39 protein-coding genes are annotated in these 45029 nt (G+C 63.7%); 27 read left to right on the top strand and 12 right to left on the bottom strand.

Annotation, left to right across the window (positions count from 1 at the left end; genetic code table 11):
* The first annotated feature begins 144 nt into the window (after positions 1-144).
* The 5 genes from phnE (ACOZK4_RS13400) (at position 145) to phnN (ending at position 5116) form a co-directional block, all read left to right on the top strand.
* Positions 145-1101, top strand: a complete 957-nt coding sequence (gene phnE / locus ACOZK4_RS13400) for a phosphonate ABC transporter, permease protein PhnE (protein ID WP_421592304.1) — start codon at positions 145-147, stop codon at positions 1099-1101.
* A gap of 9 nt (positions 1102-1110) precedes the next feature.
* A complete protein-coding gene (gene phnE, locus ACOZK4_RS13395; protein ID WP_421592303.1) occupies positions 1111-2613 on the top strand; it encodes a phosphonate ABC transporter, permease protein PhnE in 1503 nt (500 codons plus the stop codon).
* A gap of 97 nt (positions 2614-2710) precedes the next feature.
* Positions 2711-3418, top strand: a complete 708-nt coding sequence (locus tag ACOZK4_RS13390) for a DUF1045 domain-containing protein (protein ID WP_421592302.1) — start codon at positions 2711-2713, stop codon at positions 3416-3418.
* Between the two features lies 1 nt (position 3419).
* Entirely contained in the window at positions 3420-4553 is a 1134-nt protein-coding gene (locus ACOZK4_RS13385) for an alpha-D-ribose 1-methylphosphonate 5-triphosphate diphosphatase (protein ID WP_421592301.1), read from the top strand.
* On the top strand, positions 4550-5116 hold the full coding sequence (phnN, locus tag ACOZK4_RS13380; RefSeq protein WP_421592300.1) for a phosphonate metabolism protein/1,5-bisphosphokinase (PRPP-forming) PhnN: 567 nt from the start codon (positions 4550-4552) through the stop codon (positions 5114-5116). The genes ACOZK4_RS13385 and phnN overlap by 4 nt, the downstream gene beginning before the upstream one ends.
* Here phnN and ACOZK4_RS13375 read toward each other — a convergent pair.
* Both ACOZK4_RS13375 and ACOZK4_RS13370 read right to left on the bottom strand, forming a co-directional pair.
* Entirely contained in the window at positions 5113-6552 is a 1440-nt protein-coding gene (locus tag ACOZK4_RS13375; protein WP_421592299.1) for a cryptochrome/photolyase family protein, read from the bottom strand. The genes phnN and ACOZK4_RS13375 overlap by 4 nt on opposite strands.
* Before the next feature lie 4 nt (positions 6553-6556).
* Complete coding sequence (locus ACOZK4_RS13370; protein ID WP_421592298.1) at positions 6557-6922, bottom strand: YbaN family protein; 366 nt, start codon at positions 6920-6922, stop codon at positions 6557-6559.
* 140 nt (positions 6923-7062) lie between these two features.
* On the opposite strand from ACOZK4_RS13370, the gene ACOZK4_RS13365 reads away from it, so the two are divergent.
* The 3 genes from ACOZK4_RS13365 to ACOZK4_RS13355 are packed head-to-tail and all read left to right on the top strand — an operon-like array spanning position 7063 to position 10828.
* The gene (locus ACOZK4_RS13365) at positions 7063-7875 is read left to right on the top strand and encodes an N-formylglutamate amidohydrolase (RefSeq protein ID WP_421592297.1); all 813 of its coding nucleotides are present in this window, start codon (positions 7063-7065) and stop codon (positions 7873-7875) included.
* Positions 7872-9770, top strand: coding sequence for a flavohemoglobin expression-modulating QEGLA motif protein (locus ACOZK4_RS13360; protein WP_421592296.1), 1899 nt, complete (start codon positions 7872-7874; stop codon positions 9768-9770). Before ACOZK4_RS13365 ends, ACOZK4_RS13360 begins: the two co-directional genes overlap by 4 nt.
* Before the next feature lie 11 nt (positions 9771-9781).
* A complete protein-coding gene (locus ACOZK4_RS13355; protein WP_421592295.1) occupies positions 9782-10828 on the top strand; it encodes a glutathione synthase in 1047 nt (348 codons plus the stop codon).
* 14 nt (positions 10829-10842) lie between these two features.
* On the opposite strand, the gene ACOZK4_RS13350 is transcribed toward ACOZK4_RS13355, so the two are convergent.
* A complete protein-coding gene (locus ACOZK4_RS13350) occupies positions 10843-11160 on the bottom strand; it encodes a DUF2934 domain-containing protein (RefSeq protein ID WP_421592294.1) in 318 nt (105 codons plus the stop codon).
* Between the two features lie 896 nt (positions 11161-12056).
* Between ACOZK4_RS13350 and ACOZK4_RS13345 the strand changes: the two genes are divergently transcribed.
* From ACOZK4_RS13345 to ACOZK4_RS13315, 7 genes are all read left to right on the top strand, one after another.
* Positions 12057-14975 (top strand): monovalent cation/H+ antiporter subunit A, encoded by a 2919-nt coding sequence (locus ACOZK4_RS13345; RefSeq protein ID WP_421592293.1) that lies wholly within the window; start codon positions 12057-12059, stop codon positions 14973-14975.
* Positions 14975-15313 (top strand): Na+/H+ antiporter subunit C, encoded by a 339-nt coding sequence (locus tag ACOZK4_RS13340; RefSeq protein ID WP_117370310.1) that lies wholly within the window; start codon positions 14975-14977, stop codon positions 15311-15313. Before ACOZK4_RS13345 ends, ACOZK4_RS13340 begins: the two co-directional genes overlap by 1 nt.
* The gene (locus ACOZK4_RS13335; RefSeq protein WP_421592292.1) at positions 15310-16953 is read left to right on the top strand and encodes a monovalent cation/H+ antiporter subunit D; all 1644 of its coding nucleotides are present in this window, start codon (positions 15310-15312) and stop codon (positions 16951-16953) included. Before ACOZK4_RS13340 ends, ACOZK4_RS13335 begins: the two co-directional genes overlap by 4 nt.
* 1 nt (position 16954) lies before the next feature.
* Positions 16955-17431 (top strand): Na+/H+ antiporter subunit E, encoded by a 477-nt coding sequence (locus ACOZK4_RS13330; protein WP_421592291.1) that lies wholly within the window; start codon positions 16955-16957, stop codon positions 17429-17431.
* Positions 17428-17709, top strand: coding sequence for a K+/H+ antiporter subunit F (locus ACOZK4_RS13325; protein ID WP_313527417.1), 282 nt, complete (start codon positions 17428-17430; stop codon positions 17707-17709). Before ACOZK4_RS13330 ends, ACOZK4_RS13325 begins: the two co-directional genes overlap by 4 nt.
* Complete coding sequence (gene mnhG, locus ACOZK4_RS13320) at positions 17706-18095, top strand: monovalent cation/H(+) antiporter subunit G (RefSeq protein ID WP_421592290.1); 390 nt, start codon at positions 17706-17708, stop codon at positions 18093-18095. Before ACOZK4_RS13325 ends, mnhG begins: the two co-directional genes overlap by 4 nt.
* 79 nt (positions 18096-18174) lie before the next feature.
* Positions 18175-19350 carry a polysaccharide biosynthesis protein GumK gene (locus tag ACOZK4_RS13315; RefSeq protein ID WP_421592289.1) on the top strand — a complete coding sequence of 392 codons (1176 nt, stop codon included), beginning with the start codon at positions 18175-18177 and terminating at the stop codon, positions 19348-19350.
* A gap of 6 nt (positions 19351-19356) precedes the next feature.
* Here ACOZK4_RS13315 and ACOZK4_RS13310 read toward each other — a convergent pair whose 3' ends face one another.
* On the bottom strand, positions 19357-20865 hold the full coding sequence (locus ACOZK4_RS13310; RefSeq protein ID WP_421592288.1) for a lipopolysaccharide biosynthesis protein: 1509 nt from the start codon (positions 20863-20865) through the stop codon (positions 19357-19359).
* Positions 20866-20954: 89 nt separating this feature from the next.
* Here ACOZK4_RS13310 and ACOZK4_RS13305 point away from each other — a divergent pair, with 89 nt between their 5' ends.
* The 10 genes from ACOZK4_RS13305 (at position 20955) to ACOZK4_RS13260 (ending at position 33668) form a co-directional block, all read left to right on the top strand.
* Complete coding sequence (locus tag ACOZK4_RS13305) at positions 20955-21893, top strand: ATP-grasp fold amidoligase family protein (protein WP_313527423.1); 939 nt, start codon at positions 20955-20957, stop codon at positions 21891-21893.
* 179 nt (positions 21894-22072) lie between these two features.
* A complete protein-coding gene (locus ACOZK4_RS13300; RefSeq protein ID WP_421592287.1) occupies positions 22073-22795 on the top strand; it encodes a FadR/GntR family transcriptional regulator in 723 nt (240 codons plus the stop codon).
* Positions 22792-23964 (top strand): PLP-dependent transferase, encoded by a 1173-nt coding sequence (locus ACOZK4_RS13295; protein WP_421592286.1) that lies wholly within the window; start codon positions 22792-22794, stop codon positions 23962-23964. The genes ACOZK4_RS13300 and ACOZK4_RS13295 overlap by 4 nt, the downstream gene beginning before the upstream one ends.
* A gap of 38 nt (positions 23965-24002) precedes the next feature.
* The gene (locus tag ACOZK4_RS13290) at positions 24003-25262 is read left to right on the top strand and encodes an ABC transporter substrate-binding protein (RefSeq protein WP_421592285.1); all 1260 of its coding nucleotides are present in this window, start codon (positions 24003-24005) and stop codon (positions 25260-25262) included.
* 89 nt (positions 25263-25351) lie between these two features.
* Positions 25352-26275 (top strand): carbohydrate ABC transporter permease, encoded by a 924-nt coding sequence (locus tag ACOZK4_RS13285; RefSeq protein ID WP_421592284.1) that lies wholly within the window; start codon positions 25352-25354, stop codon positions 26273-26275.
* Positions 26276-26279: 4 nt separating this feature from the next.
* Positions 26280-27110, top strand: a complete 831-nt coding sequence (locus tag ACOZK4_RS13280) for a carbohydrate ABC transporter permease (protein ID WP_421592283.1) — start codon at positions 26280-26282, stop codon at positions 27108-27110.
* An 11-nt stretch (positions 27111-27121) separates the two neighbouring features.
* Positions 27122-28189 (top strand): ABC transporter ATP-binding protein, encoded by a 1068-nt coding sequence (locus ACOZK4_RS13275; RefSeq protein WP_421592282.1) that lies wholly within the window; start codon positions 27122-27124, stop codon positions 28187-28189.
* 107 nt (positions 28190-28296) lie between these two features.
* Entirely contained in the window at positions 28297-31002 is a 2706-nt protein-coding gene (locus ACOZK4_RS13270; protein ID WP_421592281.1) for a DNA translocase FtsK, read from the top strand.
* 254 nt (positions 31003-31256) lie between these two features.
* Complete coding sequence (gene fba / locus ACOZK4_RS13265; protein ID WP_257946551.1) at positions 31257-32300, top strand: class II fructose-bisphosphate aldolase; 1044 nt, start codon at positions 31257-31259, stop codon at positions 32298-32300.
* Between the two features lie 219 nt (positions 32301-32519).
* Complete coding sequence (locus tag ACOZK4_RS13260) at positions 32520-33668, top strand: alpha-hydroxy acid oxidase (RefSeq protein ID WP_421592280.1); 1149 nt, start codon at positions 32520-32522, stop codon at positions 33666-33668.
* Between the two features lie 7 nt (positions 33669-33675).
* On the opposite strand, the gene ACOZK4_RS13255 is transcribed toward ACOZK4_RS13260, so the two are convergent.
* The 4 genes from ACOZK4_RS13255 to ACOZK4_RS13240 form a co-directional block, all read right to left on the bottom strand.
* Entirely contained in the window at positions 33676-34710 is a 1035-nt protein-coding gene (locus ACOZK4_RS13255) for a histone deacetylase family protein (protein ID WP_421592279.1), read from the bottom strand.
* A 2-nt stretch (positions 34711-34712) separates the two neighbouring features.
* Entirely contained in the window at positions 34713-36104 is a 1392-nt protein-coding gene (locus ACOZK4_RS13250) for a glutamine synthetase family protein (RefSeq protein WP_421592278.1), read from the bottom strand.
* A complete protein-coding gene (locus ACOZK4_RS13245) occupies positions 36101-37474 on the bottom strand; it encodes a transaminase (RefSeq protein WP_421592277.1) in 1374 nt (457 codons plus the stop codon). Before ACOZK4_RS13245 ends, ACOZK4_RS13250 begins: the two co-directional genes overlap by 4 nt.
* Before the next feature lie 79 nt (positions 37475-37553).
* Positions 37554-38603, bottom strand: coding sequence for a helix-turn-helix domain-containing protein (locus ACOZK4_RS13240; RefSeq protein ID WP_313523862.1), 1050 nt, complete (start codon positions 38601-38603; stop codon positions 37554-37556).
* A 266-nt stretch (positions 38604-38869) separates the two neighbouring features.
* Here ACOZK4_RS13240 and ACOZK4_RS13235 point away from each other — a divergent pair, with 266 nt between their 5' ends.
* Positions 38870-39742 (top strand): hypothetical protein, encoded by an 873-nt coding sequence (locus ACOZK4_RS13235; RefSeq protein ID WP_421592276.1) that lies wholly within the window; start codon positions 38870-38872, stop codon positions 39740-39742.
* On the opposite strand, the gene ACOZK4_RS13230 is transcribed toward ACOZK4_RS13235, so the two are convergent.
* The 4 genes from ACOZK4_RS13230 to ACOZK4_RS13215 form a co-directional block, all read right to left on the bottom strand.
* The gene (locus ACOZK4_RS13230; protein WP_421592275.1) at positions 39739-40146 is read right to left on the bottom strand and encodes a DUF3307 domain-containing protein; all 408 of its coding nucleotides are present in this window, start codon (positions 40144-40146) and stop codon (positions 39739-39741) included. The two genes, ACOZK4_RS13235 and ACOZK4_RS13230, sit on opposite strands and share 4 nt — an antisense overlap.
* A 36-nt stretch (positions 40147-40182) precedes the next feature.
* A complete protein-coding gene (locus ACOZK4_RS13225; RefSeq protein WP_421592274.1) occupies positions 40183-41415 on the bottom strand; it encodes an AGE family epimerase/isomerase in 1233 nt (410 codons plus the stop codon).
* Positions 41416-41653: 238 nt separating this feature from the next.
* A complete protein-coding gene (locus ACOZK4_RS13220; RefSeq protein WP_421592273.1) occupies positions 41654-42931 on the bottom strand; it encodes a glycosyltransferase in 1278 nt (425 codons plus the stop codon).
* A gap of 6 nt (positions 42932-42937) precedes the next feature.
* Complete coding sequence (locus tag ACOZK4_RS13215) at positions 42938-43870, bottom strand: GntR family transcriptional regulator (protein ID WP_421592272.1); 933 nt, start codon at positions 43868-43870, stop codon at positions 42938-42940.
* 204 nt (positions 43871-44074) lie between these two features.
* On the opposite strand from ACOZK4_RS13215, the gene ACOZK4_RS13210 reads away from it, so the two are divergent.
* Positions 44075-45029 (top strand): polyamine ABC transporter substrate-binding protein (locus tag ACOZK4_RS13210; protein WP_421592271.1); only part of this gene is annotated, 955 nt, incomplete at its 3' end.

The raw sequence follows: 45029 nt of genomic DNA, 5'->3' as shown, positions 1-45029 counted from the left end.
GGCTTGACCCGAGGATCCATACATCCGCACCGCATTGCCTGTGGCGTGGATCCTCGGGTCAAGCCCGAGGATGACGGAGGAGGGGGCGGCATTTATCGGCAATCACAAGTACGGAAGATCCCGCGAGGCGGACAGACCATGGCCATGAACACGCTTCACGACGGTTTCAGCGAGAAGGGCGCGCTCATCGAGCAGCACTTTCAAGAGCTGACCGCGCGCCGCCGCCTCTACAGCTGGCTCGGTTTCGCCATCCTCGCGCTCGCGCTGTCAGGCTCGCTCTGGTTTGCCAACGAGACGAATGCGGGAAAATTCTTCGACCGCTTGCCCTATCTCTTCGATTTCGTCGGCGACATGGTGCCGCGCGACGGCTGGGAAGTGTTTCGCGCGCTGTTCGACCTACCATCGCCCTATGACGACGGCAGCTTTAAATACAATTATCCCGAGGGCCGGCTCTACATCACCGAGAGCCTCTACGTGCCGGAATATTTCCACAAGATGCTGGAGACGCTGAACATCGCGATCTTCTCCACCGTCATCGGCATGGTCTTCGGTTTCCTGCTCTGTTTCCTCGCCGCCAAGAACCTCGTCGCCAACCGCCTGCTGCGCGGCTTCGTGCGCCGCTTCATGGAAATCCTGCGCGCCTTCCCGGAGGTCGTGCTCGCCGGCTTCTTCCTCGCCATCCTGTCGCTCGGCCCATTGCCGGCCGTCATCGCCGTGTCGATCCACACGGTCGGCGCGCTCGGCAAACTGTTCTTCGAAGTGGTCGAGAACGCCGACATGAAAGCGGAGGAGGGGCTTCGCGCCGTCGGCGCGAGCTGGGTCGAACGCGTCTGGTTCGGCATCGTGCCGCAGGTCCTGCCAAACTTCATGAGCTATTTCCTGCTGCGCCTCGAGATCAATGTGCGCGCCTCGACGATCATCGGCGCCGTCGGCGGTGGCGGTATCGGCGAGCTGCTGCGGCTTTCGATCGGCCAGAACCACCAGGCCAAGACGCTCGCGATCGTGCTCCTGCTGCTCATCACCATCATCGCCGTCGACCAGTTTTCCGCCTGGCTGCGCCGCAAGCTCGTCGGCGACCAGGCCTTCCGGCTGGCCCAATAGGAGCGCGCCATGACGACCCTCAATCCCGCTGAGATGGATGAGATCGCGGCACGCCACCCGGCCGTCTTCCATCGCTCGTTCTGGCAGCGCTTCCGCGTTGCCATCATTGCCGGCGGTTTCGTGCTCTACGCGCTCTATTGCTGGTGGTTCTTCGCCATCGGCCATGTGCTGGGAACCGCGAACTGGAACATCGCCGGCACCTATCTCGCGGACTGGGTTTCCTACGAGGTGCGCCCGGAAGTGACGATCGCGCCCGATGGCGCGATGAAGCTCACCTATCCGCGCTTTTCGCCGCTCGGGCCGAATGCCGAGCCCGGCTGGGTCGAGATCGAGCGCGGTACGATGAGCCGCACCACGCCGGCTGCGGGTATATCGGTCCCCACGGCCAAGAAACCGGCCTCCATGGGCTTCATGGGCGAGGGCGCCGTTCTCGGTGGTTCGGCTGCGGCCGCAGAAAGCATGGCGACGGCGACGACCCGCGAGGAAGAGGTCGTCAAGCGCGCGAAGATAACGCTCAATTCCTCGACAAGCGTCGAGGTCGTGCCGGACCGTGTGACCGTTCAGCATGCCGGCGAAACGCTGGTCGTCGATATGGACAAGGGTGCCATGACGGTTGACGGCACGCTGCCGGCCTGGGCGACGCAGAAGCGGCCGGGTGAGAAGATCACGCTCGCCTTCGGCTTTGCCGGCTGGGGCGAGATCGAGGCGGACGATATCTCGATCCGCAGACGTTTCCTCGGCTGGGCCAATTTCCTGTTCGACACGAACTCGCCGTTCCACGGAAAATCGACGGCGGAAATTTATTCGCTGATCACCTCGGGTGACCGCATCGACCCGAAACAGTCGAACCTCTCGCTGGCCTGGGACAACATTCTCTACAATGCGGAATGGCAGCATCTCGACGTCTGGACCAAGCTGCTCCAGACCATCGTTATGGCCTTTGTCGGCACGCTCTTCGCGATGCTGCTGGCCTTCCCGCTCGCTTTCATGGCTGCCCGCAACATCACGCGCAACTGGCTTTCCAATCAGCTGACCAAGCGCCTCTTCGACTTCCTGCGCTCGGTCGACATGCTGATCTGGGCGCTGTTCTTCACGCGCGCCTTCGGTCCCGGTCCGCTCGCCGGCATGTCCGCGATCTTCTTCACGGATACCGGAACGCTCGGCAAACTCTATTCCGAGGCGCTGGAGAATATAGACGACAAGCAGCGCGAGGGCGTGAAGTCCGTCGGTGCAGCACCTGTCGCCGTGCAGCGCTATGGCGTGCTGCCGCAGGTCATGCCGCTCTTTGCCTCGCAGGCGCTTTATTTCTGGGAATCGAACACCCGTTCTGCAACGATCATCGGCGCGGTCGGGGCCGGCGGCATCGGCCTGAAACTCTGGGAGGCGATGCGCACCAATTCGGACTGGGAAAACGTCGCCTATATGGTGTTGCTGATCCTTATCGTCGTCTTCATCTTCGACGGCATTTCCAACGCGTTGCGCTCGCGCCTGATGGGCAAGCCATCGCACTGATATCGTCCTGGCGGCATGATGCTGCCACACGAATCCTTTCAAGCTCCGGCGTCGCCTCTCAGGGCGGCGTCAAATGACTTTCGGTAGGAATGAGCCCTTGCGTTACGCCCTGTATTTCACCCCGCCCGCCAGCGACCCGTTGACCCTTGCCGCCCAGCGCTGGCTCGGCCGCAATGCCTTTACCGGCGCCCGTCTGGAACAGCCGGCCGTGAACGGTTTTGACGCCGAGGCGCTCGTGGGCCTGACCGCCGATCCGCGCCGCTACGGCTTTCACGCCACGCTGAAGGCGCCGTTTTCGCTGGCCGAGGGTCGCAGCGAGGCCGAGTTGATCGCCGAGATCGGCCGCTTCGTGTCGGAGATCGAGCCCTTCGACATTCCCGAAGTCGTTGTCGGCCGTCTCGGTTCGTTCTTCGCCGTGGTGCCGGGCGATCACTGCGATCCCCTCCAGGCCTTTGCCGGCGAGGTCGTGCGCCGCTTCGAACGCTTCCGCGCGCCGCTCAGCTCCGCCGATATCGCGCGCCGCAAGCCGGATGAGCTGACCGCGGACGAGCGCCGGAACCTCGTGCAATGGGGCTATCCCTATGTCTTCGACGAGTTCCGCTTCCACATGACGCTGACGGGGCGTGTGCCGGCCGAGCGCTGTGACGCCGTCGAAAGTCTGCTTCTCGATCAATTCGCCGAATTCCATGGCCGACCGCTGCCGATCCACGGCCTGGCGCTCTTCCGGGAACCCTCGCGCGGCGCCGATTTCACTGTCCATTCGCTCTTCCCGCTGGGTGGGGCCGCCAACAGAAAGACCGCCTGACATGACCCGCGAAACCGTTCTTTCCAATGCCCGCATCGTGCTGGAGGACCAGATCCTCGACGGCACGCTGGTGCTGCGCGATGGCCTCATCGCCGACATTTCCGAAGGTCCTTCGGCGGCCGGCGAGGACATGGAAGGCGACTTCCTGATCCCGGGCCTTGTGGAACTGCACACCGATCACCTCGAAGCGCATTACTCGCCACGCCCCGGCGTGCGCTGGGGCAAGACGGCGGCGATCCAGTCGCACGACGCGCAGGTGGTGACGTCAGGCATCACCACGGTCTTCGATTGCCTGCGCATGGGCTCGGACGCCGATGGCGGCTTCGAGAAGGGCGAGATGCGCGCCATGGCCGATGCCATCGCCGAGGCGCAGAACGAGGACCGTCTGCGCGCGGAACATCTCATCCACCTGCGCTGCGAGGTTTCCACCGACAACGTGCTCGATCACTACGAGGAGTTCGAGGAGGATCCGCTGGTCCGCCTCGTCTCGCTGATGGACCACGCGCCCGGCCAGCGCCAGTTCCAGACGATGGAACAATATGTGCTCTACTACCAGAAGAAGCGCGGCCTTTCGGATGCCGAATTCGCGGAATTCTGCAAGCGCCAGCAGGACCTGTCCGCCCGCTATGCCAAGCCGCACCGCGATGCCATCGCCGCCTCCTGTGCGGCGCGCAATATCTCGGTCGCCAGTCATGACGATGCGACATTGGAGCATGTCGAGGAAGCGATCGGCTACGGCATCCGTCTTGCCGAATTCCCGACCAGCTTCGAGGCCGCCAAGGCCTCGCATGGCGCCGGCATGAGTGTCCTGATGGGGGCGCCGAACATCGTGCGCGGCAAGTCACATTCCGGCAATATCGCCGCGCGCGATCTCGCCGAGATGGGCGTGCTCGACGTGCTCTCCTCCGACTACGTGCCCTTCAGCCTGATGCATGCGCCCTTCATCCTCGCCGACGAGGGCATGGACCTCTCCAAGTCGATCGCCATGGTCTCGACCACGCCCGCCCGCACCGTCGGCCTCGATGATCGCGGGGCCATCGCCAAGGGGCTGCGCGCCGATATCGTGCGCGTGCGCCGCCCGTCCGGCGTTCCGGTCGTGCGTTCGGTCTGGCGGCAGGGCAAGCGGGTGGCATGAGCGTGACCGGCACCATGGTGGTGGTGGTGGGCCCGAGCGGAGCAGGCAAGGACAGTGTCATGTCTTATGCCTTCAGGCACTTCGCCGACGAGGCGCGGGTGAAATTCGTGCGCCGCGTCATCACACGCCCGGCGGATGCCGGTGGAGAGGCGCATCAGGCGATTGATGCCGAGGGATTTCACCGCCTTAAGGTCGAGGGTGGCTTTGCCGTCTCCTGGGATGCGCACGGCCTGTCCTATGGCATTCCGCGCGAAACGCTGGATGAGCTTGCCGATGGCGTGACGCTGGTCGCCAATGGCAGCCGCTCCGCGCTGCCGGCTTTCGCGGAAATCTATCCGCGGCTGAAAGTCGTTGTCGTCACCGCGCGCCCGGAGATTCTCGCTGCCCGCCTCGCCGCGCGCGGCCGGGAAAGTGCTGAGGCGATTGCAAAGAGGCTCGATCGCGCGGTGCCGGAAATCGTGGTGGCGGCGGATACCGTCGTCATCGACAACAGCGGCGCGCTGGAAGACGCCGGCGAGGCCTTCATGTCGGTGCTCACGGCGGCGCTTTCGCGCGCGGATTAATCGCCTTTCAGCGCCTTGTAGGCGCCAAGTGCCCGTTCGCGCACCTTGGCGTGATCGACGAGCGGCTTTGGATAGGTTTTGCCGAGCACCACGCCGGCCTTCTTCAGCACGCTTTCGGGCGCGTCGAAGGGTTTGTGAATGAAGGCGGCATCCAGCTTTTCGAGTTCAGGCACGAAGTGGCGCACATAGGTGCCGTCAGGATCGAACTTTTCGCCCTGCAGGATCGGGTTGAAGATGCGGAAAAAGGGGGAGGCATCCGCACCCGAACCGGCGACCCATTGCCAGTTCGCCGCATTCGACGCCGCATCCGCATCGACGAGCGTGTCGCGGAACCACTTCTCGCCGCGCCGCCAGTCGATCATCAGGTGCTTGATGAGGAAGGACGCGGTGATCATGCGCACGCGATTGTGCATGAAGCCGTGTCGCCAGAGTTGCCGCATGCCGGCATCGACGATGGGATAGCCGGTCTCGCCGCGCGTCCAGGCCGTGAATTCCATCGTGCCGCCCTCCCACGGAAAGGCGTCGAAGCGGTCGTTCCAGTTCTTCTCCGCGAGGGCAGGAAAATGGAAATGCAGGTGGTGGCAGAATTCCCGCCAGACCAGCTCCTTGCGGAAATGGATCACATCGTCCGTCGGCGCCTTCAGGCCGCGCGTTGCGTGCCATACCCGCGCCGGCGAGATTTCGCCCATGGCCAGATGCGGCGACAGCAGGGAGGTGGCATCGATGGAGGGATGATCGCGTTTTGCCTGATAACCATCGATCGCGCCGTCGATGAAGCCTTCGAGGCGCTCCATCGCCGCCTCCTCGCCCGGCGTCCAGACCTCGCCGAACGTGGCCGCCCAGTCCGGCTTGCTGGGTAGCAGGTTCCAGTCATCGAGCGTTTCGGATTTCGGTGCCGGATGAAGAGCGACGAGTTTTTCCGGCGCATCGATCGGCTCATGCGGCTCGCCGTCCCGCTCGAAGGCGCGCCAGAAGGGCGTGTAAACGCGGTAGGGTTTCTTCTCGCCCGTCAGCAGGCGGGCGGGGTCGTGCAGCAGTTCGCCCGCAAAGCTCTTTGCGAGGAGACCCCGCGCCTTCAGGGAGGCCTTGATGTCCGTATCGATCCTGATGCCGGTAGGGTCGTGCCGGCGGTTCCAGTAGACTGTCTCGGCGCCGGTTTCCTCGATCAACGCATCCAGAATTTTACCCGCATCGCCGCTGCGCAGGATCAGCGGCGTTCCCAGCGCCTTGAGCGAGTTGCCGAGTGCCGTCAGCGAATGGTGCAGCCACCAGGCCTGCGCGGCACCGAGCGGGCCGGTTCCCTCCGCCGCTTCGCGGATATAGAGCGCCACGAGGGGCTGGCCGCTCTCGGCCGCAGCGGAAAGGGCTGCGTTATCATCCGTGCGCAGGTCACGGCGGAACCAGACGATGACGGGCGGCTTGCTTTTGTCCGACATCGTCTCATTTTCCTTTCGGCAGCGGGCGGGTGAGGATGAAAAAGGCACTGCAGGACAAAACGAGGCCGACAATGACCGCCAAAAGCACTGAAGGCTGGGTGCGGTAGAAGAAGAAGGCGTAGCTCGCGACGATCAGGCTGACGGCGACGACCTTGGTGCGGCCGGAAATCGCGCCCTCGCGCTGCCAGTTGGTCAACGGCGGTCCGAGCGTCCTGTGGGTCAGCAGCCATTGCTCCAGACGCGGCGAGGAGCGGGAAAAGCACCAGACCGCGACGAGCAGAAACGGCGTCGTCGGCAGGAGCGGCAGGAATGCACCGACGATGCCGAGCGCCGTCATGAAGAGGCCGGCCATCATGTAGATCGTGCGCACAGGGATCCTCGCCGAAAATCGCATCGCTCGTTCAGATAGAGTGCTTCGCGCCTCTCTCCAAGGGGCAAGGTGCCGCGGTTTTGGAACGAAGATGATCGTCGGGCATTCCTGTGGCACCTGGGACGGGAGCACGGTGACGCATGTTGGACGATAGCGAATTTACCGGCGATCATGTATGGTGGATGACCTCGCGCGGGCCTTCGCCGATCGTCGGCACCGCTATCCACAATGGTCACTCCGTTCGAGAAAACCTCCTCTCCAGGATGGCGCTCGATGACGAAGGGCGGCTGCGCGAAGAAGATCCCTTCACCGCCGAAACCATCCACGACCTTGCCAACCGCATCGTCTTCCAGCGCTCGCGCTTCGAAATCGATCTCAATCGGGCACGGGATGCCGCGGTCTATCAGCGGCCGGAGCAGGCCTGGGGCCTGAAGGTCTGGCGCGAGCCGTTGTCCGACGCGGACCTTGTCGAGAGCCTTGCACTGCACGATGCCTATTACGGCATGCTGGAAAACTATCTGCGAGGCGTCGAGGCCCAATATGGCGCCTTCGTCGTACTCGATATCCACAGCTACAACCACCGCCGTGACGGTGCCTCGGGCACGCCCACGGCGGCGGCCGATGCACCTGACGTCAATATCGGCACGATCTCCATGGATCGCGCCCGCTGGGCGCCCGTGGTCGATACCTTCATGGATTTTTGCGCCGATTACGATTTCCTCGGCCGCCGGCTGGACGTGCGCGAGAATGTCGCCTTCCAGGGTCGCGGCGAGCAGACGCGTTTCATCCATGAGCGCTTTCCGGCAAGCGGCTGCGCCATCGCCGTCGAGTTCAAGAAGTTTTTCATGGACGAATGGACCGGCGTGCCGGACTGGCAGGCGATCTCCGCGCTCCGCTCCCTCATCGCCGCCTCGGTCCCGGTGCTTGAAAGCGCATTGCTGGAGGTCACATGACCCCAGCCAGGACGGCTCGCAAGCCGCGTGCGAAAAAGAAGGAACAGAGCCTTGTCGAGGACGTGATCGCGGCGCTCGAAGTGGGCAAGCCGGTGCGTCGCGAATTCGAAGGCGGACGCCTGCATATCGACCGGCCGCAACCCTTCCTCTGCCTTCATGTCGGGGATCCCGAGCGGCATGTCGTGGCGCGCGAGGTGGCGAGCGCTAATGCCTCCTATCTTCTCGCCACCGACATTGATGAAGCCATCGAACTGATCGCGCCGATCGCCGCCGTATTGCGCAAGACGTTCGGCACATTCCTGCTGATTGATGTCGATGAATTCGAGCGCGACCGGCTGCTTTCCGATGACGCGCCCTTTCTCCAGCCCTTCGAGGTAACCCTTTCGGGAACACGCGGCATTGCGGTTAACCGCGCGATGAAGGCCTTCGAGAGGGCAGTGAAGGCTTTCGAGGCGCGGTTTCGCACACCGCATGTCGATCTTTGCGAGGCGCAGGAGGATCACTGCGCCCGGCCGGACCTGCTGAAACTGCGCCTGCCGCTCGTTACCCTGCGTTTTGCACCGATCTATCGCGTCACCGGATCGGACGCGACCTACCCGGACCTGCGCGAACGCCTCGTCGACAACTTACTCGATGCCGGCCTGCGTGCCGTCGCCGCCTTTCTAGAAGCCGACGGTTTTCCCAAACCCGGCACCTACCGCGCTTTCGGCCGCAAGGCTTTCGTCGATGCGGTGGAGCGGGCCGACCGGGGCATGGACGATGTCGCCTCCAGCTTCGATTTCCTGCTGTGCGTGACGCCGATCAATGCGACCGCCGCCTGGCAGGAGTTCAAGGCGAACCGCTACGACAAGCCGCCGCGATTTCTCTACCGGCCGCTGAGCCTGCTGGTGGAGCGGGAAAAGCGGCGGCTCTATTCCATTTCGCTCGACCGCCTCGAAGACCCGGTCCTGCATCAGATCTACCGCGACAAGCAGCAGGAACTCGACCTGCAGCTGACCCTCATCGGCCACCGGGAGAAGGCGCGGTTCGTCGAATTCGGACGCGCACTCTATGGTCCTGTCGAGCCCTCGCTGCTGAAGGCTGCGCGAGAGGTTCTTGAGGGCACCGAAGATGCGCGGCGCGTACCGGCGCTCACGCCTGACGACGGCGAGGTGGTGGACTGTTTCTTTGTCGAGCATCGCGCCCGCACGATGATGACGGATTACCGGCGGCGTTATGACGGTTTCGACGCGGCGATCGAGCTGCGCGACGACGTGCCGCCCGGCCTCCTCGTTTCCGGGCCGAGGCTGCTTATTTCGCGCCGTACGCGCATGATGCGCCACCGTGTCGATGCGCTGCTGAGCCACGAGGTCGGCGTACACCTGCTCACCTATTTCAACGGTTCGGCGCAGGGCTTGCGTGTCTTCCGCACCGGCCTTGCCGGCTATGAAGGCATGCAGGAGGGGCTGGCGGTCTTTGCCGAATTCCTGGCCGGTGGCTTCACGCCGGAGCGATTGCGGCTGCTTGCCGCCCGCGTCATCGGCTGCGATCTGATGCTGTCGGGCGCGTCCTTCGTCGAGAGCTTCCGGCTTCTGACGGCACGCTACGATATCGATGCGGAAACTGCCTTCGGCCTGCTGCTCCGCGTCTTTCGCGGCGGCGGGCTGGCCAAGGATGCGATCTATCTGCGCGGTCTGCTTTCGCTTCTCAGCCACCTGAAGGGTGGCGGCGCGCTTGATCCGTTCTGGATGGGCAAGATTTCCGCAGCCGATTTCAGCGTGATGGAGGAACTCGGTGCCCGCGGCCTGCTGAAGGCGCCGGTCCTTCGTCCGCTTTGTCTGGAAACCGAACGCGGGCGCGCAAGGCTGGAGCGCGCCCGCGCCGGCCTCACCCCCCTTGCCATGCTCGAAGCTTGAGGAGAGCAACCATGCGTATCGCCTTTTTCGTCAACTCGATCGAAGACGAGACCCCGACTTTCACCACCACATCGCTTGCGATGGCCGCACTCGCGCGCGGCCACGACATCTGCTACCTCACACCGGGCGATTTCGTGTTGCGCGCCGATGATAGTCTTTCGGTGCGCGGCCGCGTGCTGCCTGGCAAACGCTACAAGAAGGCCGAGAGTTTCCACGCCGCGCTTCAGGGCGACGAGGCAAAGATCGAGACCATGGATGTCTCCGAAGTCGATGTGCTGTTCCTGCGCAACGACCCGTCGCTCGATGCCGACGGTAGGCCTTGGGCGGCCCATGTCGGAGCGATGTTCGGGCGGCTTGCCGCCGCGCGCGGCACGCTCGTCGTCAACGATCCGGACGGTCTGTCGCTTGCCCAGAACAAGCTCTATTTCCAGGGGTTTCCGCAGGCCGTGCGGCCGCAGACGTTGATTTCCAAGAGCATCGACGAGATCCGCGGCTTCATCGACCTGCACAAGGAGGGCGTCATCATGAAGCCCTTGCAGGGCTCCGGCGGCAAGAACGTCTTCAAGATCGGTTCGACCGGCGAAGCCAACCTGAACCAGATTTTCGAGGCCGTGAGCGGTGAGGGCTACCTGATTGCCCAGAATTACCTGGCCGCGGCGACCGAGGGCGATATCCGCCTGTTCCTGATGAACGGTCGCCCGCTGGAAAAGGACGGCACCTATGCCGCGATCCGCCGCGTGCCGGCCAAGGGCGAGGTGCGCTCGAACATCCATGCCGCCGGAACGGCGGTGAAGGTTGAGATCACGCCGGAAATCCTGGCGATTGCCGAGATGGTGCGGCCGAAACTGGTGGAAGACGGCATGTTTCTCGTCGGCCTCGATATCGTCGGTGACAAGATCCTGGAGATCAACGTCTTCACACCCGGCGGGCTGAGTTCGATGCTCGATCTCTACGGCGTGGATTTCTCCGAAAACGTCATCGTCGCGCTGGAAAACAAGGTCACCCAGCGCGACGCCTATGCGGGCGCGATCGCCAACAGGATATTGGCGACGCTCTGATCAGATCGGCCAGATCATATTAGCTTGCTGTTTGCCGCCTTGACGGATTTCGCTTTCGCGACCGCCTTGGCGGCGGCGGCCGGTTTTTCGGCGCCGGCGGTTTTCTTCTTCGGCTTGGTGGCCTCGGCGTCCTTGCCCTTGGAGATCTGGATCAGCGGTTTCTTCGCCGATTTCGCAGGCGCGGCCTCCGGCGCGAGCGCCACCCGCTCGAATTCGTCGCGCTCGCGCACAGCCTGTTCCCAGTGGGTGTTGTCTTCGCCATGGGGCCGGCCTGCTTCTTCCCAGATCGAATAGGCCCGTTTGCTGATCCATTCCTTGCGTGCATCCGTCATCGTGTATCCCCGGTTGAGAGTGAACTGACGCCGTGCCGGGATGCTGCGGACTGTGCGGGCAGAAACCGGAACACGGAACTCGCTGGACGGCCCCCTAGCCATGACAATGACCATTGGCAGGTCCAGATATTCGACGCACCTTTCGCTCCCGGCGTAAGCCGTGCCGGAGCAGGTCTGCTACATGCGATTCGCAGCGGTAGAATGCGCCCAAAGGCCGATGGCATCAAGGCGCGCAACCTGCGACACCCTTTCCCGCAAGAGGAATGGTCAAGGAAATCCTTGCGCGAAGTGCGATAAATTGCCGGAATTTCGCAAAAGTTTTCCCTTGCGGGTGGACAGTGCCGATCCCGCCAACGTATTGTCCGGACGAGAGAATATTCCTGGACAACGGCATCGAGAGGCAGGGCGTTTGACAGCAACACGGCAGCAGCATCGACCGGTTCGTCGGGCTCTTGGCCTCTTTTGCACAGCGTTCACCTGCCTTCTTCTGTTGATAACCACGCTGCCGGCGCCATCTGCTGCAAGCAGCGTCGCAAAAGTGCTTCGTTATGGCACGCAGAAACCGGCGGGATACGCCTCTTCCACGAACGAGCGGGATTGCCGCAAGCGCGGCAGCGTCGCCAAAGTCGCTCCCCCGTCGACTGGGAGCATCGATTTCGCCTGTCTGCCGGGCGCGTTTGCGCTTCGTTTGAAGGCTGTGGAGAGCATTGCCATTGCCACGATTTCGCCCGGCGGCGCCGGCAGGAGCAATGTTGAGGCGCGGGGTGCCCGTGCCCCTCCGGTGGTTTTTGCCTGACGGCCGTATCGATCGCTGACATCGATCGCACGGCTTTCCGATGGTGCCGGTTCGCGGCATTGTAGAGATGCTCTGACGTTCGAAAGCGATCGATCAAACGATGACAGGTGAAATGATTCTGGTCCTGCTGGTCTGCCTTCCCTTCGCGGGAAGCCTGGCGGCGATCGTTCTGCTGAGGACCGATTCGCGCGTCCTTGCCGCGCGCATGGCAGGCGCCGTGACCTTCGTCGCCCTCGTGCTGACGGCGGTGCTGTATCCCTCGGTGCGCGATGGCGGCAAGGTGCGGCTCGACCTCGAATGGCTGCCGCAGCTCGGGCTGAACGTCACGCTGCGCATGGATGGTTTCGCCTGGCTCTTTGCGATGCTCGTCACCGGCATCGGTTTCCTCGTCGTCCTCTATGCGCGTTACTACATGTCCGAGGAGGACCCTGTTCCGCGTTTCTTCTCGTTCCTGCTCGCCTTCATGGGCTCGATGCTCGGCATCGTGCTGTCGGGCAACATCATCCTTCTCTCGGTGTTCTGGGAACTCACCAGCATCTTCTCGTTCCTGCTGATCAGCTACTGGCACAACAATGCCGCCGCCCGCGACGGCGCGCGCATGGCGCTCACCATCACCGGCATCGGCGGCTTCTGCCTGCTCGCCGGCCTGCTCGTGCTCGGCCATATCGTCGGCAGCTACGATCTCGACGTGGTGCTGGCCTCGGGCGACCTGATCAAGGCGCATCCGCTCTATCTCACCGCGCTCGTGCTGATCCTCATCGGGGCGCTGACCAAGAGCGCGCAGGTGCCGTTCCATTTCTGGCTGCCGAACGCCATGGCGGCGCCCACGCCCGTCTCGGCCTATCTGCATTCCGCGACCATGGTGAAGGCCGGCGTCTTCCTGCTGGTGCGGTTCTGGCCGGCCCTGTCGGGCACCTATGAATGGTTCATGCTGGTCGGCATCGCCGGCATCAGCACGCTGATCCTCGGCGCCTATTTCGCGATGTTCCAGCAGGACCTGAAAGGCCTGCTCGCCTATTCGACGATCAGCCATCTCGGCCTCATCACCACGCTGCTCAGCCTGGGCAGCCCGCTCGCGGCGGTCGCGGCGATCTTCCACATGATGAACCACGCCACCTTCAAGGCGTCGCTCTTCATGGCCGCCGGCATCATCGACCACGAGACCGGCACGCGCGACATGCGGCGATTAAGCGGGCTTCTCAAATACCTGCCGATCACGGGAACGCTTGCCATGGTGGCGAGTGCCGCCATGGCCGGCGTGCCGCTGCTCAACGGCTTCATCTCCAAGGAAATGTTCTTCGCCGAAGCGGTGGAAACGCATGCCGATTCCGTGCTCGACCGCATCCTGCCCTATATCGCCACACTGGCCGGGGCCTTCTCCGTCGCCTATTCGCTGCGCTTCATCCATATGGTCTTTTTCGGTCCGCCGCCGACCGACCTGCCGAAAACCAAGCCGCACGAGCCGCCGCACTGGATGCGCTTCCCCATCGAGTTCCTCGTGCTTGCCTGCCTTGTCGTCGGCATCATCCCGAGCCTGTCGATCGGCCCGTTCCTGCATTCCGCCGTCATCTCGGTGCTCGGCGATCGCACACCGGAATACAGCCTCGCCATCTGGCACGGCATCAATACGCCGCTGATCATGAGCGTGATCGCGCTCGTCGGCGGTGCGGCGCTCTATTTCGTGCTGAAGGACTATCTTGCCAAATGCGACGACGGGCCGCCGCTCTTCCGGCATCTCGGCGGCCAGCGCATCTTCGAACGTGTCCTCGTCACCGTTTCCTGGAAGTGGGCGCGCTGGCTGGAGAGCAATCTCGGTACGCGCCATCTCCAGCCGCAGCTCCGCCTCGTCGCGGCCGCGGGCTTCCTGGCCGGCGCGGTCTCGCTCTATCTTGCGGGCTTTTCGCCGAAACCGCTGGTCTTCAAGGATATCGATCCGACCTTCGCCGCCGTCTGGGCTATCGGCGCGTTCTGTGCGCTGGGCGCGGCCTACCAGGCAAAGTACCACCGGCTTGCGGCCCTCGTCCTGCTCGGCGGTGCCGGTATCACCACCTGCATCACCTTCGTCTGGCTGTCGGCACCCGACCTTGCCATCACGCAGCTCGTCGTGGAGATCGTCACGACGGTTCTCCTGCTGCTCGGCCTGCGCTGGCTGCCGAAGCGCTCGGAGAGGGTCGACAATGCTGTGACGTTTTCGGCGCGCAGCCGCCGCTTCCGCGACTTCCTGCTCGCGATTTCCTGCGGCTTAGGCATGTTCCTGTTCTCCTACGCCATCATGACGCAGCCGGTGCCGGATGCGATCGCCAGCTACTTCCTCGACAAGGCCTATAGCGAAGGCGGCGGGCGCAATGTCGTCAACGTCATCCTCGTCGATTTCCGAGGCTTCGATACGATGGGCGAAATCGCGGTGCTGGCCATCGTGGCACTGACGATCTTTGCGCTCCTGCGCCGTTTCCGCCCGGCGCCCGACAGCATCGAGAAGCCGGAGCAGCAGCGCATCCAGAACGCCTTCGATGCGGAGCGCCCCGAGCGTTCGGCGGGCGACACGGTGCGCGACTATCTGCTCGTGCCCTCGGTCATCATGCAGTGGATGTTCCCTGTTATCGCGACCTTTTCGGTCTATCTCTTCCTGCGTGGCCATGACCTGCCGGGCGGCGGCTTTGCCGCCGGCATCACCATGGCCATCGCCTTCCTGCTGCAATATCTGGCGGGCGGTGTGCGCTGGGCGGAGGATCGCCTGCGCATTCTGCCGCTGCGCTGGATGGGCTTCGGCCTCATCATGGCGGTGGCGACCGGCATGGGCGCATGGCTGCTCGGCTATCCGTTCCTGACGACCCATTCGCAATACATAGAGGTGCCGTTCATCGGCAAGGTGCCGGCAGCCAGCGCACTGCTCTTCGATCTCGGCGTCTTCTCGCTCGTCGTCGGCGCGACGGTGCTGATCCTCATCGCGCTTGCCCACCAATCCGTACGCATGCATCGGGTCCGCGGTCTCGACGCCCCCAAGGCGGAGGAGACCTGATGGAACTCGTTCTCGCAATCGGTATCGGCATCATGACCGGCTCGGGCGTCTGGCTGATCCTGCGCCCGCGCACCTATCAGGTCATCATCGGCCTGTCGCTGCTCTCCTATGCCGTCAATCTCTTCATTTTCGGCGTCGGCGGCGTGAAATCCAACGCCGCACCGCTGCTCGGTGAAGGCGTCGATGTCTCGACTTTGACGGACCCCGTGCCGCAGGCGCTGGTGCTGACGGCGATCGTCATCGGCTTTGCGACGACGGCGCTGTTCCTCGTCGTTCTGCTCGCCGCCCGCGGGCTCACCGGCACCGACCATGTCGACGGCAGGGAGCAGCCGAAATGAGCGGCTGGCAGCAACATCTCATCATCGCGCCGATCGTCATTCCGCTGATCGCGGGCGCGCTTCTCCTGTTCTTCGACGAGCGCCAGCGTGTCGTCAAAGCCATGATCAGCGTCGTCTCGGCCCTGGCGCTCGCCGCCATCGCCATCAACCTCTTCCGGCTGGCGAATGGCGGGGGCGGCGAGGGGGCTTTCGACGGCGTCTATCTCCTCGGCAACTGGCCGGCCCCCTTCGGCATCGTGCTGATCGTCGACCGGCTCTCGGCGCTGATGCTGGTGCTCGCGTCGATCCTCGCCATTCCCGCGCTGGTCTTCGCACTTGCCCGCTGGCACGCCGCCGGTGCGCATTTCCACTCGCTGTTCCAGTTCCTGCTGATGGGGCTCAACGGCGCCTTCCTGACGGGCGACCTCTTCAATCTCTTCGTCTTCTTCGAGGTGATGCTCGCCGCCTCCTATGGACTTCTTATGCACGGTTCCGGCCCGATGCGCGTCAAGGCGGGCCTGCAATACATCGCCGTCAACCTTGCCGCCGCACTCTGCTTCCTGATCGGCGTCAGCGCGATCTACGGGTCGGCCGGTACGCTCAACATGGCCGACCTTGCGCTGCGCATCGGCGAAATCGAGGGCGAGCGGCGCATGTTGCTCGAAGCGGGGGCGGCCATTCTCGGTGTCGTCTTCCTCATCAAGGCCGGTATGTGGCCGCTGAACTTCTGGCTGCCCGGGGCCTATAGCGCGGCTGTCGCCCCGGTCGCCGGCATCTTCGCCATCATGAGCAAGGTCGGCATCTACGTGATCCTGCGCCTCTCGCTGCTCGTCTTCGGGCAAGGTGAATCCGCCGGCCTCGGCCTCAATGTGCTGCTCTATGGCGGCATGGCGACCATCGCCTTCGGCACGATCGGCGTACTCGCCTCCCAGGCGCTTGGCCGTTTGGCGAGTTATTCGGTGCTCGTCTCCTCCGGCACGCTTCTGGCGGTGCTCGGCCTCAGCAATGGCGAGGTCACGGCCGGCGCGCTGTTCTACATGGTCAGTTCCACGCTGACGATCGGCGCCTTCTTCATGCTTATCGAACTCGTCGAACGCGGGCAGGATGCCGGCGCTTCGGTTCTCGCGGTCACCATGGAAGCCTATGGCGATGCGGACGAGGAGGAGCAGGAGGTCGAGATCGGCGTGACCATGCCGGGAACGATCGCCGTGCTCGGCACCTGCTTTGCCGCCTGCGGCATCCTCCTGTCCGGCCTGCCGCCGCTTTCCGGTTTCGTTGCGAAATTCGCCATGCTGACGGGCATGATCGGCATGGGCGTCAGCGCGGACCAGCCGGTTCCGGCCTCCGTCTGGTGGATTGTCGGTCTGCTCATCCTCTCGGGCCTTGCCGCGCTGATCTCGATGACCCGTGCCGGCATCCGCACCTTCTGGGCCTCGATGGAAGGAACGGTGCCGCGGGTGCTTGTCATGGAAATGGCGCCGGTCATGCTGCTGATCGCGCTGACCCTGACGCTCGCCATCAAGGCCGGTCCGGCGATGCACTACATGGAAGAGACCGTGCGTAATCTTCAGCAGCCCGGCACCTATATCAATGCGGTGATCAATGCGCGCCGGGCCGGTGTCGCCGAGGCGAGCGGGCCGGATGGCGGGGGAGGGATCTGACATGCTGCCCTATCCGCTGCTCAGCGCCTCGCTCGTCCTCATGTGGCTCGCCCTCAACGGTTTTACCTTCGGGCACCTCATTCTCGGCAGCGTGGTCGCGGTCTTCGCCTCCTGGGGCATGGCGGCGCTCCGGCCCGCAAAACCGCGCATGCCGAAATGGTATCTGCTGCCGAAACTCGTCGGCATCGTACTTTACGATATCGTGCGCTCCAACATTGCCGTCGCCTCGATCCTGGTCGCGGGGCGCGGGCGGCGTTTCCGGTCCGGCTTCATCACCGTGCCGCTCGACCTGCAGGACCCGACGGCATTGGCCGTGCTGGCGGTCGTGGTCACAAGCACGCCGGGCACCGCCTGGCTGGAATACAATTCGCTGAGCCGGACCGTGCTGATCCACGTGCTCGACCTGGTCGACGAAGCGGAATGGCAGGTCCTGATCAAGGGCCGCTATGAAGCGCTGCTGATGGAGATTTTCGAATGAGCCACACGATCCTCTCCTGGTCGATGGTGTTTGCGCAAGTCTGCCTCGTCATCGCGATGGCGCTTGCGGCCTTGCGTATGGCGCGCGGCCCCCGTGCGCAGGACCGCGTTCTCGCGCTCGACACGCTCTATGTGAATTCGATGCTGCTTCTGATGGTCTTCGGCATCCGCACCGGCAAGATCATCTATTTCGAGGCATCGCTGGTCATCGGCATGCTCGGCTTCGTCGCCACGGTGGCGCTCGCCAAATTCCTGATGCGCGGGGAAGTGATCGAATGAGCAGCATCGAACACGCCGCCGACCTGCCGTCCTGGGCGGCCCTTGCCGTCGCCTTTTTCCTCGTCATCGGCGCCGGCCTGACGCTGATCGGCACGATCGGATTCGTGCGCCTGCCGACCTTCTATGAGCGCATCCACGCGCCGACGCTCGGCACCAGCTGGGGCACCGGCGGCATCGTCATGGCCTCGATGATCTTCTTCACGGTACTTTCGACAAGGCCTGTCGTTCACGAGATTTTGATCGGCATCTTCGTGACCGTCACGACGCCGGTGACGCTGATGCTGCTGGCCCGCGCGACCCTGCACAGGGACCGGGCCGAAGGAAATCCGGATGTTCCGGGCGAAGCGCCGGCGCAAGCAACGATCGAGGACGGCACGGCCAGCTAGGCAGATTGACCCGATAGTGCACAAAAAGTTGCCGGCGTTATTCCAGCAATGTTAAGGCTATCGCGTATAACTTTTCGCCATGGACCACAGCCGCTCATTTTCCATCGACCGCGAAACGTCGATCTCGGGGAAGCCGATCCCGGATGGCAAGAAGATTGTCATCCTGTCGTCGCACGTCTTCCTGGAAGGGTTTCGGAAAGCGAGCATCCATTTCGTGGCGCGCCGCTGGGCGGCGGCCGGTAATGACGTGTTCTTCACCACGGTCGGTCACAGCGCGCTGAGCCGCTTCAAGCAAAAGGATCGCTACGAAGCGTTACGCCGAGAGCAGGGCAACCGTTACGCTGAGATCGAGCCCCATCTCTTCGCCGGGGCCTATCTGCCGCCGCTTCATGCTTTCAGCACGGCAAGGCCACTGGTCAATGTGCTGGTAAAGCCGTTCTTCGCGCTTTACGGCCGTCACTTTCCCGCCTTCGTAAGAGACAGGATAGAAGCCGCCGATCTCGTCGTGATCGAAAGCGGCACACCCATCGTTTTCCTGGATGTCGTGCGCCGACTGAATCCGCGGGCCAAGCTTCTGTACTTCTGCCGCGACCTTCTGCGGAGCGTCGGGGCGGCACCCTATCTGCGGGAGGTCGAGGCGCGGGGTATCGGGCTTTTCGACAGCGTCTGCGTGCCCTCGCGCCGGCTGGGCGAGATGTTGCCGCCCGGCGGCAAGGTGCATTTCGTGCCGCAGGGCATCGAAGGCGGCGTGTTCGACCGCGCCGAGGTCTCGCCCTATCCCGAGGGCAGCCGTAATGCGGTCGCGGTGGGCGACATGCTGTTCGATCAGGTTTCCGTCGAGGCGATGGCGGCTGCTGCGCCTGACGTCACCTTCCATCTCTTCGGCATCCGCTGGCGCGGCGATGCGCCGGTCAATATCCGCGTGCATGGCGAACAGTCGTTCGAGACGCTGGCCGCCTATATCCGCCATGCCGATATCGGCCTGGCGCCCTACCGGGTGAACAGCAGCGAAGTCTATCTCGCCGAATCGAGCCTCAAGCTCCTGCAATACGGCTATTGCCGCCTGCCGGTCCTTCTGCCCGACATCATCCCCGTTTCGCGCGGCAACGAGATCACCTATTCGCTCGAGAGTGAGAACGATTGGCGCGCGATTGTCAATGCAGCCCTCGTCTTGCCGCACCGCGAAGCCTATCGTGATGGCATCCTGACCTGGGATGACGTGGCTCGGCAGACGCTCACCACGGTTTTTGCCTGAAAAGGATCAGCTGGACGCAGGCGTTGCGGCGATGAGGCCGACGAGGCGCCGGGCTAGCGGGCGCAATCGTCCCGGCACTTTCCCTTCGATCATGCCGACGATCCGATCGGCCTCGTCGGCGGTGATCAGGCCGAGCAGCCGGGCCGCGCCAGCATAGACGAGTGCACCCAGCATGACGGCGACCGGCAGGCCGATGAGACCCGGCAGCAGGATCGTCGTTGCGAAAGCAGCGGCGCCGCAGGTGCTCGCGGCAACGAGCGTACGGACAAGGGCGCCCCAGGGAACCGTCGGTCCGCCATGGACGCCGACGGCCATCAGCAGAAGGCCAAGCGTCAAGCCTTCCGAAAGGATGCGTGCCGCACCCGCGCCGAGAATGCCGCCGGTGGGAACGACAACGACCAGCAGCAGGAAGAGAAGCGCTGCGGAGACGAGTGTCACGCGCAATAGCCGGCCGCCCTGCTCGTGCGCCGCAAGATAGGCCCAGGGCACGACGGCAAGGCCCGCCGGCACGGAGGCCAGCATGAAAAGCACGGCAGCGCTCGCTGCGGGCCGGAAATCCTCGCCGAAGACGATGGGAATGAGTTCAGAGATAACAGCTGCGCCGCCAATGCCGAGCGGCATGACGAACAGCGCGGTGAGCCGCAGGCTGTTGTGATAGAGCGCATCGGGCGGGCCGGCTTCGTCGCTGGCGGTGCGTGCGGCGAGGCCGACGAGGAAGGCCGGCGAAAGCTGTAGCGTCAACTGGCCGACCAACCCTGCGAAGACGACGGCGGCGGCGAAATAGCCGACATCCGCATCGCCGAGGAAATAGCCCACGATGAGGAATTCGATGCGTGTGAGAAGAACGATGTCGATCGCATCCGTCGTCCACATGCTGCGCCGGTAGCGGTGCATTTCAGGTGTCAATGCGGCGGGATTGGAGGGTGTGCGGCGGTCGAGATGGTGGGAAAGGCTGAAGACCTGCGGCAGGTAGCGGGTCAGCATGCCGATGAGCGCGCCGCCCGGCCCGACGAAGACGGCGCCGGCGAAGACAACCGGTACCTGGAACAGGCTGCCGACGGCGGTGGTCGCGGCGACCTCGCCGAAATGCCCGCGTCCACGCGCAACTGCCGCCGAAAAGGCGGCCAGCACATAGGCCAGGAAGAGCAGGCTGGCGCCAATCCATATCCAGGGCGCGGGTGCGCCCGAAAGCCGATGATAAATGCCGAAGGCCAGCATGGCGACGAAGGCGAGGGCGACGGAGGGCAGCAGGGCCGAAAAGGCACGGCGCACGATCGGCGCCCAGGCATCCTCGCCCCTGTCGCGCGCGGCGGCGACATAGCGCAGCACCATCTGCGGAAAGCCGCGATCGGCAACGGCTGCCGTGCAGACAATGACCCACATGGCATAGGCGACGAGGCCTGAGCCGGCGGGGCCGAGCACGCGCGCATTGATGACGCTGACGAGGAAACCCGCAACCAGCGATACGAGCGTGGCTGCCAGGTTGAGCAGGGAGGAGCCGAGAACGCTGGTCATCCGCCCTTTTCCCACGAAAAGATAACTTTGAATTAAATAAAGCCGGTCATTGGTGAGGTATGACAAAATAAAGGTATTTGGGGGCGATCATGGAGAACCCGGTTCGCAAGGAAACGTTCCTTGTTCCCGGCTACCAGCAGCGGACGCTCAAGGAGATGTTCCGCCATCTGATCTGGCGCATCATCGCGCCGCTGCCGGACAAATCTTATCTGAAGCTTAAATACTGGTCGATCAAGGGCGAGTGGCCCGACATCGGCCGCCCCAAGACCTTCTGCGAGAAGGTGCAGGCGCGCAAACTTTACGATCGCAAGCCGATCTACGCCACGCTGGTCGACAAGGCCGGCGTAAAGCCTTTCGTCGCGGAAAAGCTCGGCCCCGCCTATGTGACGCCGACCTACTGGGTCGGAACCGACCTTGCGACGGTCGATTGGTCGACGGTGCCGCTGCCGGCCGTGGTGAAGCCGACCCATGCCAGCGCACAGGGCCGCTTCCTCTACACGCAGGAGGACATAAGCCGGCTGCTCGAAGACAATCCGGTGCAGGGCTGGCTGGCGCTCGATCACGCGCATTTCAATCGCGAATGGGCCTATAGCCAGGTCAAGCCGCAGGTCCTGATCGAGGCGATGCTGGTGGTCGATGGCGGCGTGCCGTGGGATTACCGTTTCTTCACCTTCGACGGCGTCGTCTCGCATGTCGAGGTCAACCTGCGCGTGGACGGCAAGGGTTATGCCTGCCACTACACGCCGGATTGGCAGCGCCTGCCGTTCCATGATCCCGATTACCTGACGCCCTATCCGGGTGAGGTGTCGAAGCCGGCGCGCTTCGACGAGATGATGCGCATCGCGCAGACGATCGGCAAAGGCTTCGATTTCCTGCGGATCGACCTCTATGCCGCCGACGGCTGGATCAAGCTCGGCGAACTGACGCTCTATCCGGGCGGCGGCTTCGAGCGGTTCGACCCGCCGGAATACGATCGGCTGCTCGGCGACAAATGGACCCTCGGCTTCGAGATCCCGAAGGTCGCCTGATCTCCCGCTTTCCCCGCGAATTTCAACAAGGGCCGGTCCGAAAGGATCGGCCCTTTGTTCGTTCATGGGTGATCGATCTGCTTACGGATGATTAGCCTCTTGACAGGGGAAGCGCGCCGCATAATGCTAAGATGTCAGACCAATTTGAGAAGCTGGCACGAAACAGGGGAATTGGCGTCATGCCATCAGAACCGAGCAGCAGGCCGCAAATCGCGCCTTTGCCGCCGATCGATCGCGCGCGGCAGGTGACGGAGGCGTTGGCCTCCTACATCGACCGGGCCAGCCTCAAGGCGGGTGACCGCTTGCCGGCCGAACGCGAGCTGATGGCGGCGCTGGTGGTCGGGCGCTCGACGATCCGCGAGGCGATCCGCCACTTCCAGGCGCTCGGCGTCATCGAAAGCCGCAAGGGCAGCGGCACCTACCTCCTGAAGCCGATCACCAAGGCGACCGTGCACATGCCGCTCTCTTTCGATGCGGCGCATCTGCGCGATATCCTCCTCCAGACGCTGGAGGTTCGCCGCGGCATCGAATGCGAAGCCAACATGGTGGCAGCGCGGCGCCGCACGGCCGAGGACCTCGTCATCATCGAGGAAAAGCTCAACGAGATGGAGCGCGTGCATATCGCCAAGGGCACGTCCGGCCCGGAGGACCTGGCCTTCCACCTCGCCATCTACGACGCCACGCACAACCCGCTGTTCAAGCAGCTTCTCGAACAGATGCGGGACGCTTTCGAGCGCTTCTGGGAAGAACCGTTCGATCGGCAGGATTTCGCCCGCCGCTCCTTCCCGTTCCACCGCACGCTCTTCAATGCGATCGCCGCGCAGGACCCCGAGACCGCGCGCATCGAGACGCTCAAGATCCTCGACGTCGTCGAGGAAGACATCAAGGAAATGTCCAAATGACCAACGGAGCCGATCCGTTCGACCTTGCCTCGCTGATCGTCGCCCATGACGAGGCGAATGCCTTCGAGGCCGTGGTGCCGCCCATCGTGCAGACCTCGCTCTTCACCTTCGGCAGCTATGACGAGATGGTTTCGGCCTATCGCGGCGAGATCGTGCGCCCGATCTATACGCGCGGCCTCAACCCGACGGTGCGTGCTTTCGAGGAAATGCTGGCGAAGCTCGAAGGCGGCGAGGATGCGCTGGGTTTTGCCAGCGGCATGGCGGCAATCTCCTCCACCGTGCTCTCCTTCGTCGAGCCCGGCGACCGCATCGTCGCCGTGCGCCATTGTTATCCAGATGCCTTCCGCCTGTTCGGCACGCATCTGAAGCGCATGAAGATCGAGGTGACCTATGTCGATGGGCGCGATGAGGAGGCCATGGAGAAGGCCATGCCCGGCGCCAAGCTGCTCTATATCGAAAGCCCGACGAGCTGGGTGATGGAGGCGCATGACGTGGGCGCGCTCGCCGCGATTGCCAAGCGGCACGGCGCTGTCAGCGTCATCGACAACAGCTGGGCGAGCCCGATCTTCCAGAAGCCGCTGTCGCTCGGCGTCGATCTCGTGCTGCATTCGGCGTCGAAATATCTCGGCGGGCACAGCGACGTGGTCGCGGGCATCGTCACCGGCTCGAAGGAACTGGTCGGCCGCATCCGCTCGGAAGCCTATCCCTATCTCGGCGGCAAGCTTTCGCCCTTCGATGCCTGGCTCCTGATCCGTGGCCTGCGCACCCTGCCGATCCGCATGAGGGCGCATGAGGCGGCGGGGCTGGAGATCGCCAGGCGCCTGCAGGCGCTCGATATCGTCGAGACGGTCTGCCATCCCGCCCTCGCCAACCGCCTGCCGCCGGGGCTTACCGGCACGTCCGGCCTGTTCTCCTTCGTCTTCCGCGAGGGCGTCGATATCAGGGCCTTCGCCGACCATCTCAAGCTTTTCAAGCTCGGCGTCTCCTGGGGCGGGCACGAGAGCCTGATCGTGCCGGGCGAGGTCGTGCTGGAGCAGAAGGCCCAACCCAATTCCGCGCATGCCTTCGGCATTCACGCGCGGTCCGTGCGTCTCCATATCGGCCTGGAGGGAACCGAGGCCCTGTGGAGTGATCTGGAAGCGGCGATCTCTGCCGCGACCGAAGCCTGACGTCAAAATCCAAAGCAAAGAGAAAAGAGGGAACGACCATGAAGAGACTTTTGACCGCAGCCCTGCTCACCGCGTTGATGGCGACGAGTGCGCTGGCCGACACGACGCTGAAGCTCGTCGAGGTGATCACCAGCCCCGAGCGCACCGAGACGCTGAAATCCATCGTCGGAAAATTCGAGGCCGCGAACCCCGGGACCAAGGTCGAGATCATCTCGCTGCCCTGGGGCGAGGCGTTCCAGAAGTTCGCCACCATGGTCTCCGCCGGTGAAGTGCCTGATGTCGTGGAAATGCCCGATACCTGGCTGTCGCTCTATGCCAACAACGGCATGCTCGAAAGCCTCGAGCCCTATCTCGCCAAATGGGAGTACACAGCCGGCCTGACGCCGCGTGCACTGGAGCTCGGCCGCGACATCAAGGACACGGCCTACATGCTGCCCTACGGCTTCTATCTGCGCGCCATGTTCTACAACAAGAAGCTGCTTGCGGAGGCCGGTGTTTCCGAGCCGCCGAAGACGATGGACGAATTTGCGGAGGCCTCCAAGAAGGTCTCGGCCCTTCCGGGCAAGTACGGCTACTGCCTGCGTGGCGGTCCGGGCGGCCTGAACGGCTGGGTGATGTTCGGCGCTTCCATGGCCGGCTCCAATACGTTCTTCAACGAAGACGGCACCTCCACCTTCAACAGTGAAGGCTGGGTGAAAGGCCTGACCTGGGTGATCGACCTCTACAAGAACGGTTATGCGCCGAAGGACAGCGTCAACTGGGGCTTCAACGAGATCGTCGCCGGCTTTTATTCCGGTACCTGCGCCTTCCTCGATCAGGATCCGGATGCGCTCATCGCCATTGCCGAGCGCATGAAGGCGGAAGACTACGGCATCATGACTATGCCGAAGGGGCCTGATGGCAAGACCTTCCCGACGATCGGTTTCGCCGGCTGGTCGATGTTCGCCTCCAGTGCCAACAAGGACCTTTCCTGGAAGCTGATCGAAACGCTTGAAGGCCCGGAGGGCAATATCGAGTGGAACAAGCGCACCGGCGCATTGCCGGTCCATATGTCCGCCGAGAAGGATCCCTTCTATGCCAGCGAACAGTTCAAGGGCTGGTTCGCCGAGCTTGAAGACAAGGATGCCGTGCCGACCGTCATGCCGACGCATCTCGAAGAGTTCGCCTTCTTCAAGGATTCGCTCGTCATCAAGACCTCGCAGGAGGCTCTTCTCGGCGACATCACCCCCGAGGAATTGGCCAACCAGTGGGCCGATTACCTGACCAAGGCACAGCAGAAGTTCCTCGCCAAGAAATAGGCCTGAGGAACCTCCGGGCGGAGATACGAGGCTCCGCCCGGAGACATTCCCGTTCTTGAAACGCCCCGCCACCTAACGGAAGCGAGACGATGACCCTTGCCGCCCATTCGCACGCCGCAAAGCCGCTTCGAAAGCGGATCGCCGACGCGTCGGAACCGTATCTCTATAGCGCGCCGGCGCTGATCCTTGTCGTCGGCATCATGCTGGTGCCGCTGGCGCTCGGCATTTCCTACGCCTTTCGCGATATCCAGCTGTTGAACCCGTTCTCGGGCGGTTTCATCGGGCTCGATCATTTCCGCGCGCTCGGACAGGATCAGGCCTTCTTCCGGGCGCTGCGCAACACGCTGTGGTGGACGGGGGCTTCGGTCTTCCTGCAGTTCATCTTCGGTCTCATCCTCGCACTACTCCTGGACAAGCCCTTCGCCGGGCGCGGTCTGGCGCAGGCGCTGGTCTTCCTGCCCTGGGCGGTGCCGAGCTTCCTGGCCGGCCTCAACTGGGCGTGGCTGTTCAATCCCGTGATCGGCCCGCTGCCGCACTGGCTCTATGCGCTCGGCCTGCTCGATGCGCCGAACAACATCTTGTCCGACCCGCAGCTTGCCATGTGGGGGCCGATCGCCGCCAATGTCTGGTGGGGCATCCCCTTCTTCGCGATCACCTTGCTCGCTGCGCTTCAGGCGATCCCGCGTGACCTTTACGAGGCCGCAAGCATCGACGGGGCAGGGCCGGTGCAGCGTTTTATGTCGATCACGCTGCCGTTCCTGGCGCCGACCATCGCCATCACCATCCTGCTGCGCACCGTCTGGATCTCCAATTTCGCCGACCTCATCATCGTCATGACCAATGGCGGGCCGGCCGACCGCACCCAGATCGTCGCGAGCTACATCTTCACGCAGGCCTTCAAGCGGCTCGATTTCGGCTATGCCTCGGCGATTGCCCTCGTGTTGCTCGTGCTCCTGCTCGTCTATTCGCTGCTGATCGTGCTGCTGCGGCAGACGCTGCTCAACAAGGGGTGATGCCATGAGAAGCAAACCCGTTCTCACCATCCTGCATCGCCTGGCGATCCTCGCCTATATCGTCTTTGCACTCTTCCCCCTGTTCTGGCTCCTGAAAGTGTCCGTGACGCCGAACGACCTGCTCTACAGCGAGGGCGTGCGGATGTGGCCGTCGCGCACGACGTTCGAGCACTATTCCTTCGTCATCGCGCACAGCGCCTTCCCGACCTTCTTCAAGAACAGTCTCATCGTCGCCGGCTCCACTGCGGTGACGGTAACGATCCTCGCCTCGCTTGCCGGCTATGCGCTGTCGCGCTTCCAGTTCCGGGCAAAGTACTGGATCGTCGCCTTGATGCTGATCACGCAGATGTTCCCACTGGTCATGCTGGTGGCGCCGATCTTCAAGATGCTCTCGCCGCTCGGGCTCACCAACAGCCTCACCGGCCTCGTCCTCGTCTACACCGCCTTTAACGTGCCCTTCGCCACCTTCCTCATGCAGTCCTTCTTCGACGGCATTCCGAAGGATCTGGAGGAGGCGGCGATGATCGATGGTGCCACGCAGTTCGTCGCCTTCCGCCAGATCATCCTGCCATTGACGCTGCCCGGCCTCGCCGCGACGCTCGGCTTCGTCTTCACCGCGGCCTGGAGCGAACTGCTCTTCGCGCTGATGCTGATCTCGGGCAACGATTCCTCGACCTTCCCGGTAGGGCTTCTCACCTTCGTTTCGAAATTCTCGGTCGATTTCGGGCAGATGATGGCGGCGGGCGTGCTCGCGCTCATCCCGGCCTGCCTCTTCTTCCTCCTCATCCAGCGCTATCTCGTGCAGGGCCTGACGGCCGGCGCGGTCAAAGGCTGAAAGGGCTTCCCATGGCTTCCATCGATATCCAAGGCATCCGCAAAAGCTTCGGCGCCTTCCCCGTCCTGCACGGCGTCGATCTCACCATCCGCGACGGCGAGTTTATCGTGCTGGTCGGCCCTTCCGGCTGCGGCAAGTCCACCCTGCTGCGCATGATCGCAGGGTTGGAGGACGTCACGTCCGGCGATATCCGCATCGACGGAAAACGCGTCAACGATCTCGCGCCGAAGGACCGTGACATCGCCATGGTGTTCCAGTCCTACGCGCTCTATCCGCATATGAGCGTCGCCGACAATATGAGCTACAGCCTGCGCCTGCGCCGCTCGACCAAGGAGAAGATCGCCAGCGCCGTTGGCGGGGCTGCTGCTAAGCTTGGCCTCGAACCGCTGCTTGAGCGACGCCCCAAGGCGCTCTCGGGCGGCCAGCGCCAGCGTGTCGCCATGGGCCGCGCCATCGTGCGCCAGCCCAAGGCCTTCCTGTTCGACGAGCCGCTGTCGAACCTTGATGCCCGCCTGCGCGAGCAGATGCGCGCCGAAATCAAGAAGCTGCACGGCGATCTTCGCGCGACCTCCATCTATGTCACGCACGACCAGATCGAAGCGATGACGCTGGCGGACCGGATCGTCGCCATGCATGGCGGCATCGTCCAGCAGGTCGGCTCGCCGCTCGACCTCTACGACCGTCCGGCGAACCTTTTCGTCGCGGGCTTCATCGGTTCCCCCGGCATGAACTTCTTCGAGGGGCGCTATCTCGTCTCGGGCGACCATGCCGATCTGAGACTCCCGAACGGCACGACGCTTCCCATCCGCAAGCGCGAGGGTTTCGAATCAGGGTCTGCGGCGACGCTCGGCATCCGTCCTGAACATGTGATTCTCGCCGACAACGGTGCGCTGGAGGCCGGGGTCGACCTCATCGAGCCGACGGGCTTCGGCATCATCATGCATGTGACGATCCAAGGCATTCCGATGAAAATTTTTTCGCAGGACAGACGGATGCTGAATCCCGGCCCTGTCGTGCGCGTCGACCTGCCGCAGGACAGGCTTCATCTCTTCGACAGCGAGGGCAGACGGGTGGAATGAAACGGGATCGGCAACACGATTTCCGTCCGTTCCAAAGACATTGTTAACCTTCATTTCCTAACCATCTACGCATCCCTATCGGCAATGATCGTCGAGTGTGCAGGTTCATGCGTATTTCCAGAACAAACTTCTATCCCGTCCTCGAATCCGAAGAGCAGAACGACGAGCAATCGGCGTACTCTTCCTATGAAAACAACGCCTTGCCGGAGATTGCGCCGGAAATCGAGGATTGGCACGCCGCAAATGAGCCGGTGGCGAACGATGAAGCCTATCATCCGCGGTTCCGCTCGCCGGCGCTGCGCAGCTACGATCCCGGCCAGTTTTCCGATGGCAGCTGGGAGAGCCATTTCTACATGGCCCCGAACGTGCGTTTTACCCGCACGCCCGACAAGGTCGCGGCGAAGATCGAGGAAGCCGCTGCCGAAGAGGCCCAGCAGGTTCAGCCGGCCGCCGAAACGGTCGAGCAACCGGTTCAGGCCGCCCAGCCCATCCTGACGCCGCAGCTCAGCCAGGCCGAGTTGCTCCAGCGCCTGCGCGAGGCCCTTGAGGATCGCCGCCGCCGCTTCGAAGAGCAGCAGGCGGAGGCCGCTGCCGCCGCCCCTGTTCCGACCGAGCCCGCCCCGCCGCTCGTCCAGGCCGTGGTTGACGCCGGCACGGTCGGCACGCCGGCCGATGCCGCTGTGGTGTTCAAGCCGAGTGCGCCCATTGTCCCGCGCATGGCCGCGCCTGCCATTACCGCGGCAAAGCCCGCCGTGAAGGCGGATGTCCGCGCCGCCATCGCCCGCTTTGCCCATCTCTCGGATCATGCCTTCTGGGAAACGTTTGTTCCCGACGAGGATGCAGTCGAGGTCCGGGTAAAGCCGGCCGTGGTCGCCACCGTCGTGCGCATGCCGCTGCCAACGCCGGCTCCCGTTGTCATCCCGCCCGCGCCGATGCCGGTCGCCGAGACGCGCGCAGAGCCGTCCTCCATCGCATCGCTCTTCCGCGTCGTCGAATGCCGTCCGGCAACGGCCCGCACCATCATCGCCGAGCCTGCCGTCATTGTGCCGGAGGCGAAGGTCGAGCCGGTCGCAACTGTCCCGACGCCCGTCGTCGAACCGGTCGCCGAAGTCGTCCTGCCGGTTTTCGAATTCAAGCCGGCGCCTGCCGCCGCCGTTTCCCAGGTTACGATTGCCGAGCCCGCGCGCGAAATGCCGTCCTCGGTGCTCTCCCGCGCCAAGCCGTTCCAGGTCACCATGGCGACGCCGGCCGGCGACACCTACGAATATCCGCCGCGCGACCTCCTGCAGGAACCGCCGCGCACCGTCGGTTTCGTGCTGACGCAGGAGCAGCTGGAACAGAATGCCGGCCTTCTCGAAAGCGTGCTTGAGGATTTCGGCGTCCGCGGCGAGATCATCCATGTCCGTCCGGGTCCGGTCGTCACGCTCTATGAATTCGAGCCGGCGCCGGGCGTCAAATCCTCGCGCGTCATCGGCCTTGCCGACGATATCGCCCGCTCGATGTCGGCCCTGTCGGCCCGCGTGGCGGTCGTACCCGGCCGCAACGTCATCGGCATCGAACTGCCGAACCAGACGCGCGAGACGGTCTATTTCCGCGAGATGATCGAGAGCCAGGATTTCGCCCGCACCGGCTTCAAGCTGCCGCTGTGCCTGGGCAAGACCATCGGTGGCGAACCCGTCATCGCGGAACTCGCCAAGATGCCGCACCTGCTCGTCGCCGGCACCACCGGCTCGGGCAAGTCCGTCGCCATCAACACGATGATCCTCTCGCTGCTCTACCGCTTCCGCCCGGAAGAGTGCCGCCTGATCATGGTCGATCCCAAGATGCTGGAGCTGTCGATCTATGACGGCATCCCGCACCTTCTGACCCCCGTCGTCACCGACCCGAAGAAGGCCGTCATGGCGCTGAAATGGGCGGTGCGCGAGATGGAGGACCGCTACCGGAAGATGTCGCGCCTCGGCGTGCGCAATATCGACGGCTACAACAGCCGTGTTGCGGCCGCCCGCGACAAGGGCGAGACGATCTCGATCAGCGTGCAGACCGGTTTCGACAAGGGAACCGGCGAGGCGATCAACGAGGAGCAGGAACTCTCGCTCGAGCCGATGCCTTACATCGTCGTCATCGTCGACGAGATGGCCGACCTGATGATGGTCGCCGGCAAGGAGATCGAAGGCGCGATCCAGCGTCTCGCCCAGATGGCCCGTGCTGCCGGTATCCACCTGATCATGGCGACACAGCGCCCTTCGGTCGACGTCATCACCGGCACGATCAAGGCGAACTTCCCGACGCGCATCTCTTTCCAGGTCACGTCGAAGATCGACAGCCGCACCATCCTCGGCGAACAGGGTGCAGAACAGCTGCTCGGCCAGGGCGACATGCTGCACATGGCCGGCGGCGGGCGCATCTCCCGCGTCCATGGTCCCTTCGTTTCCGACGAGGAAGTCGAAAAGGTCGTGCTGCATCTCAAAGCCCAGGGCCGTCCGGAATATCTGGAGACGGTGACGGCCGACGAGGAGGAAGAGGAAGACGAGAAGCCGGCGGCCGGCGGTGCCGTCTTCGATAAGGGCGATATCGCCGCCGAAGACGGCGACGATCTCTACGAGAAGGCCGTCAAGGTCGTGCTGCGCGACCGCAAGTGCTCGACGTCCTATATCCAGCGCCGCCTTGCCGTCGGTTACAACCGGGCCGCGTCCCTGGTCGAGCGCATGGAGAAGGAAGGGCTTGTCGGCCCGGCCAATCATGTCGGCAAGCGCGAGATCATCTCGGGCGAGCGGGGCAGCTTCCCGCCGCCGGAAGCTGACGACGCGGAATAAGTCTTTCGTCCGGCCGTTGATGGTTTTGCGGCCGGCGAGGAGATTTGTCCTATTTATCTGAATCGGAATGTATTTTTGAAATCCGGCCTGCGCGAGCGGGCCGGATTTTTACCCTGTCCACGAGAAATTTATTTCCGCTGCTCCATTTAATCGATTTGGCTTACAATCCGGTCTTTCAGGCCTGTTGCATATGGCGGAGCGTTCTGTGAATAGTGCCGCCACCCGTGAAATCAGCATCCTAAAGGAGGACAGGAATGGCATTGATCACCATGCGGCAATTGCTCGACCACGCAGCGGAAAACGATTACGCACTGCCGGCATTCAACGTAAACAACCTGGAATATGTCCAGGCGGTCATGCGCGCTGCGGATGCGACGGACTCCCCGGTGATCCTGCAGGCAAGCCGCGGTGCGCGCTCCTATGCGGGCGATGCGTTCCTGCGTCACCTCATCCTGGGTGCGGCCGAAGAATATCCGCATATCCCGGTCTGCCTCCATCTCGACCACGGCGACCAGCCGTCGACCTGCATTTCGGCAATCACCAATGGCTTCACCTCCGTCATGATGGACGGCTCGCTGCTCGCCGACGGCAAGTCGATCGCCAGCTACGAATACAATGTCGATGTCACGGCCGAGGTCGTGAAGATCGCGCATGCGGCCGGCGTTTCGGTCGAAGGTGAGCTTGGCTGTCTCGGCAACCTGGAAACGGGCGCCGGCGAAAAGGAAGACGGCCACGGCTTCGAAGGCAAGCTGACGCGCGACGAACTGCTGACCGACCCGGACCAGGCGCTCGACTTCGTCTCCAAGACCGGGGTCGATGCACTTGCCGTCGCCATCGGCACCAGCCACGGCGCCTACAAGTTCACCCGCGCGCCCGATGGCGACATCCTGTCGATCGAGACGATCGCCAAGATCAACAAGAAGCTGCCGAACACGCATCTCGTCATGCACGGCTCCTCGTCGGTTCCGCAGGACCTGCAGGATCTCTTCACCGCCTATGGCGGCGAGATGAAGCAGACCTGGGGCGTTCCGGTCGCCGAAATCCAGAAGGCGATCCCGCTCGGCGTGCGCAAGGTCAATATCGATACCGACCTGCGTCTCGCCATGACCGGTACCATCCGCAAGAACTTCAAGGAGAAGCCGGACAATTTCGACCCGCGCACCTACCTGAAGCCGGCGACCGCCCGCATGCAGGAAGTCTGCCGCGAACGTTTCGAGGCCTTCCGCACCGCCGGAAAGGCTTCCAGCATCCGCACCAAGCGTCTGCCCGACATGGCGAAGTTCTACGCCACGAAGTAAGCGCGTCGCGGGATCGTTCAGCGCCCTTCCGGCTCCGTCGGGAGGGCGTTTTTGTTTCCATATGGTACGTTTCGCTCCGAGTGGAGTATTTTATTGATAAATAGTTCATTTACATTCGATTGTGCCCGCGAGCCCTTGCCGCGTCTCCATCCTGCTCTTAAAGATTGACCATCCCGATGGACGGAATGTCGTGGCCGCGGCCCGACGTGTGAGGACGAGATGAGCGTAGAGCAGGCCCTGACGATCGCAGACCTCAAGGAACAGGCACGTCGTCGTGTGCCAAAGATGTTCTTCGAATACGCGGATTCGGGTGCCTGGACCGAGGGGACCTACCGCGCCAACGAAGAGGACTTCCACAAGATCAAGCTGCGTCAGCGCGTGCTCGTCGACATGACCAACCGGTCGCTCGCCAGCGAGATGATCGGCGAGAACGTCTCCATGCCCGTCGCCATTGCCCCGACCGGCTTCACCGGCATGCAGCATGCCGATGGTGAAATGCTGGCCGCCCAGGCGGCCGAGGAGTTCGGCGTGCCCTTCACGCTCTCGACGATGAGCATCTGCTCGATTGAGGATGTACGCTCGGTTACATCAAAGCCGTTCTGGTTCCAGCTCTATGTGATGCAGGACCGGGATTTCGTGCTGAACCTCATCGATCGCGCCAAGGCTGCCGGCTGCTCCGCTCTGGTGCTGACGCTCGACCTGCAAATCCTCGGCCAGCGCCACAAGGACCTGCGCAACGGCTTGTCCGCTCCGCCGCGCTTCACGCCGAAACATCTCTGGCAGATGGCGACGCGGCCTTTCTGGTGCCTCGACATGCTCGGCACCAAGCGCCGCACCTTCGGCAACATCGTCGGCCACGCCAAGGGGGTCGGCGACCTTTCATCGCTCTCCTCCTGGACCTCGGAACAGTTCGATCCGCAGCTCTCCTGGAAGGATATCGAGTGGATCCGTGAGCGCTGGGGCGGCAAGCTGATCCTCAAGGGCATCCTCGACGAGGAAGATGCGCGCATGTCGCTCGGCAGCGGTGCGGACGCGATCATCGTCTCCAACCACGGCGGCCGCCAGCTTGACGGTGCCGCCTCCTCGATCAGCATGCTGCCGCGCATCGTCGATGCCGTCGGCGACCAGATGGAAGTCCATCTCGATGGTGGCATCCGCTCCGGCCAGGACGTGCTGAAGGCACTGTGCTACGGCGCCAAGGGCACCTATATCGGCCGTCCCTTCCTCTACGGCCTCGGCGCCGGCGGCAAGGCGGGCGTGCGCCGCACGCTGGAGATCATCCGCAAGGAACTCGACATCACGATGGCGCTCTGCGGCGAGCGCGACGTGAAGAACCTCTCGCGCAACAACCTGCTGAAGGATGTTTGAGAGCGCCTCAGGCGCCCTCAAACCCCTGCAGCACATTCACCGCGTTGACGCCCAGTGCGTCGACGGCGTAGCCGCCTTCCATCACGAAGAGCGTCGGCAGGCCGAAATCGGCGATGCGGCGGCCGATCGTCAGGAAGTGCTCACTCTCCAGTTTGAACTGGGAGATCGGGTCGTCCTTGAACGTATCGACGCCGAGCGAGATGATGAGGGCGGTCGGGGCGTAGGTGCGAATCTTTTCGTGCGCGTCCTCGAAGGCGGCCTGCCATTCGCTCCAGGGCGTGCCTGATGGTAGGGGGTAGTTGAGGTTATAGCCTTCGCCCTTTCCGGTTCCGCGTTCGCGGGCATAGCCGAGATGGAAGGGAAATTCGAAATCCGGGTCGCCGTGCAGGCTCGCCAGAAGCACGTCGTCGCGGTCGTAGAAGATTTCCTGCGTGCCGTTGCCGTGGTGGTAGTCGACGTCGAAGATCGCGACGCGGGCGTGGCCGTTGTCGAGGAAGCGCTGGGCGGCGATGGCGACATTGTTAAGGTAGCAATAGCCGCCGAAGAAATCGCGGCCCGCGTGATGGCCCGGCGGACGGCAGAGCGAGAAGGCGGCGCGTTCGCCGGAAAGCACGGCATCTGCGCCGGCAAGGGCCGTGTCTGCGGCGCGCCTGGCGGCTTGCCAGGTCGTCTGCGTGATCGAGCCCGCCATGTCGAAGGAATAGTAGGACAAGCGCGCGTCGAGGCCTGTGGGCGGGGCATCGATCATCGGCATGGAGCGGTGGCGCCAGCTATAGGGCCAGACCTCGCCATCGCGTCCGGCCGCCTGCCATTCGGCGAAGACGTTTTCCAGGAAGTCCAGATAGTCAGGCGTGTGGATACGCTCGATGGCGGCCCGGTCATAAGGTGCCGGCTCCAGGACTGGGCCGAGGCCGGTGTCCTGCACGCGCTTCAGCACGATTTCGGCGCGCACCGGCTTTTCGAAGGTTTCGACGATGCGGCCGAAGGAGAGCTCCATGCCGCTGTGGTGCAGGTGATGATCGGCGGTGTAGAAGGTTTTCATGGTCAGACGATCTCGCCATAGAGCGTGCGCTCCAGCGCCGTCACCTCGCTGGCGAAGCGGCGGTATTCGGCGCGCTTGAGGGCAAGATAGACGTGGTGCAGGCGTTCGCCGAGCGCGTCCTTCAGGAAGGTGGAGCGTGTCGCCGTTTCGATGGCGCCGCGCCAGTCCGGCGGCAGTTCGTCGCCCGTCGCTTCGGCATAGGCGGTGGTTTCCGGGCCGGGATCGGCCTTGGCGAGCAGGCCCTTGCGCATGCCTGAAAGCACTGTCGCGCCGACGAGATAGGGGTTGGAATCGATACCGGCGGCGCGTTGTTCGAGATGGCGGCCGGCGGGCGAGCCAGCGGGGACGCGCACGGCGACGCTGCGGTTGTTGGTACCCCAGGTCGGCGTGGTCGGCGCGTAGCTCTGCGCGGAGAAGCGGCGCCAGGAATTGAAATGGGGTGCGAAGACGAGCATGGATTCGTGCATCGTTTCGAGCAGGCCGGCGACGGCGTGTTTCAGCAGCGGCGACAGCGCCGCCTCGGCGGGATCGGCGAAGAGGTTGCTGCCGCTTGCATCGGCAAGGCTTGCATGGACATGCATGCCGGAGCCGGCGCGGCCGGCAAAGGGCTTTGCCATGAAGCAGGCCATCATTCCGTGGCGCACTGCAAGCGCCCGGATAAGACGCTTCAGCATGGCGAGATCGTCAGCGGCGCGCAGCGCACTGCCATGGCGCAAGGTCAGTTCGAACTGGCCCTGGGCATATTCCGAGATCATCGTTTCGACGGGCAGGCCCTGCGCTTCCGCGCCGCGATAGACCGCGTCGATGAAGGGTTCCAGCCGGTCGAGTTCGGTGACGCCATAGACCTGGATGCCATCCGGCCGCTCGCCCGAGAGCGGCAGGCGGAGCGGCTGGAAGCTGCCATCGGCGGCGCGTTCGCGGTCGAGCAGGTAGAATTCCAGCTCATAGGCGAGGACCGGGTGGAAACCCTCGGCTTCCAGCAGTTGCACCTGGCGTGCCAGCGCATGGCGCGGATCGACCGCCATCGGCGTACCATCCAGCTCGAAGAGCGCGAGGCGGACTTCGCCGCGCGATGGCGACGTCCAGGGCAGGGGAACCAGCGAACCCGGTATCGGCCAGGCGCGGCGGTCGGCATCGCCGTCCGCCCAGACGAGGCCGGTTTCCTCGACATCCTCGCCTGTTACGTCGAGGCCGAGAATGGAGCCGGGCAGATGGCGGCCGGAGCGGAAGATCGGCAGCAGTTCATGCCGCCGGATGATCTTTCCACGTGCGATGCCGTTGAGATCGATCAGCACGAGATCGAAAGACGTGATCTCTGGATGCGCGGCAAGGAAGGCTTCGGCTTCGGCAATGTCGGCGGCCTCGGGCGGGCGGCTAGCGAGGTCACGGCTCACGCGGCAGCCCTCCGTTCCGCCAGGCGTCCGATGACGGTGGCGAAGGCAGCGACGAGCCCGTCGGCTTGCTTTTCCGAAAGGGCGGGGCTGACGAGCACCATGTTGTGGAACGGCGTCAGCAGATAGCCGAGATTGAGCATGGAAAGGTGTAGGGCAGCCTCGATGACATCGGAGGCTGCGGCACGCGCTTCAGCTGCATTTGTCACCGGCACGGGCGAGAAGACGACCTCCAGCCGCGCGCCGACGCGCGAGACGGTCCAGTCGAGGCCGGCGGCGGCAATCGCGGCCTTGAAGCCCGCCTCAATGCGATCGGCATTCGCCTGCATCCTGCGATAGGCATCCTCGGTCATGACATGTTCGAGGCAGGCGCGCAGGCAGGCGAGCTGCAGCGCGCTGCCTGACAGCGTCGTGCCGATGCCGGAATGGCCGTGGCCGCTATGCTCGCGGCGGATGACATGCAGCTTGTCGGAAATCGCCTGGGTCATGCCCCAGACGCTGACGGGAACGCCGCCGCCGATCGGTTTGCCCATCACGACGAGGTCGGGCTCCAGCCCATGTACCATCGAATAGCCGCCAAGGCCGGTGGAGATCGTGTGCGTCTCGTCGATCAGGAGCAGCGTGCCGGCGGCGCGGGTGAGGCGTCGCAGCGCATCGTGGAAGCCGGGGGCGGGCGGGATCATGCCGCAATTGGTCATGACCGGTTCGGCAAGCACGCAGGCGATGTCGTGTGCGGCAAGCGCCTTTTCCAGCGCGGCTTCGTCATTGAAGGGAAGGGAGACGGTGAGTTCGCCGAGATCGCGCACCTGGCCAAGCAGGTTGCGGCGCGAAATGGTCTTGCCGTCGACGAGATCGACCAGCGTGTCGTCCACGGCGCCGTGGTAGCAGCCGTCGAAGACCAGCAGCTTGGCGCGACCGGTGACGGCGCGGGCGACGCGGATGGCAAAGCGGTTGGCATCGCTTGCCGTTGCGCCGAGCTGCCAGCGCGGCAGGCCGAAGCGCTCGACCAGCAGGCGGCCGACGATCTGGGCATCCGAGGAGGGCAGCATGGTGGTCAGGCCGCGTGTGCCGGCGTTCTTCAAAGCCTCTAGGACCGGCGCAGGACCGTGGCCGAACATCGCGCCGGTATCGCCAAGGCAGACATCGACGATACGGTTGCCGTCGAGATCGACGAGCTCGACGCCGCTTGCCTGATCGACGACGAGCGGGAAGGGGGTGGGCCAGTCGAGCATCCAATGCTGCGGCACGCCGTCGAAGAAGCCCGATGTCGCCTCGTCATGCGCCGCCTCACAGCGCGGCCGCTTCGCGCGAAAAACTTCAGCTTCCGCCTCGACAAGCGCGCGGGCGCGCGCCTCCAGGTTCGCCCTCTCCATCCCGATCTCCAGCTGGTTCATTCGATAAATGTGATCACATATTGTTTGATGTGATGTCAGCTGTCAAACGGCAAGATGGCTATAAGGATCCGACGATACGCAGCCAGTCATGCACGGAGGCGGCGGTCTGCCGTTGGGCGGCGGTCAGCGCGAGCGGGCCGCGGTCGCCCATGTCGCGCACTTCGCTCGGGCTCATGCCGAACTGGTGGCGGAATGCGCGGGAAAAGGCGGAAATATCAGGGAAACCACAGGCATAGGCAACTTCGCCCACGGTACGCTTGCCGTCATTCGTCAACAGGTCGAAGGCGGCGCGCAGACGGCGTGTGCGGATATAGTCGGTCACGCCGCCGACCGGCTCGAAAAGCCGGTAGAGCGTGGCGCGCGACAGACCGAACATCTTGCACAGATGATCGGGACCAAGGTCCTGCTGGGCGATGTTCTGCTCGATGTAGCGGCGGACCTCCATGATCACGGCGCCGCGCACGGTAGGGGCGGGCTGGCTGCGATTGCTGACCTGTGGCCCGATCAGGTTGGTGACGAGGTTTGCCGTCGCGGTGACGATCGCCGGCGCTTCGGCCTGGGTGATATCGGAGAGATCGTCGAAGAGCGCACGCAGGTGGCTGCCGATGAGCCGGGCCGTGCTGGTCGAGCGCTTCAGTACGAGACCGTGCAGTGCATCATTCTGCACGTCCTTGCTGAACAGCATGTGGCGCGGCAAGACGAGCGTGAGGTTGCGGCAGTGCTGTGTCTCCGATTGCATGGGACGCGACAGGTCGAAGAGGGAGATGTCGCCGGCCTCGACCAGGATCGTCTCGCCGTTGACGGTGCGCAGGTCGCTGCCTTCGAGCGTCACCTGCACGAAAATCAGATCGAGCCCGGTGCGGGCGATCCGGCGCATGTCGCGCGAGAACGTGTAGGTCGTGCCCGCCATGTCGGCGACGAAGAACAGCGCCGGTCCCATGAAATAGGTGGAAAGGTCGGCATGGAAATCGTCCGGCCGTTCCGGTGTCAGCAAGGTCGTGCGGAACACAGGGTCGAGGGTTTCGGCAAAGAGCTGGCTTGCGCGGCGCAGGTCAGGACCGGCCTGTGCGGTCACGGAGTTGGACGGCAGCTTGTCGGCAGGACTCATTGCGTCTCACGATTGTTGGCTGCGGGCATACACCTTTCAAGTCGGTGCGGCGGGCGAAGGTTCCCGGAAATTCGCAAGGCGTTGAAATTTGAGCGGTTTGGCATTGCGTATCATTCTTTTGTCGCTACGTCTCATATCGCGTTGTCAGACAATTGCCATGATTGACAGTTCGCGCCCACTCGAACCCCATGGAAAATAATGGGTCTATTCAGGCCCGCGGGCGCGCCGAAATGGAACATCGCGCCGGTTCGCATAGGGGGGCAGGCATGGATCAGGTCACATTCGACGATTGCTCGGTCGCGTTTCGCGTGCCGCCGTACCAGTTCTTGAGCGCTCCGGGCTTTGCCGAGGCGCGCGACAGGCTGATTGCCGGCAAGCTGGCGCTTTATGATGGAAACCATCTCTTCAACCGCCTTGTCCTCGAGGAGGGGCGGTTTCTGTGTTACCTCGCGGTGCTCGCGCTGCATGCTGGGCAGGACATCACGCAGTCCTCCACCTGGCTGACGCTCGGCCGGCTTCAGCGGGAGGTGACGGACCTCGGCATCGCCAGCCGCAACCGTGTCGAGGCGCAGGTCTCGTGCCTGCGCAAATACGGTTTTCTCTCCCAGCAGCCCCATGCGTCCGACCGGCGCGTCCGCCTGCTCGTGCCGAGCAACGCGCTTCTTGCGCGCGATGCCAGGGTGCTCGGTCTTCTGCTGGATGCGTTGTCGTCGTTCGGCCTGTCGCCCACCGAAGGGCGGAAGGGATCGCCCGATGCGGCGCTGCACAAGGGCATCCGCCGGGCGACACTCGGGCATCTGCCCGACATCAGCCGCCTCATCCGGCGCCATCTGCCGCTGGCGCCGTTTTTCGCGCATGACTGCGGCTACATGATCATGCTGCTGCTTCTGCGCGGCGCGCAGGAGAATGACGGCGCGGTCGTGACGACAGGCTATCAGCGGCTGGCAACGCAGACCGGCGTGTCACGCACCCATGTGCGCCGGATCGTCGAGGCGGCGCGCGATGCCGGGCTTGTCGAGACGGATGCGCGCGGCGGCCACGATATCAAGCTGACGCCGCTGATGTGGCATGCCGCCGATCGCTGGTTTGCCGATCAGTTTGCGCTGACCGATCTTCTGCTGCGCGAAGCGCTGGCTTAAGCGGCGGACCCGGCCGCTGCGAGCACGATCGCAAGGCCGATATGCGTAAGGTGATGCAGGCTCTGGTCAAGGCCGAACAGCCACCAAAAGGCTGTCTGGCGCGGTGTCAGCGCCTTTCTGTGGGTTGAAAGGCTCTTCAAGCGGTCGATGGCGCCGTGGATCAGCATGTCGGCGAGGCCGAGCCAGGCCAGCGGCGGCGCGATGGCGAGAAAGAGCGCCGCCGTCATAACACCATGCACGCCGGCATGGGCGGCAAGCGGCAGGAGCCAGCCTTTCGGCCGGTCCTTGCCCGCCGCCATCCAGTCGGTCTGCAGCAGAAAATCCGCCAGGAAGTGCTTGATCAGGAACGCCACCGATGCGGCGGCGATCCAGGCGGTAGAGATCTGCTCCGGTATGTCGATCATGTCTCTCCCGCCTGCCTTGCGGCAGAAAGAGGCGGCCTAGCGGCCGCCGGATTCGATGATGCCCTTGGTCAGGCTGCCCGTCGCCGGATAGAGCGGGATCAGGCAGGCCTGCAGAGCATGATAGATGTCCCCCTTGCCGGCGAAAAGGGTGTAGCTCGGCACGAGATCTTCCGTCAGCTCCTCATGCCAGCCGCCGCGGTCCTGATCGAGGAAATGGCGGGAAATGGCATCCCAGATCTTGCGGTACCAGATCTCGTGGAAATCGCTCGGCAGATGTTCGGCGAGGAAGGCAGCAGCACCGACGCCCTCGGCCATCGGCCACCACAGCTTGTTGCGCTTGGCGGGCTCGTCGGCCCAGTCGAGCGTATAGAAGAAGCCGCCCTTCTCCTTGTCCCAGCCGAGCGCGATGGACTGCGCAAAAAGCGCTTTGGCGGCGTCCGGCATCCAGTCGTGCTGTTTGCCACCCAGCGCATAGAGCTGGAGGATGAGGCGCGCCCATTCCAGCCAGTGGCCGGGCGTGGTGCCGGAGGGGCGAAACATCTCGTTGCCGCGATAGTCCTTGTCGAGCACCCAGTTCTCGTCGAAATGCTCGGGCACGCGGAAACCGTTTTCGCCCGCGCGGCGGCGGATGACGAGGTCGGCGATGCTTTCCGCCTTGTCGAGATAGCTTTTTTCGCCGGTCGCCTCGAAGGCGGCCATCAGGGCTTCGGTCAGATGCATGTTGGAGTTCTGGCCGCGATAGCCGGGAACCGGCGACCAGTCCGCCTCGAACTCTTCGGCGATGGCACCGTGCTTGGCGTCCCAGAAGCGGTTTTCGAGCACGTCGGTAACGTCGGCGATCATGCGGTCGGCGTCCGGATGGCCGGCGAGCTTGGCGCTGGAGGAGGCCAAAAGCACGAAGGCGTGGCCGTAACCCTGCTTGCTCGAATCGAGCAGGCCGGAATTGTCGAGCGACCAGTGGTAGCCGCCGCGTTCGGCGTCGCGATGCTTTTCCCAGAGGTATTTCATGCCATGGTCGACGATGTCATCCGAGCCCGGACGGCCGAGCAGGCTGCCGATCGCAAAGCAGTGCACCATGCGTGCGGTGGAATGGATACCGCGGATCGGGTTGCCGGCGTTGAGCGGCCGTCCTTCAGCGTCGAGTTCGTGGAAGCCGCCGAGCGGATTGAAAGCCCGGTTCTGGAAGAAATCGAACAGGCGGTTTGCTTCCCGCCAGAGCCATTGACGATGGTAGTCGCGTTTGCGCCAGGCCGTGCCAAGGTGTCCCATGATGCGTTCTCCTTTTTGTCGGTCCGCATTGTCGTTACCCATGCCGGGGCCGAACCGGAGCGCGGGGGGATTTGCCGTGGCGTGAGAGATCACGCACGGCCCGCAACACTCATGATGACGGCTGGCCTTCGACAGGTGGGGAGCGTTTTATGGCCCAGAACGCATGGCGTCGCAACCCGCCAGTGGCAGGTCTCATCTCAGGCTGGCCTGATCTACAGGCTCCGGGTTCCATCCCCCTTCAGAGGGAGATGCCCGTCAGCACCCTGACGATTTCCTCCGCGGCGCGGGCGACGCCCGCGGCCTTGTGCATTTTCACCGCATTCGCCTTGAGGCGCTTGTGCATGGCTTGATCGCCGAGCAGGCCTTCGATTGCGGCCGTGAGGTCGGCATCGCTCCAGTCATAGCGGTCGAGCCGCCGGCCGACGCCGGTTTCGGCGGCGCGGGCGGCATTGTCGTGACCGTCCCAGCAATAGGGCATGACGAGCGACGGCACACCGTAATAGAGCGCCTCGCAGAAGGAATTGTTGCCGCCGTGATGGATGAACAGGCTCGCCTGCTCGACCACCGAGGGCTGCGGAAACCAGCTGTCGATGAAGACATTGTCCGGCACGTCGCGATAGTCCTCGCGCCAGTGCCCGGCATTGACGAGGAAGCGATAGGGCAGTGTCGCGAAGACGGCGATCATGCGCTTCATCATCGCCACATCCATCGCGCCGAGCGAGCCGAAGCTTGTCAGCACGAGCGGGGCATCGTTGTGGCTGGCGAAACGCGGCGGCGTATAGGGGGCCTCGTGACGCACGCAGCCGTCGAGGAAAACGACGTTTTGCGGATCGAGCGGCGCGCGGCGCGCATGGCGGATGATCTCGGGCGCCAGGAGCAGGTTCAGCCATGGTGAGAGATCGAGGAATGTCGGAGCAGCCGGAGCCTTGAGGCCGCAGTCGGCCAGGAAGGCGGAAAAGCGTCGGTGGGCAGGGGCGACGGTTTTTTCGTAGCGGCTGGCAAATATGGTCCAAGCCTCGCGTTCATTGTCGCCGCAGCCGGAGAGATAGGGCGGGATGGCCTCGTCGGGAATTTCCGTCTCGGCGCAGGAGACGACGCGGATCCAGGGCACGCCGGCATTGGCGATGGCCGGGAACATCACGACGTTGTCGAGCACGATCGCATCCGGCTTCAGCCGGGCCAGAAGCTGGCGGAGCGGCTCCTCCACCCGCATCGCGGTATCGACGATCGCCTCCCAGGTTGGGCCGACATAGCTTTCGAGCTGGTCGAGCGGCGTCTGGCGGAAGGCGTCCTGATGGCGCTCGATGAAGTCCGTCCAGTCCGTCGGTGCGGCGTCCGCCTCGGTCAATTGATACTCGGCAAAACCGTATTCGGCAAAGACACCGGAAAAGCCGGGATGACAGAGGAAGACCGGGCGATGGCCCATGCGCCGCAGTTCCTGCGCGATGCCGACGCAGTTGAGGGCGGCGCCGTAGCTCGCTTCCGGAAAGAGGGCGATGGTCTTTGTTGGCGCCATGGAGGACTAACGCACGACAAGCTTGAAGGCGGGGGGGACGCCGCGGCCGGCGAGGCGGGGGCGCTGCGATTGGGAGAGCTGTATATGCACACGCATCAGATCGGCGGCAAGCTCCATCTGGCCGCGCTCGATCTGTTCGAGGATCTGGATATGTTCGAGGTTCGACTGCATCAGCCTGTAAGCATTGACGTGGCCGGCCGGCGGGCGGGCGCGGCGGCGGCGATGGTGGTTGGCGAGTGCTTCCGCCATGAAGGGATTGCCGCAGGAGCGGGCGATCAGCAGGTGGAAGTCGTAGTCCGTGCGGTCGAAGAGCTTGCGGTCGAAATTCGTCTCGTTCATGCCGCGCAGGATCAGCATGGACTGGCGCAGCGCCGTCATCGCAGGCATGTCGCGCTTGAAATCCGGCAGGGTCAGCGCCAAAGGCTCCGTCGCGAGACGGAACTCGTAGCTTTTCACCGCCGCGTCGCCGCTGATCGCGAAGTGTTTCAGCAGCCATTGCTGGCCGGCGCCGCGCTCGGCGAGGTTTTCCTCTGCCAGTTTCATCAATGCATTTTGTACCGTCTGGCGCGACACGTCATAGCGCCGCTGGAGGGCGGCGACGGTCTGGTTTTCAGCAATGCGCCCCGCGGCGAGGTCGCGCAGGATGGCGGCATAGATTTCACTGTCGCCGTCACCGTCCGCGATGTCTTCGAGCCGCGCAATCGCGGCCGGATCGACCGCCAGGAGATAGCCACCCTCGCTATCTGAGGTCACCATGTCGCGCTCTGCAAGTATCTGCAAAGCCTTGCGGATCGGCGTTCTCGAGACTTTGCAGAGCGAGGCCAGCGCCTGCTCCGCCAGCCGTTCCCCCGGTGCCATGCCGCGCTCGCCGGCGACATCCAGTATTTTTTGCGCCAATTCGACATGGCGGAAATTGGGGCGTTTCGGCTCGGGGGTCATTGTTCGCGTCTGCCTTCCATTGCCGTGCATGCTGCCCTTTGAGCGGTGCTTTCGCAAGTCCGGAAATACGCGGGCCACAAAAATGCATTTGGCCTATTGACGTATTTTTTTTCTAAATAATACTGCCAGCCGACAGGGAATGAGACCGGAGAACCGGCGCGCCCGTCGAAGAGGTTGGAACAACGTAAAACAAGGGAGTCTTCCGTGACCGTGAAGAACCGACTGACTGCGACCTGCGCGGCCGCGGCGCTGGCTGCCGCATGCCTTGCGGCGGGTACGGCATCTGCCGCCGATCTCGTCATCTCGAACTGGGCCGGTTACATGGCCCCCGATATCGCGGAGCAGTTCAAGGCCGCGACGGGACTGGAGATCGAGGTGGTCAATCATGCCACCAACGAAGAGGTGATGGGCAAGCTGATGGCGAGCGGCGGCAAGGGCTACGACGTCGTCTTCGTGTCCTCGCCCTTCGCCGAAATCCTGAACGGGCAGGGGCTGGCAGCCCCCATCGACAAGGCCGCCGTGCCGAACCTCGCCAATCTCTACCCGGAGGCGACGACGCTCGCCTATGATCCCGGCAACACCTTCTCGGTGCCCTACACCTGGGGTACGACGGGCCTGTGCTACCGTTCCGATCTCGTCAAGGACACGCCGGACAGCTGGCTGAACCTGCTCCAGCCGGCCGATGCGCTCAAAGGCAAGACGACGATGCTGGCGACCGACCGCTGGCTGATGGCGGCCGGCGAGCTCGCCAAGGGGTATTCGGTCAACGAGAAGGACCCGGCCAAGCTCGAGGAGGTGAAGACCCTGCTCATCGAAGCCAAGAAGACCCTACTCGCCTATGACGACACGACCTTCTACTCGAAGCTCGTCTCCGGCGAGGCCTCGCTGGTGCATGCCTGGGACGGCTGGTGCAATTACGGTATCACCGAGAAAAAGGACATCAAGTTCATCGTGCCGAAGGAAGGCTCCGACCTCTGGATCGACACGATCGTCGTGATGAAAAGCTCGGAAAAGCAGGAAGCGGCGATGAAGTTCATCAACTTCATCCTCGATGCCAAGAACCACGCCTGGGCCGCGCAGAACATTCTCTACAAGGTGCCGAACAAGGCGGCGATGGAGAGCCTCGACAAGGCGCTGTCCGAGCAGTATCCGACCATGG

Origin of the sequence: Shinella sp. M27 (assembly GCF_049199905.1) — a bacterium.
In the GTDB taxonomy this organism is placed as follows: Bacteria; Pseudomonadota; Alphaproteobacteria; order Rhizobiales; family Rhizobiaceae; genus Shinella.
This window is presented reverse-complemented; position numbering and strand designations above follow the sequence as displayed.

Bases quoted from the DNA above. Each gene is read 5' to 3' on its own strand.
- ACOZK4_RS13330 (WP_421592291.1), top strand. From the start codon at position 16,955: ATGCTGCCCTATCCGCTGCTCAGCGCCTCGCTCGTCCTCATGTGGCTC.
- ACOZK4_RS13360 (WP_421592296.1), top strand. From the start codon at position 7,872: ATGACCCCAGCCAGGACGGCTCGCAAGCCGCGTGCGAAAAAGAAGGAA.
- ACOZK4_RS13295 (WP_421592286.1), top strand. From the start codon at position 22,792: ATGACCAACGGAGCCGATCCGTTCGACCTTGCCTCGCTGATCGTCGCC.
- ACOZK4_RS13245 (WP_421592277.1), bottom strand. From the start codon at position 37,474: ATGGAGAGGGCGAACCTGGAGGCGCGCGCCCGCGCGCTTGTCGAGGCG.
- ACOZK4_RS13215 (WP_421592272.1), bottom strand. From the start codon at position 43,870: ATGACCCCCGAGCCGAAACGCCCCAATTTCCGCCATGTCGAATTGGCG.
- ACOZK4_RS13375 (WP_421592299.1), bottom strand. From the start codon at position 6,552: ATGTCGGACAAAAGCAAGCCGCCCGTCATCGTCTGGTTCCGCCGTGAC.
- ACOZK4_RS13350 (WP_421592294.1), bottom strand. From the start codon at position 11,160: ATGACGGATGCACGCAAGGAATGGATCAGCAAACGGGCCTATTCGATC.
- ACOZK4_RS13225 (WP_421592274.1), bottom strand. From the start codon at position 41,415: ATGGGACACCTTGGCACGGCCTGGCGCAAACGCGACTACCATCGTCAA.
- ACOZK4_RS13260 (WP_421592280.1), top strand. From the start codon at position 32,520: ATGAGCGTAGAGCAGGCCCTGACGATCGCAGACCTCAAGGAACAGGCA.
- mnhG (WP_421592290.1), top strand. From the start codon at position 17,706: ATGAGCAGCATCGAACACGCCGCCGACCTGCCGTCCTGGGCGGCCCTT.
- ACOZK4_RS13325 (WP_313527417.1), top strand. From the start codon at position 17,428: ATGAGCCACACGATCCTCTCCTGGTCGATGGTGTTTGCGCAAGTCTGC.
- ACOZK4_RS13365 (WP_421592297.1), top strand. From the start codon at position 7,063: ATGTTGGACGATAGCGAATTTACCGGCGATCATGTATGGTGGATGACC.
- ACOZK4_RS13355 (WP_421592295.1), top strand. From the start codon at position 9,782: ATGCGTATCGCCTTTTTCGTCAACTCGATCGAAGACGAGACCCCGACT.
- ACOZK4_RS13310 (WP_421592288.1), bottom strand. From the start codon at position 20,865: ATGACCAGCGTTCTCGGCTCCTCCCTGCTCAACCTGGCAGCCACGCTC.
- ACOZK4_RS13230 (WP_421592275.1), bottom strand. From the start codon at position 40,146: ATGATCGACATACCGGAGCAGATCTCTACCGCCTGGATCGCCGCCGCA.
- ACOZK4_RS13235 (WP_421592276.1), top strand. From the start codon at position 38,870: ATGGATCAGGTCACATTCGACGATTGCTCGGTCGCGTTTCGCGTGCCG.
- fba (WP_257946551.1), top strand. From the start codon at position 31,257: ATGGCATTGATCACCATGCGGCAATTGCTCGACCACGCAGCGGAAAAC.
- phnE (WP_421592303.1), top strand. From the start codon at position 1,111: ATGACGACCCTCAATCCCGCTGAGATGGATGAGATCGCGGCACGCCAC.
- ACOZK4_RS13385 (WP_421592301.1), top strand. From the start codon at position 3,420: ATGACCCGCGAAACCGTTCTTTCCAATGCCCGCATCGTGCTGGAGGAC.
- ACOZK4_RS13280 (WP_421592283.1), top strand. From the start codon at position 26,280: ATGAGAAGCAAACCCGTTCTCACCATCCTGCATCGCCTGGCGATCCTC.
- phnN (WP_421592300.1), top strand. From the start codon at position 4,550: ATGAGCGTGACCGGCACCATGGTGGTGGTGGTGGGCCCGAGCGGAGCA.
- ACOZK4_RS13270 (WP_421592281.1), top strand. From the start codon at position 28,297: ATGCGTATTTCCAGAACAAACTTCTATCCCGTCCTCGAATCCGAAGAG.
- ACOZK4_RS13300 (WP_421592287.1), top strand. From the start codon at position 22,073: ATGCCATCAGAACCGAGCAGCAGGCCGCAAATCGCGCCTTTGCCGCCG.
- ACOZK4_RS13255 (WP_421592279.1), bottom strand. From the start codon at position 34,710: ATGAAAACCTTCTACACCGCCGATCATCACCTGCACCACAGCGGCATG.
- ACOZK4_RS13240 (WP_313523862.1), bottom strand. From the start codon at position 38,603: ATGAGTCCTGCCGACAAGCTGCCGTCCAACTCCGTGACCGCACAGGCC.
- ACOZK4_RS13285 (WP_421592284.1), top strand. From the start codon at position 25,352: ATGACCCTTGCCGCCCATTCGCACGCCGCAAAGCCGCTTCGAAAGCGG.
- ACOZK4_RS13315 (WP_421592289.1), top strand. From the start codon at position 18,175: ATGGACCACAGCCGCTCATTTTCCATCGACCGCGAAACGTCGATCTCG.
- ACOZK4_RS13275 (WP_421592282.1), top strand. From the start codon at position 27,122: ATGGCTTCCATCGATATCCAAGGCATCCGCAAAAGCTTCGGCGCCTTC.
- ACOZK4_RS13345 (WP_421592293.1), top strand. From the start codon at position 12,057: ATGACAGGTGAAATGATTCTGGTCCTGCTGGTCTGCCTTCCCTTCGCG.
- ACOZK4_RS13290 (WP_421592285.1), top strand. From the start codon at position 24,003: ATGAAGAGACTTTTGACCGCAGCCCTGCTCACCGCGTTGATGGCGACG.
- ACOZK4_RS13340 (WP_117370310.1), top strand. From the start codon at position 14,975: ATGGAACTCGTTCTCGCAATCGGTATCGGCATCATGACCGGCTCGGGC.
- ACOZK4_RS13305 (WP_313527423.1), top strand. From the start codon at position 20,955: ATGGAGAACCCGGTTCGCAAGGAAACGTTCCTTGTTCCCGGCTACCAG.
- phnE (WP_421592304.1), top strand. From the start codon at position 145: ATGAACACGCTTCACGACGGTTTCAGCGAGAAGGGCGCGCTCATCGAG.
- ACOZK4_RS13335 (WP_421592292.1), top strand. From the start codon at position 15,310: ATGAGCGGCTGGCAGCAACATCTCATCATCGCGCCGATCGTCATTCCG.
- ACOZK4_RS13220 (WP_421592273.1), bottom strand. From the start codon at position 42,931: ATGGCGCCAACAAAGACCATCGCCCTCTTTCCGGAAGCGAGCTACGGC.